We start from the raw sequence: 57,671 nt of genomic DNA on the forward strand, positions 1-57,671 counted from the left end.
CTGCTTCCTGTAATTAGATACTGCTGATCTATAGTTGTGGTTACCTGGCTTAAAAAATCCTGTGTAGAGGATTTGATGTCTTTCTGCCATACCACTTCCTGGGCAGACACACCCAAAACAGTGCACATTGTAAGTACACCCGTGTAGAGTTTTTTCATACCTTGTGTTTAGGTTATTATTTGTTTTTTAATTTGCTGCAAAAGTAATTATTTTATGTCACTGTAAAAAGATGTATATGAAGGATTTAACACAATTTTTTTATCCATACAAAATTAATCCTCTAAAGCGACAGAACTTGACGTGTTATACGAAAGTTTATATTTTAAATTGTTTTTAATTTCTGTTGATTTTGGAGTTTCTATAAATCAAATCGGCGGCACCTTTGGTGCCGCCGATTCTCAAAAATAATCTTAATATGAAGTTATAAAATTACGGTCTGTATGGAGTGTGCGGGAGCAGAAAGCTTTGCAGCCATTCCTTCAATCCAGAGGCTTGTTTCCGTATCATGATCCGAATCATTCATAATCACAGTTACCAACTGCCCGTTTTCATTCATAAATGATGTGGAAAGAAGGCCTGATTCATTGGCAGAACTTGCTACCCTGCGCGCATTTGGCTTTATATATTTTGACACATGCCCGATATAATAATATTCATAAGTGTAATGCACTTCTCCGGTTTTGGTATCACCGATGATCGGGGCAAAACAGAAGTTTCCAACATGATTGGGTCCTCCGGTTTCATCCAGCAACACATTCCAGTCTGTCCATAAGGCAGTTCCCCTGTTGAAGTCATTGATCATATTTTTTCCATACAGCTCCCCTAGTTTTACATCCTCGATTCCTGACATTTTAAATACTTCTTTACAACCTTCCGTAAATGCTAAAAATTTATCCGGAAATGCCCTGTAGGTTTCCATCACATTATCAAACAACTGGGTTTTGTTGTGCCATACTTCATACCAGTGATAGCCGATTCCGGAAGCATATTTTGATGTTTCAGGATCACTCAGAGTGGTAGTTGCCCGTTGAAACATCAGGTCTCTGTTGTGATCCCAGATCATGACCTTTTTATCTTTATATCCGTTTTTCCATAAAGCAGGCCCTAAGTTATTTTTAAGGAAATTTCCTTCTTCTTCGGCAGTATAAAGGCACGATTCCCAGGTTTGTGTGGCCATCGGTTCGTTTTGAACGGTTAATCCCCAGATATTCAACCCTTTCTTCTCATATTCCTGGATAAACCTGATATAATAATTGGACCAGGTCTGATAATACTGATTTTCCAGCCTACCGCCTTTCAGCATATCTTTATTAGATTTCATCCATGCCGGCGGGCTCCACGGGGAAAAATATAATTTAAAATCATTCCCTATTGATTTTCTGGCTTCTTTAATCATTGGAATTTTATACTTTTCATCATGCGCCAGTGAGAATGATTTCAATGAAGTGTCATTATCTTCCACATAGGTATAAGAATCGCTTGAGAAGTCACAGGAATTCATATTGGTACGGACAACCGTATATCCCAATCCGTTCTTACCGTAATATGCATCAATGATTTCCTTTTGCTTATCTTTCGGCATTTTATAAAAGGTTTCAGCTGCAGCATCGGTAATAGCTCCGCCAATACCAATCAGTTTTTGATATTTAAAATCCGGATCCACAAAAATGCAGGCCTCATTCTCTTTGGGCTGTGAAAACTTTTCAAATTTTACGGTTCCTTTATCTGCCAGCTTTTCATTGGTTTTAGAATTGGTAAGAATTACCCGCGCTGTTCTTCCTGCATTTTTTTTCCAGTAATTCTGAGCATTGACAGTACTCACAACTCCTAAAAAACAACTTATAATTAATTTTTTCATTCTGTCTTACATTTTTCGAGATCTGTATCTCACTTCATTATTTATTCTCGTAAACCCTTACATAATCTATATAATACTTCTGTGGGAAAATGGAATCATCTATTCCTTCCTTTCCACCCCAGAAACCACCGACTGCCAGGTTTAAAATAATAAAATACGGTTGGTCAAAAGGCCAGGCCTCATATGTTTTTTCCGTATTGATATAGGTGAAGAATTTTTTGTCGTCAATATAAACATCAATTTTTTCAGGGGTCCAGTCGGCTTTATACACGTGAAACTTTTCACTGGCATCATTCACAATTAAAGTATCCGTTTTCTGGGTTCCTATGATATGATTGTATTTCTTTGTATGAACCGATGCATGAATATATCCCTGGTTAAAACCTACATGCTCCATAATATCCAGTTCGCCGTCATCAGGCCATTTTTTCATATTTTCGCTCATCATCCAGATGGCAGGCCAGGTTCCACGGCCCTTAGGAAGTTTTGCCCTCACTTCTACAGTTCCGTACTGAAAAGAAAACTTTCCTCTGGTTAAAAGCCTGGCAGAAGTATATTTGTTTTTCTCCCAGTTTTCTTTTTTTGCTTCAATCACCAGATTTCCTTTTTCCACTCTGGCGTTTTCCAGGCGGTTTTTTGTGTAAAACTGGGCTTCATTATTTCCATAGCCGTTTCCGCCTACATCGTAATTCCATTTTGAGGAATCCGGAAGCCCGTTATAATTAAATTCATCATTCCAGATCAACTTCCTTCCCGGATCCGGTTTGTTTGATGCACAACCCGAAACAGAAAAAATTAAAGCTACGCCTATGATTAAGTGAAAAATATTTTGGATTTTGATTTTCATAAGATGATGTTTATCTGTTGATTTTTAGTTGAAACCAATGTCCTCTACCTTCAAAAGCGGGTTTTTAGCCCGCTCAAAGATTTAATTATTTAATCCAATTGATTCTTTTTGTCTGAACGTCCTGAGAGTTTGTTCCTACCATAATATCAAACTCACCTCCTTCCCAGTCATAATTCAAAGCATCATCATAGAATTTTAAATTTTCAGGGGTAAGGTTAAAGCTTACGGTTTTGGTTTCTCCTTTCTTTAAAAATATTTTCTGGAAACCTTTAAGTTCTTTTACGGGTCTTACTATTTTTCCAAACAGGTCTCTGATATAAAGCTGTATCACTTCTTCGCCGTCATAATTTCCGGTATTCGAAATATTTACTTTAATATTTAAGGTCTGATTTCCTTTAAGATCGGCCGAACTCAATATCATATCCGAATATTTAAACTGAGTGTAGCTTAACCCATATCCAAACGGAAATTTCGGATCATTATCGAGATCAATGTAAGCTGAAACATAATTCCTTTCTGTATTGGTTTTCGCAGGCCTTCCTGTGTTGTAGTGATTATAGTAAACAGGAATTTGTCCCTCTGTTCTCGGGAAAGTCATAGGCAGTTTTCCGCCCGGATTTACTGTTCCGAAAAGAACGTCAGCAATGGAATTTCCGGCTTCAGTTCCCAGCCACCAGGTATACACAATCGTTGGAATATTATCTGCTGCCCAGTCAAAAACAAGAGGCCGTCCCGCATTGATCATTAATACAATCGGTTTTCCTGTTTTGGCAATTTCTTTTAATAAATCTTCCTGAACACCTGAAAAATGGATATTGCTACGGCTCTTGGCTTCTCCGCTCATGGCATGCCCTTCCCCCAATGTCATGATCACAACATCTGCTTTTTTAGCCGTTTCTACTGCTTCTGCAAACATAGATTTGTCCTGATCATCTACATTGCATCCTTTTGCATATAATAAAGTTGAATTTTTATCCAGTTGATTTCTGATCCCGTCAAACTGGGAAACAATTCTCTGGCTGTCATCCTTAAAACCTACCGCCCAGAAACCATGATTGGCAACTGTTTCTTTTCCGAAAGGTCCGATCAGTGCTACAGTTTTTGCAGATTTTGAAATCGGTAGAATATTCTTCTGGTTTTTTAATAAGACAATACTTTTTGAACCGAACTCTCTTCCGAATTTTCTGTTTTCCTGATTATTGGTCTGGTCTTTCTGTCTTTTTTCATCGCTGAACCTGTACGGATCATCAAATAATCCCATTTCAAATTTCTTGGTCAGAATTCTTCTTGCGGCATCATCAATGAATTTCGGATCTACCTTTCCTTCTTTTACCAATTTTGGAAGTTCTGCCATGTACACACGGCTTTCCATATCCATATCACTTCCTGCCAGGATTGCTTTTTGAGCGGCTTCCGCTTTATCTTTGGTATAGCCGTGATAGATCATTTCACCGATGCTTCCCCAGTCTGAAACCACAAATCCTTTGTAATTCCATTTGCCTTTTAACAGGTCTCTGAGAATATAGCTGTTAGCTGTGGCAGGAACGCCGTTGATATCATTAAAAGAGTTCATAAATGTCGCTACCCCAGCTTCTGCAGCTGCTTTGAAAGGTGGCAGATACGTTTCGTTCAATTGTCTTAAACTCATATCCACTGAATTGTAATCTCTTCCGCCAACTGCCGCTCCATACGCTGCAAAATGTTTTGCACAGGCCATAATAGCATCAATATTTCCAAGTCCTTTTCCCTGAAAACCTTTGATTCTTGCCACACCAATCTGTGTTCCCAGGTAAGTATCTTCTCCGGAACCTTCCATTACCCTGCCCCATCTCGGATCCCTTGCAATGTCTACCATCGGGGCAAACGTCCAGTGGATTCCATAGGCAGAAGCTTCCGTTGCAGCAATTCTTTCTGATTTTTCAATCAATCCCAGATCCCAGCTTGCCGCCTGTCCAAGGTTTACAGGAAATGTTGTTCTGTATCCATGAATAACATCCTGGCCAAAAAGCAAAGGAATTTTTAATCTCGACTGTAAAGCCAGTTTCTGGAAAGATTTTGTTTCTTCTACTCCGGCAACATTCAGCATAGAGCCTACTTTTCCGCTTTTTATTTCTTCTAAAACCGTTGCAGAATTAGAGTTCTGAGGTCCGGTTGCATATTCGAAACCGCTGTACTGAACCAGCTGCCCTACTTTTTCCTCAAGGGTCATTTTAGATAGAAGTTCGGAAACTTTCTGGTCAATTGTTTTTTGTCCGTAAGCATTGATTCCGAATGCTGAGCATATTAATAAGAAACAAATCTTTTTCATAATGGTAATTTAGAAAATATAAGTTGCTACTGAGTTTCCTGAGATAACGACAGGAGCTGATTTTTGATGATATAAAATAGAAAATTTTTCTTCTGTTTTACTATTATTTTGTACAATTAATATTGTTTTTCCTTCAGGTGTTTTGAAAGCTGCCGTGGAAAGGTTATCGTTCTGTGTTGAAGCTATTCTCTGTGAATTGGCAGGAATAAACTTTGAAGCATGTGCTATAATATAATAGGAAACATTTCTTGTGAAATTCTCACTGTCTGAAACGGTGATTGCTCCTTTACATTCCGTACATCCTCCATCTGTGTGCGGTTTATACTGAGGATCATTTGCCAGATTCCATTCTAAAGCGATCTTACTCCAGTTTCTCATGGAACCAATGATCACATTTTTGGCGTGCCAGTTCAGATCTTCGTTAAAATTACTCTTAGATCCCGTCCATTGCTCTGTAAAATATAAATTTTTCTCCGGATAAGCGTTATGCACGGTGCTTAAAGCAGAAATTTCCCCTTCATATAAGTGAAATGCCGAACCATCAACGTATTGGTAAGCTTCGGGATCACTTAAGATATTGGTAGCATATTCAGGTTTGTTGCAATTATGGTCATAAACTACTATCTTGGTTTTAATCCCATTAGACCGGAAAGCAGGCCCTAAATGATTTTTAATAAAATCTTTTTGCTGATCGGAAGCCATGTACAAACTCGGATTATTGCCTGGATGCAGAGGTTCGTTCTGAGGAGTAACAGCATCAATCGTTATTCCTTCTTTCTTCATTCCCTGAATATATTTCACAAAGTAATTGGCATATGTACCATAATACTCAGGCTTTAAGCTTCCGCCTTTTGATTTTCCGTTATCTTTCATCCAGACCGGTGCCGACCATGGAGCTGCAATGATTTTAATATCCGGATTGATCATTAAAATTTCTTTTAGCATCGCGATCAGATTTTTATCTTTTACCAGGCTGAAATGGGATAAAGAAGCATCCGTCTGCCCTTCCGGAAGATCATCATAGGAAAACACTTCCCCGTCAAGATCTGAAGCTCCAATACTTAATCTCAGATAGCTTACTGAAATCGAATTCTTATCATTCCCGAAAAGCTCTTTTAATAAGGCTTTTCTTTTGGACGATGAAAGCCTGTTGATCACTTCAACGCTGCCTCCCGTCAATGTATATCCAAAACCATCAACATATTGAAACTTTTGAGTATCATCAATTTCAATATTCTGACTGCTCCCGGAGTTATTTACAAAAACGATGGGTGCCTGCTGTTGCAACTTCACGCTTTCATCACCTTTTGTCAGCCAGACCTGAACTTCATTTCCATGATTTACCGATCCCGATTTGCATGATGATAAAGGTAAAAGTACCACACCACTGAGTAGTGCGGTACTTTTTAAAAAGAAACTATATAAACTGTGAAACTTCATTTTTTTAATAGCCCGGATTTTGCTTGATAACTGTACTTACCAATTCGTTGTAAGGAATCGGTAAAATTTCATTTTTCCCTGCAACAAATCCTCTGGCTCCTAATTTTGCCGGAGCATCTCCCCATCTTACCAGATCAAACCATCTTTGTCCTTCTCCTACAAACTCCCTTCTTCTTTCATCTTTGATTGCCTGCATAGAAACCGGAACCGATGATAAGCCTACTCTTGCCCTTACAGCATCCAGTAAAGCCTGAGCTCTTGCTCCTGTTCCATTAAGAGCCTCTGCTTCCATCAGATAAGTATCTGCTAATCTAATCGCGATATAATTCTGACGGAAATTCAATTCTACAGGACCCGGAAGATTTGTTTTATCTGCTGTTTTCGGCATATATTTATTCAGGAAATACCCGGAATCTCTATAAGCCGGAGAATATGATATTTTGTTTTCCTGAACTAATTTTTTAGCATTAAAAATACTTGCCTCTAAACGCGGATCTCCCTGCATAAAGTTGAATAAATCTTCTGTAACGGGATTAAATGCCCAGCCAGAAACTAAATCCGGAGCATCATTATTAGGTGTAGACGGTTTAAGGGTATATGATCTCAATCCTACCATAATACAGATAGAATTACCTTCATCATTTCCCTGTCCCCAGAATCCCCAATCTGAACTTCCCTGATTGGTATGCATTACCTCAAGCACAGATTCTGTGGTAAATTTATTATCGACTTTCCATAAATCTGCATAGTTTGCCACTAAATGATATCCATACTGGCTTGTTTGGCCCGGTGTTCCGTTTACTTCTGCAAATTGTGCAGCAGCTTCAGTTTTTTTCTTGTCATAAAGATAAATTTTACCTAAAATCGCTCTTGCATTTCCCTGAGTAATTCTTCCTCTGTCTCCTCCTGAAACGGTCATTGGAAGACTTGAGATTGAAGATAAAATATCTTCTTCAATTTGTGCGTAAACAGCAGCAGGTGCAGCTTGTGGGATACTATAAAAGTCATCACTTGCTTTTATCGGCTCTAGAATCAAAGGGATATTTCCAAACATTCTCAATAATTCAAAATAATATAAAGCTCTTAAAGTCTTCGCTTCAGCAATGAATCTGTTCTTTATGGCATTATCCATATTGGCATCCGGAACTCTTTTGATCACAAGGTTTGCTCTTGCAATTCCCTGATAGAAATCTTTCCAGTAACTTAATGGAATTGTAGTCTGATTGATGGTGTAATTAGAAAAGCCCTGAATCCCTGCTCCATCGGTAGAGCTTCCCCCACCAGCATAAAAGTCATCAGAAGCACCATTAAAAAATGTCACCGTATTTTCAAAACCTCCTGCATATTTTCTCATGATATCATAAACCCCAACCAATGCACTGAAAGATTGCTCTTCGTTTGCAAAATAATTTGAGGTATCAAACGCACCTTGGTTTTTAACTTCTTCAATATAATCGTTATTACAAGAGGATATTGTCGTTAAACTTAATCCTGATAACAACATTAATGTAAGACTTTTATATATTTTATTTTTCATTTTTAGTAAAGTTTAGAATTGAATATTAGCTCCAAATAAGAATGATCTTGCCTGAGGATAGTAAGCTCTATCGATTCCGAAGTCATCTCCTGCTGCAATTTCAGGATCATAACCTGTATATTTCGTGAAGGTCAACAAGTTTTCTGCTGTAATGTAAAATCTTATTTTACTTGCTCCAAGACTCTGTGAAACTTCTTTTGGTAAGCTGTAACCGAGCTGAACCAATTTTAATCTCAGATAATCTCCGTCTTGTAAATAATAACTTGACATTCTTGAGAAGTTTTTATTTGGGTCATCTCTTGAGATCCTAGGAGTTGTATTTGATGTTCCTTCACCTGTCCAACGGTCTAAAATAGCAGTCTGGTAGTTTGCATCAAGCATATCTAATCTTCTCAATCCCTGGAAAATTTTGTTTCCGGCCTGTCCTTGAGCAAATATCATTAAATCTACATTTTTATAATTAAGATTCAATGTAAACCCATATGTGTACTTAGGTAAAGAATTTCCAAGATAAGTTCTGTCATCATCATCAATTTTACCATCATTATTTAAATCCTTCCATTTAAAATCACCAGGTTTTGCTCCCGGAAGAATAAGGCCTCCACTCGCATTTTTGTAATTATCAATTTCTGCCTGGTTCTGGAAGATTCCATCGTATTCAAATCCATAGAAAGAACCGTAAGGAAGACCTACCTGAGCTCTGGAAACAGGTCCCATTGACTGGAAACCGGGACCGTCAATGAATTTTCTACCATTTTCAAGTCTGATCACTTCGTTTTTAAGGTATGCAAAGTTTCCGTTTACTGAAATTCCGAAATCTTCCCATTTCTTATTATATCCTAAACTTACTTCAACCCCTGTATTATTCATGTCCCCAACATTCGCCCAAGGATTCGTTGTTACCCCGACGTATCCCGGAATACTGATCTGACGAAGGATATCGGTACTTTTCTTTTTATACCAGTCTACCGTTAAATTAAAGTTTTTAAGGAATTTGATATCTGCAGCAATATTAAGTTGTGAAGTTTCCTCCCAGTGAAGATCCGGGTTTTCTAATGTTGCAGGTGCATATCCGGTAATAATTGTGTTATTTCCGTTTGTATAGTTGCTGCCTGAAACCATGAAACTTGCGTACATAAAGTTGGCAAATTCATCATTTCCTAATATCCCATAACCTCCTCTTAATTTTACGCTGTTAACGATTTTATTTTCAGGCCAGAAATCTTCATTGGAAACATTCCATCCTAAAGACATCGCCGGGAAGTTACCCCAATGTTTATTTGTACCAAATCTTGAAGATCCGTCTCTACGGATAGTTCCTGTAAATAAATATTTATTGGCATAATCATAAATAACTCTTCCGAAATAAGAAGCTTTGTGAGTTTGTATCCCGTCATAAGCATCTACAATCTTATTCTCTCTCGGTAATGAAAAGTTGAAGGATGCATCCTGCCAGTTATCAACTGGTAAATTGGTATGTGTTACCGTTTCACCATAACCTATATTGTATTCATAAACTCCCTGTCCAACAAGGACACTTAAGTTATGATCTCCCCATTTATTTTGATAAGTAACTGTATTTTCCCAGCTCCATTCCAGTTTTTTATTGGTGTTTCTGGAAAGGCTGTTAAAGTTTAAATTACTGTATGTAGGGCTTAAATAAAACTTAGGTGTGAACCCTTGATTTCCCCAATAGGAAAGCTTACCATTGATGCTTGATTTGAAATTAAAATGTTTGAAAAATTTCATGTCTGCAAATGCATTCGCCACAAAATCATCAGACCAGCTGTATCTCCCCTGTTGTGTATATCTGAACGCTAAAGGGTTAGCCATTTCCTGATTCACATACGGAGAAATACCATAAGGATTTCCGTTAGCATCTCTTACAATATACGGGTTGGTATACATATCCGGATTTACCAATGACCAGTCTGTAACTACAGCAGGAGTTGTAGGGTCTAAGTTAATGGCAGAACTTAAAGGTCCTCCAAATTCTCCGTTTGCATTGATCCCTTTCGTTTTATTGTTTGTGTAAGAAAAAGTCTGCCCTACCGTTAACCAATCTAAAACTTTATGATTTGAATTAATTCTCGCACTGATTCTTCTGTAATTGGAAATATCGCTCATCACGATACCATCCTGCCCATAATAGCCGAATGAGGTATAGAAAGTTGATTTATCACTACCTCCGCTGATGCTGAATTCGTGAGAAGTTCTTTCTGCTGTGTTAAAAATCTGATCCTGCCAGTCTGTGCCTTTTCCAAATTGTGCAGGATTGGAGAATCTTGCAGGTTGCCCATCATTGGTAAAACCTTCGTTGATAATTGTTGCATATTGTGTTGCATCAAGAAGATCTAATTTTTTTGAGGCATTTCCGAAACCATAAAAACCATTGTAAGATAAATTCAATCTTCCTTTAGCTCCTTTCTTCGTAGTAACAAGAATTACCCCTTTTGCAGCAGAAACTCCATAGATCGCAGCAGAAGCACCATCTTTTAAGATCTCCATGCTTTCGATATCAAATTGGTTCAGCCAGGAGATGTTATCAACAACAATTCCGTCTACAACCCACAAAGGATTATTACTTCCCGCACCAAAACTAGTTACACCACGTACCCTAACCGTAGCGTTTGAACCCGGTTGTCCGGAATTTGATATTACCGTAACTCCGGCCGCCCGGCCTTGAAGAACTTGTTCAGGTTTTCCCGCCGGGATGTCTTCAATATCCGAAGCTTTTAAACTTGATATCGCTCCGGTCACATTACTCTTCTTTTGAGTACCATAACCAATCATCACCACTTCCTCAATTTTTTGCTCTTTCGGAATCGTGTCATTGGCCTTTTGTTGGGCATTGAAATTCGCTGTAAAATAAAGTACAGCAACCACTCCCAGACTTCTTGATATTTTTACATTCATATACAGTTAGTTTTTTAATTCTCAAATTGAGACAATAAAAATATATTTTTTTTTAAATAGTTAACATTATATTAATAATTATTTTAATTTTTCGTTTATTTTTGGGGGTTGAAAGACCTTATTTTAAGCTAAATTTTCATAAAAAATTATAAAATCTTAATAAAATTACCCCCCGAAATGAACGTCAAGCTTCCTAATATTTCACTCCCATTAAAACTTACCTTCCTTATTTTTTCAATGGTGCTGAACTGCATGGGCATTATAATCCTTCAGCTTTCGGAAGCAAAAATCACCTACGAAAAACTGGGTCTTCTGGAATCTTTTAAAGATTTACCGATTGCTTTTATTTCACTTTTTGCCGTCAATTTTATCAGCCGGACCGGAACCAAAAAAGCTTTGATTTTGGCGTTAACAGTTGTTGGGATTTGCTCCTTTATTTTACCTTTTGTAAAAGTCTTCTGGTTTTATAAATTATGGTTCGCCATTATCGGAACCTGTTTTGCGATTGGCAAGATCTGTGTATTCGGGATTATCCGAAATAATATATCAGATGAGAAATCACTCGCCCGGACAATGAGTAGTGTGGAAGCTTCCTTTATGATCGGAATTTTTGTAGTCAATACCGGTTTTGGATGGCTGATATCCAGCCGGTATTCAGAATTCTGGAAATTCGGTTTTTTATGTATTTCCCTGTTATCGGTGATTACAATTTTTTTATTTTCAAGACTCAACATAGCTGAACCTGAAAAAGATTATAATAAAGGCAGTATGATTTCCGATCTGTCCGGCTTTATCAATCCGTCAATCATTGTTTTTCTGGCCGTTATTTTTTCTATAGTTTTTGTCGAGCAGAGTTTTAATTCCTGGCTGCCCTCTTTTTACAAAAACCATTTGAAGGTAAATTCATTTTTTTCTCTTCAGGCCACTTCCTTTTTAGCGATCTTTTCTTATATCGGAAGAATGGTTACCGCAAATGTCATCCAGAGATTCCCGTTATCAAAATATTATATTTTCTGTCTGTCGTGCATTATTTTGGTTTTATGTATCATTTTAGGGATACAATATTTTCAGTCGGATGATTCAAAATCGTTATTATTTTTATTTCCGGTGATCGGTTTCTTTCTGTCACCCCTCTATCCGGTGATTAATTCAAAAATGATTGCACAGATCGATAAAGAAAAAACCAATCTTTTTACTTCGCTTATTGTAATTTTCTCATCACTGGGAAGTTCAGTAAGTTCAATCATTATGTCGTTACTGTTTGGAAATCAATTATTAAATTTTTATCCTGTGTATATTTTAGTTACGGTAATTGTTCTTTTTACCGTAAGTTTAATTTATTTTAAACTTGTTAAAACAAGATATTGAAAATAATTTTATTTTTACCCTCATGAAAATCAAGGACTCAAAAAACAAAGAAACGCTTCAGGAGCTGATTGACACAAAAGATTTTGTGGCCCATATTTCCGTGGACTGCACTATTTTCGGTTTTCATGATAATATTCTGAAAGTTTTATTATTAAAATACCACGATTTAGACCTTTGGTCACTTCCGGGAGGTTTTGTTTTTAATGACGAAGATCTTCGTGAAGCTGCAGAACGTGTACTGTACGAAAGGACTCACCTTAAAGATATATTTCTGAAACAATTCCATACTTTCGGGAGAATAGACCGTACAGAAAATAATGTGCATCAGATCCTGCTCGAAAACAAAGGAATTGAAGTACCCAAAGATCACTGGATCTTTCAGAGATTCGTTACAGTAGGCTATTGCAGCCTTATTGATTTTTCCCTTGCCAATACATTTCCGGATGCCTTCAATGAAACCTGCGAATGGTTTGAAGTGAATAAACTCCCTAAAATGGCTTTTGACCATGACAGAGTGATAGAAACCGGTCTTGAGTATCTAAGGATGAATATCAATACCGAAGTGGCGGCCAGTAATCTTCTTCCTGTAAAATTTACGATGAAGGACCTTCAGTCTTTATATGAAACCATTCTGGGACAAAAATTCAGAAGGAATAACTTCCAGCGTAAAATACTAAGTTTGAACATTTTAGACAGATTAGAGAAATTATACGACGGCTCTGCCAATAAAGCTCCTTATCTGTATAAATTTAAGAATAAGGTTCATAATTCCGTTCATCAATATCCTATTTCAAACGAAGAAGAAGATGAAGCTTAAAAACCTTAAAACTGAATAAGAGGACCTGGTATTTCGGTAATATTAAAACCAGACCTTTGCTTCATCACAATCCACTAAAAATCTGAATATCAAATATTAATATATAAATAAGCCTGTTCAAAAAAAATTTCTCTGAAATGATGAAAAGTCTTATTTTTAAACAAACAAAAAAACATGTCATATTATCCTCTTACAAGCATTCCAGACTATTACGGAATTGATGCCTTACTTACTGAAGAACACAAACTGATTCGTCAATCAATAAGAGACTGGGTAGAAAGTTTTGTAATGCCTCAGATCGATCAGGCAGCACAAAATCATACGGATTTACCTGGGTTGATGAAAGAATTGGGGAAAATTGGAGCTTTAGGCCCATATATTCCGGTTGAGTATGGAGGTTCCGGATTAGATCAGATCTCTTATGGTCTTATCATGCAGGAATTGGAAAGAGGAGATTCGGCAGTTCGTTCTGCAGCTTCAGTTCAGAGCTCTTTAGTAATGTTTCCGATCAATGAATTTGGATCTGAGGAACAAAAAAGAAAATACCTTCCGCAACTGGCTTCCGGTGAAATGATCGGGTCTTTTGGGTTAACTGAGCCTAATCATGGTTCTGATCCGGGTTCTATGGAAACCAATTTCAAAGATATGGGTGACCATTATCTATTGAATGGTGCCAAAATGTGGATCACCAACTCTCCATTATGCAATATCGCTGTGGTTTGGGCTAAAAATGAAGACGGAAAAGTACAGGGACTGATCGTTGAAAGAGGAATGGAAGGTTTCACCACCCCGGAAACCCACAATAAATGGAGCTTAAGAGCTTCTAAAACCGGAGAATTGGTGTTTAATAATGTAAAAGTTCCGAAAGAAAACTTACTTCCGGGCGTTACAGGATTAAAAGGACCACTTTCGTGTCTCAATTCTGCAAGATATGGAATTTCATGGGGGGTGATCGGAGCGGCAATTGACTGCTACTGTACTGCAGTTCAGTATTCTAAAGAAAGAAAGCAGTTTGGAAAACCTATCGGTTCATACCAGTTGCAACAGAAAAAATTAGCAGAATTTTTAACTGAAATTACTAAGGCTCAGTTACTTTGCCTGCAGTTAGGGAATCTGAAAAACGATCATAAAGCAAGTCCGGCTCAGATCTCAATGGCCAAAAGAAACAATGTGAAAATGGCTATTGATATTGCAAGAGAATCCCGTCAGATTCTTGGCGGAATGGGTATCATGGGTGAATTCCCGATGATGAGACATGCCGCTAACCTTGAATCTGTGATTACTTATGAAGGAACGCATGATGTACATTTGCTGATTACAGGAATGGATATTACCGGTATCAACGCATTTTAAAGAAATAAAATTCTTATATAAAAAAGCCCTGGTCAAGTTTGACCAGGCTTTTATTTTAGTCACATTCCGGGGAATTTGTATTCGATGAATAATTATTGAGTCAATAATATTTTGAGCGATTTATTAAAAATATATAACTTAATCGAAGCTTAAAATATCAATATGAAAAAATTTACTTTCTTTTTATTAGGGCTTAGTGCGCCATTTTATTTTGCACAGCAAGCCGGTGATGTTGCCGGTATTGAACAGAAATTAGATTTAACCCCACAAGGTGTGGTCAATTTCATTGCCAATAACCTGGGAGATCAAAATCCACCGGATTTTGTCAGTTATCTCAATGGCTTTAACGTCGGTTTAAAAGCCTACAAAATTACCTATTACACTAAAAATGAAAACAATACACTGGTAAAAGCCACAGGGCTTATCATGTATCCGAATGTCAATTACAAACTGTCTACAGTAGTTTCAGATCACGGCACTACAGATAGCAGAAATAATGTTCCTTCTAACCTGAAAGGAGCTTTAACGGCAGGTTTCGTTGTTGAATTATCTTACGTTTTAAACGGTTATATTCTGATGGCTCCTGATTATGTAGGGATGGGAACCGGTGAAGGTATTCATCCGTACGTGCACTATTCTACCGAAGCTTCTGCAACGATTGATTTTGTAACGGCAGCCAATAAGGTTTTATCCCAGCTCAATATAAAACGTTATGATGAATATTTTCTGGCCGGATACTCCCAGGGAGCTCATGCCGCTATGTCTACTTTGAAGAAATTAAATATTTCAAATCCCGGCAATTTAAAGTTCAAGTATGCTTATATGGGTGACGGACCATACGATTTTTCAGGTGTTACCCTTCAGAAAGGAGTTATAGAAAAAGAAATATATCCTTTCACATCATTCCTGGCCAATGTGGTAAACACTTGTAACAATATTGGCTATAAAACGTATACCAATGATATTTCTGAGGTAATTTCTGCGGAATATCTCGACAAATACAACTATCATGTCACACAGGATAATGGCGGATTATTGTGGGGACCACTGATCTGGAGAAAGCTTTTCACCACGAATTTTGTAAATGATGTGACCAATAATAACAACAATAAATTAAGACAATGCCTCAGGGCAAGTGATGTCTACGACTGGTACAATAAAACTCCGATGACATTGGGCCATGCTACTGTAGATCTGGCCATTCATCCGGAAAACACATCAAAAACAATAGATGTTCAAAGAGGTTATTATCCATGGTGGGATCTTGGTAAATATAAGCTGGAATCTTTTTACTGGGGACCTGTAGGTCACGTGGGTGGAATTGTTCCTTTTGTTTTGGCTTCCAATGCTAAGTTCAATACCTTAAGAAGTGGCGGAATTTTTAATGAATGGGCCATTCTTACTTCCAAACAGGCAGAAAATAATCAACCGAAGACAAGCACATTATTCAATTCTCAGATAAAACCCGAACTTCAGGGTATGGAATTGGTTGAAGTTACAGATTTTAATAAAGAAAAATCAGATCGTAAAGAAATGGCTAATAATAGCTTATCCTCTTTACAGGATGGTGTTTATTTATTAAAAGTAGCTCAAAATAATGAAACCAAATTAATCCCTTACATTAAAAACACACCACAGCAAATCACTGAAAATGAGATTGTAAAATCCGGAAACAACAATATTTTAAGTTTAAAAATTAATCCAGATGAGTTATCGTCAATTAATATTTTTGATGAAAATAAAAATCTGATCAAAACAGTTTCACAAGAAGAGTATATTAAAGATAATGGAATTAACCTGAATAATATTGATCATCAAAACTATACCTTTGAAATCATTACCCAGTTTTACAGTCTTCAGTTCAATAAACAAACGGGTGATCTAAAATCAGATGACAATCCTGAAATAATGACGCAAAACCGCCATATTTTGGTTAGAGCTAAAAAAGATATTAAAAATGTAACTATCTACAGTATTTCAGGCGTCTTGATTCAGAATCAGGAAATCAACAAACCTCAGTTTGAATCCAATAGCCTGGAATCCGGAGTTTATCTGGTACAGATCCTTCAGAGTAATGGAAAAATAATCAGTAAAAAAGTAAAATTATAAAACATACATAATCTTCTCAATATCAAATCTTTATTTATGTTTTAATGCACTTCATTTCTGAAGTGCATTTTATTTAATATGATTTTATATTTTCAATAAAGTTGATATCAGGATTCAGGATTTCCAGGATCAGGCTTCGGATCGATTTCATGGCATCATCAATATTTCCCTTATCAAACTGCAGGGAAACCACTCCTTTTCTTGCTTCGGCAAAACTCCAGATTCCGGTTTCAATGGGAAGTCCCCAGAACTCGGGGAGATTCTGGACAACGTACTGATAAATACACAGCTGTAAAGCCTGCTTTCTTTCATTGTTGTGGAAATATTCCTCCACATTATCTTCATCGATTTTTACCGTAAGGTTTTTGATTTTTGCGGTTTTATAATCAATGATTCTTAAAGTTCCGTTCAAGCGGTCAATCCGGTCAATAAATCCAAAGAAAGAAATCCGGTCGGTCTGGTTTTCATCAAGATAAAAATCGACCCCTTCAAATCTTTTTTCAATGTCAAGAATCTCTAATTTATTTCCATTTTTAATCAGTTCAAGGTCATGATTTAGGATGCTTTCGATTACCTTTTTTGCAATGGCCCGGTGAATAAAATTCATTCCTTTTTCATAAAACTCAGGCTGGTGTTTCAGCTTTTCGATAGCAACATTTATATATTGATCTACTGCTTTAATTGATTCTTTTAAATCATTTTCTTTTAATATTTTACCTTTCAACACTTCATACACTTCTTGAAGTGAATAATGAACAAGATTCCCGTAATTCTTCACTGATAATTCTTCTTCAATTTCATCGGTTTCCGAGGTATTGAGAATCTTCGAAAGATAAAAATCTACAGGATTATAAAGGTAGCTCGTAAGATGCGAAGCCGATACTTTTTCTTTCCATTTCTGAAGCCTTTCAAGGACGATATCCGTTTTGGGAATTTCTATAGGCTCACTGGAAATCGGTTCGGAAGAATTCTCAATAATCAGGTGTTCGATAGGATGAGAACTCTCCATTTCTATCTGGGTAATAAATCTGCTTTTCTCGCCTGTATTAACTCCGGAGCTCAGAGCATTGAACAAAAGATATACATTCTGCGAATCCTGAATCAGCCTGTAAAAGTGATAGGCATAAATACTGTCGTTCTCCAAAAAGGTATGCAGGTCAAAATACCGTCGGATATCAAAAGGAATATAAGTATTCTGTGAATTTCCGAGTGGCAGTTTTCCTTCATTTACAGAAAGCATTATGACATTCTCAAAGTTTAAAAGCCTGGTTTCCAGAAGTCCCATAATCTGCAGTCCGCGTAAGGGCTCACCCTGGAAATCAATACTTTCCGAGTTGATATGCTGATTGATCAGAATTTCCAGCGTCTCCATTTTGATCTCAAAATTATACGGTGTGATCTGATTTTTTATAATCCTGAATGCATTTTCAAAATGGGAAACGTTTTCATATTGAATATCATCGATTTCCAGCCATTTGATTTGCTGACAGAATGTGATAAGCATATCAAGATAGCTGCTTGTAGATTCGGCTTTCTGAAGTAAGCTGAAATAAGAAAGATCACTTAAAAGCTCCTGTAGAAGCTTTCTTGAAATATACACAATATTTCTTTCTTCTATTTTTGATTTAAACTGGCTGATCACAACCTCATCTTCAGCCGATTTCGGAAGTTCTTCAAGGATCGGAAAAATATCCCTGTAATAGTAAGATGATTTATTTTTTTCTAATTGTTTCTGCAGATAGAACAGTTGCTTTACCGCATTCGAAAAGGACAGGTTCTTTAGAGGGAAACCCATGGTAATATTAAGGTTTTCAATCTCATACATTACATCCAGGCTTGCAGGGAGCAGATTCTCATCCAGTAAAACGAGCGCTGTATTCGAATAGGTTTTATTATCAATTTCTTTAAAGATTTCCGGAAGTATCTTAGTCTGGGTTACATTCCCGGATACTTCATATACCTTTATATTTTTAGGCTGGTTAAAGTCATCTTCAATCCACTGAAAAGCCCTGCTGTCATTAAATTCTTTCCATGTTTTATGGTTTCTGAGGAATTTGCCGGCTTCCTGCCTTTCATCGTCAAAATAATAATGGTCTGCCTGGAAAAAACACTGCGCTTTATCCCATTGTAAAAGGTTTCTCACTAATTTTTCCTCTACAGGAGTAAATGCATTAAACCCACAAAAAACAAACTGCTCAGAAGTTTCTTTGGCAAACTGGCCTATTTTGGCTTTTGCCGTTTCGTGAATCATTCCGGAAGTGGCCCAGTTTCTTTCCTGTAATTTTTCCTTTAAAACGGGAAGGAAAACGTTCATGTTTCTCCAAAAATTCAGGAATTTTTTTCGTGGAACATTATCGTCTTCTCCTAAATTTTGTGCCCAGTCTTTTATCCTTTCTTCATCAAACATGTATTGTAGAACCGCCTGATCGCTTTCAGAGAACTTTAAAATATCGTCCCAGTCTTTCTGCAGGGTCGGAAACCATTTTAAAAATTCTGCAAAATCATCATTAGGAATAAGATTTAAGCTTTTATACACATCAAATGCAAAAAGCCACAACGAAATGCCCTGAATCGGCTGCTTATCAGCAATCCGGTCTATTAATTCCTCAATGGTAAAAAAGTTGGGAAGAAACCCGGAATAATTATTCTCTTCCAGGATCTGCCTGATGAAAACAATCGGACGTTTTCCCGGAATTACGATATTAAATACGGACAGATCTGTATTTTGTGCTAATAATTCGTGAATAATTTTATTAAGAAACTTCAAGACTTCTGATAGCTTTTTAGGTTTTCCAGTTCTTCTGCAACCGTTATATTATACTGCGCCTGCCTCTCTTTATCCATTCCATGCTTCGTATCTTTGTCATATGCCATCTGGAAAGCTTTGTAATCATTTAAGATCCTGTTGTAAATGGATTTGAAGCTCCTGTCAAAATCACCGGAAGTTTTTATTTTTTCCGCGACTTCCTTACGGAGTTTTCGGGCATATATTTCAGTGATATCAAAATGTTTCTGCTCATGTCCCAGAATATAATCATTGATTCTTTTTACGTCCTTCCATGATTTATCTTCATTGAAAATGGTTTCAATATCGATTTTCACATAAGATTTGGGATCAGATGACTTTACTACGGAATATTGCAGCCCACAATGGGTATACGCTACAATATCACTGTTATTTTTGGTATTGGCAGGACTTTTAAAATCATTCCACGTAAGCTTCCTGTTTTCCCGCCATACGATCTTTTGCGAAAATAAGGTTGCTGATGTTAATAAACTACATGCAAAAAAGATCCATTTCATTATTGTACTACAATTGTTTTGGTGATCCAGCTTGTGCCACCATTCCAGAATTTAAAAGTATAGGTACCGGTATATTGCGGGTTAAAATTGATCCGGTTTTCACCTTTATGAATGGCCTGTGAGCAGTTTCCGTCCGTACGGAATTTATAAGCAGTGACCGTTCGGGTTAAATTATCATTATAAATGTAATCATATCCATAAAAACCTTCACATTGGGATCCATAGTTGGAATAGGTTTTAATGCTCTGAACATCAAAAATATTCATGGTGTCATTCACAATTTTCACGCTGTCAATTTTCACTTTATCTATAGATTCAATCGTTTCATAATCATCGTCATTACAGGAAGTAAATACCAACCCTGCAATAAGTGCGGAAAACCCTATGTTTAAAAGTTTTTTCATAACACAATACATATTTTGATTATCAATATAAAATTAGCAAAAATTATTCTTCAATTATGTTAAATTAAGAATTAAAATTACCTTTCGATACATAAACCACGCGTTTAGTATCAAAAAACTCTTCATCAAAATAGTTTTTAAGATTGAAAATCTCACATTTAATTCCGGCCAGCTCTTCAGCTAAATCACCTCCTTTTAAATATAAAACTCCGTTATGTTTGGGATTAAACTGTTCTTTTTCAAATTTTCCTTTCAGCCATCTCAGGAATTCCGGCATCTGGGTAACCGCTCTGCTCACCACAAAATGGAATTTTTCCTTTACTTTTTCAGCTCTTCCGTGAACGGCCGTCAGGTTTTTCAGTCCGATGCCTTCTGCTACGGCATTGACTACGCTGATCTTTTTACCGATAGAATCAATCAAGGTGAATTCTGAATCGGGAAATAAAATCGCCAGAGGAATTCCGGGAAAACCACCGCCTGTTCCGATATCCAAAACTCTGGTTCCCGGCGCAAACTCCATTACTTTCGCAATTCCCAATGAATGCAGAATATGCTTTTCATACAGGGATTCCATATCTTTTCTGGAAATTACATTGATTTTTTCATTCCAATCATTGTAGAGATCTTCCAGTTTTGTAAACTGTTCTATCTGATTTTCTGTAAGATCCGGAAAGTATTTTAATAGTAACGATATAGACATGTGAATTATTATAAAAAGCAAAAATAAGTTATTTCATACTTTATTCAAATTTAAGTTTGATTATTCACCGTTAAATAAATTTCCAAGGCTATTTTGCTATTCCCGGAATAACGGGTAAACTTAAATTCCCATCCTGGTTAACAGTCTGTACCGCAAAAATATAATTATCTTTTGAGAACGGGATTTTTATAGAAAGCTGGGTGCTAAATATTCTTTTTTGCCATAACGGGCTGTCCGTTTCTCTCATCAATACATAATAGCCTGCCGGTGTTCCCGATTTTGGTTTTTCCCAATGCAATGTGGTGGAATTCGTGAGCTCTTTCACCTCCATTTCCACATGTTCCGGTTTCGGGGTAGATTTAGCGAGGCTGGCAAGTACGGCAATATTAGCAGCCACATTTTTTTTCAGGTACTGATAATCTATAAATTCAGGAAGGTCACCGTATTGTTTATTCTTTTCCGTTCTTACGTTCTGATGCTGATGATCATAATTTTCATAATATTCGGTAAGCCGCACCGAAGGAAACCCGTAACTCACAAAGCTTGAATGGTCTCCGCCACGCAGGAACCTGTCGTTTCGGTAGATCAGCTTCACATCAAGCTTCTTCACATATTTTTCTGCAATTTCTTTTATGTATCTCGCTAATTGCCTGGATTCGCTGTCATTTTCCAATCCTAAATTTCTTATTCCCATCGCTTTTTTGTCCAGCTCCAAATAAGGTACACCTTCGCTAAATACCCTTAATGTGTGATCATTTATCTCATTGGTTTCACCGGCTTTCGTATTGCCTATCATATCATTATTCAAAACAGCTTCTATCTGAAGGTTTTCCTTTCTGGCTTTTTCTGCCAGAAGCTTTGAACCGAGCAACGACTGTTCTTCTCCGGAAAAGGCAACAAAAATAACAGATGCAGGGAATTTAGACCTGCTTAAAATTCTTGCAGCTTCTATGACAGCACTTACTCCGCTGCCGTCATCATTCGCTCCCGGAGCGAATGATTTTCTGTCCATCACATCCGTTACACGGGAATCAAGATGCCCGCCGATCAGGAAAATTCTTTTGTCATCAGGATCTGTTCCTTTCAGAAAAGCAACAGCGTTTCCAAGGCTGGTTACCTGGTCTACCCTTTTTCCATCCGGCTGGATCTCCTGCTCCTGCAAATACACTTCCATTCTTCCACCGGAGTTTTTCGCGTAGTCTTTAAATTTTTCAAGTACCCAGTTCCTTGCTGCCCCTATTCCTTTGTTGGGATCATTAACGGAGCTCAAAGTGTGCCTTGTATTGAATCCTACAAGTTTGCTGATATAAGATTGTAAAGAATCTGAATTCACTTCAGAGACATATTTTTTGATTTCATCGTCTTTGGACTTTATTTGCGAAAAAACAATAAAGGGGGCAAACAATAAAAAAAGAGAATATTTCATTGCAGATTTTTTTTAACAGATGGTTTTAAATATACGAAATCTCTTTTCTGAAAGCAGTTTTTTTGTTTCACATTTTATTCCAATCAGGTTTTTATTATATATTTGTTATTATACAAAAATACTATATGGACAAACTTTCAGATAGAGTAAAAAGACTAGGTTACTCACAAACTTTTGTAATGTCTAATAAGGCCAGAGAGATGAAAGCCAGCGGAATAGACGTTATCAGTTTAACCCTTGGCGAGCCCGATTTCGATGTTCCTGATAATATAAAGCAGGCCGCTTTTGATGCCATCAACCAAAACTATAGTCACTACTCTCCTGTTCCCGGTTTCTTAGAACTTCGTGAAGCCATTGCATACAAATTAAAAAGGGATAACAACTTAGAATATAAACCTACACAAATCTGTGTTTCAAACGGAGCCAAGCAGGCTATTTTAAATGTTCTGGCAGCAATTATCAATGACGGGGATGAAGTTCTTCTTCCCGCTCCTTATTGGGTAAGCTACGATGAAATGGTAAAAATGATGGGTGGAACTTCTGTAATGCTTCCTACCTCTTATGTAACTGATTTTAAAATCACGGCAGAACAACTGGAAGAAGCCATTACAGACAAAACCAAAGCGATCCTTTTCAGCTCGCCTTGTAATCCTTCCGGCGGATATTATACGTATGATGAGCTTCAGTCTTTAGCTAAAGTAATTGCAAAATATCCTTATATCACAGTAATTTCAGATGAGATATATGAGTTTATCAATTATGAAACCAAGACAAAATCAATAGCACAGTTTCCGGAAGTTTATGAACAAACGGCTGTTATCAACGGAATGTCAAAAGCTTTCGCAATGACAGGCTGGAGAATCGGATATTCCGCATGTCCTGAATGGCTCGCAAAAGCCTGTGAAAAAGTACAGGGACAAATGACCAGCGGTGCCAATACAATGGCTCAGCGAGCTTCTATCACAGCTTTAAAAACCGATCCTTCGGAATATAAATACATGATCGATGCTTTTGAGAAAAGGAGGAATCTTGTTTATGAATTAATAAAAGAAATCCCCGGATTTAAAGTGGTGCTGCCTAAGGCTGCTTTTTACTTCTTCCCGGATATTTCTCATTATATCGGTAAAATTTTAGACGGAACAGTCATTAATGATGCTGATGACTTTGCCATGTTCCTTTTAGAAAATGCGCATGTAGGCTGTGTAGGTGGTGTTTCTTTCGGAAGCCCTGAATGCATCAGATTCTCTTACGCAGCTTCAGAAGATGATTTAAGAGAAGCTATGAGAAGAATTAAAGAATTATTGGAAAAATTTAAATAAAACATACATGAACTTTTTAAAGAGAATCACAATTGCAACAAGCATTGCAGCGGCAAGTTACTGCGGATATGCCTACGGACAGGATTTCCAGTGGAAAGAAGCTAAATCTAACGGCTACAGCTACAAATATGTAACCAATGATCCTACTTCAGCGAGATATTATACGCTAAAAAACGGATTGACAGTTATTTTAAGTCCGACTAAAAAAGATCCGAGGATCCAGACTTTTATTGCTACAAAAGCAGGAAGTAAAACCGATCCGTCTGACCACACCGGTCTGGCGCATTACCTAGAGCATATGCTTTTCAAAGGAACAGACCAGTTCGGTTCTAAAGACTGGGCAAAAGAAAAGCCGCTTTTAGATCAGATCGATGCTCTTTACGAAAGATACAACCAGACTAAAGACGAAGCCAAAAGAAAAGAAATTTATAAGGAAATCGATAAAGTTTCCGGTGAAGCTTCAAAATTTGCCATTGCCAACGAATACGATAAAATGATGTCCGGAATGGGAGCTGACGGTACAAATGCCTTCACCTCTTTCGAACAGACCGTTTATACGGAAGATATCCCTGCGAATGTTACCGATAAATTCCTTGCAGTTCAGGGAGAAAGATTCAGACAGCCTGTTCTGAGACTTTTCCATACGGAGCTGGAAGCTGTTTACGAAGAAAAAAACAGAGGCCTTGATAACGACCCGAGAAAAGTGTATGAAGCTATGTTTGCTGCAATTTTCCCTAATAACAATTACGGAAAGCAAACCACCATCGGAACGGTTGAGCATTTGAAAAACCCTTCATTAAAGGCAATCAGAGAATATTTTAACAATTACTATGTTCCTAACAACATGGGAGTGATCATGTCCGGAGATTTTAACCCTGATGAAATGATCGCAAAAATTGATAAAGCTTTCTCTTATATGAAGTCTAAACCGGTACCTGAATATAAAGTAGGAACGGAAAGCCCGATCACCTCTCCTATCGTAAAAGAAGTTTATGGGCCTACTCCTGAAAATATTACTATCGGATTCAGATTTCCGGGAGCTACAACAAAAGATGCAAGAATGCTGAATTTTGTAGGAAGCATGCTAACGAACGGACAGGCAGGATTAATTGATCTTGATTTAGTAAAAAAACAAAAGTTGCTGGCGGCTTATGCTTTCCCTTATGTTCTGAAAGATTATTCAGTTCTTCTATTACAGGGAAATCCTACGGAAGGCCAGTCTTTGGATGATGTAAAAGCTTTATTGCTTCAGGAAATTGATAAGCTTAAAAAAGGAGAATTTTCCGATGATCTGATTCAGTCTATCGTTAATAACGAGAAGAAAAATGTGATCCAGAAGTATGAGAAATATACTTCCAGAGCAGAATCTTTGATGGATGAATTCACTTCCGAAGTAGATCACAAAGCCCAGTTGGAATATATTGAAGAGATTTCAAAGCTTACAAAAAAAGACATTATGGATTTCGCGGCAAGGTATCTTCAGGATAACAATTATGTGGCGGTTTACAAAAGAAAGGGAGAAGATAAAAATATTGTAAAAGTTGACAAACCTGCCATTACTCCGGTTTCCGTAAACAGAGACGATCAGTCTCCGTTCCTGAAAAAAGTAAACGAAATGCCGGAAACTCCGATTTCTCCGGTCTGGCTGAACTTCGATAAGGATATTGCTAAAAATAAATTAGGAAATGTAGATGTACTTTCTGTAAAAAATACGGATAATGATCTTTTCAGATTATATTATCACTTCGATTCCGGAAAATGGAATAATAAAGTTCTTCCTTTAGCAGCGGAATACCTTCAATATTTAGGAACGAAAAACAAATCTTCAGAAGACATCAGCAAAGAGTTCTACAAACTGGCTTCAAGCTTTAATGTAAGCGCAGGAAACGAAGAAACTTATGTTACCCTGGAAGGTTTAAATGAAAACTTTGATAAAACGGCAGCCTTATTTGAAAATTTGATCAAAAACTACCAGCCGGATCAGAAAGCACTGGACGCTTACAAAGCCAGACTTAAAAAATCCAGAACGAACGCAAAACAAAATAAGTCCACGATCATGGCCGGTCTTAGAAGCTATGCACAGTACGGAGCTCAGAATCCTTTCAACAATACTTTAAGCGATGCCGAACTGGATGCTTTGAAAGCAGAAGATCTTGTAAATGTACTTCACGATTTATTTAACTTTAAGCATAAAGTTCTTTATTACGGTCCGAAATCAGGAAGCGAAGCCGTAGCTGCTTTAACACCTATTCATAAAGTTTCAAATTCGCTGAAAGATATGCCTAAGTCTAAAACTTTCGCACAGATTCCAACGGATAAAAACAAAGTTCTGTTTGCACACTACGATATGGTTCAGGCAGAAATTTTCTGGGTAAGAAACGGTGATGCTTACAATTCCGGCATTACTCCGACCGTAAACCTATTCAACAATTATTTTGGTGGCGGAATGGGTTCTGTAGTATTCCAGACCATCAGGGAATCTAAAGCTCTGGCTTATTCTACTTATTCTTATTTCTCTCTTCCAAACAAAAAAGAAGATAAAGATATTGTTACCGCTTATGTAGGAACTCAGGCTGATAAATTCAATGAGTCTACCATAGCGATGAATGAGCTTTTGAATACGCTTCCAAAATCTGATCAGTTATTTGAAACGGCAAAAAGCGGATTGAAGAAATCTATTGCCGCTGAAAGAATTACCCAAGACGGAATTATTTTCACTTATCTGAGAGCTCAAAAGCTTGGAAATGCGTCTGATATAAGAAAGAATGTTTACGAACAGTCTCCTAAATTATCTTTTGCCGATATCAACAGCTTCCATGATCAGCAGATGAAAGGTAAAAATTACACCTACTGCCTTGTCGCTTCCCAGGATAAAGTAAATGAAGCCGATATGCAGAAACTCGGTGAAGTAAAAAAACTCACCCTGAACGAAATATTCGGTTATTAGAAATAAACAAAAAGCTCTGAAATCAGAGCTTTTTTCTTTATTCCTTTCAAAAATAATTATAGATTATTTGTAATTAATCTTGTGATTAAGTTCTATAGGATTGTTATTTTCTTTTATTCTTTTTTTCATATTGTCTGTATAAATTTTCATGTCCGGAGTAACACCATTACCTTTACCATCATCTACTTTAATAGGTGCTCCCGTAGCTTTTATTCGAGATAAAGGATCTGAATAGTAATTTTCAGACAGTTTTTTAAATTGTTCCCAACTTAATTCCGAACCTTTATTTCTATAATAGACATTCTTATCACCATTTTTTATTTCAGTTAAATTAAAGATATAATTATTCTGATCATCTGAGATTTTAATGATCAGACCAGGCAAACCATTAAAAATATAAGGACCGTCCTGAATAGAAATCTCGGTTGCAAACCAGGCAATCCAATTTCTACCACCATAATTTACTGTTGCTTTTTGAACACTAAAATTTGCAATTTTATTCTTTTCGGACAAAATTTCCCAATCAAGCTTTTCATTTATCTTTATAGAAAATATCTCGGAATAGATTGTCTGAATATTTTTAAAAACTTGATTTTCTGACAAATTTTTTGTTATATAAAACTGATCTTCAAACCTAGGTTTTCTACCTAAACCAAAACCTGTTTTTGCAATAAGAGAATCAGATTTTTTTTCAAATTCGGTTCTGAAAACAGATAAACTTCCATCTTTAATATCCAAAACCATCTTTTCTAAAATTGTACTATCTTTTAAAGGATTTGGCTTATACTTCAAATCATATTTAAATGATTGATTCTGACCAATAGCATGGTTGTGAAATATTATAACAAAAAAGAAAAGCAAAACTTTTAAAATTTTTTTTTTTCATAATTTAAAGATAAGAATCATGTAAAAGATGAGCCGTAAAATTCACGCCTCATCTTTTTATAATTTAATTTACATGCATCTATTACATGAATTCCCATTTGAATCCATCCACCATCCGCAGGTAAGACCATATTGTTGACACGTATCAGTACCTACGCCCATAGTAGGTTTACACATATCCTTACAGCCATCAACACCTTCAGGAAAACGTATTCCTCCCGTTAAAGGTTTCAACTCATTTCTAGAAAGCCTTTTTAAATTTTTCATACATTTTGTTTTTTTATTCTGAACAAATATAGAATTAGGAAAAACTCAATACAATAATATTTCAAACAATAGAGATTTATCACTAATATTTATAATATTTTATGAGAAAGAATTAATCTAATCAACAAGTAAATGGAAATTATTCTTGAAATAAAAATTCAATTTTATAATTAAAAACAATTATAGATTTTATTTATCAATTCAGACTTGTTTGATAGACGATATATTTTTATCTTTGCAACAGAAAATTTAAATATAAAACAGAAAATTATGTCTTTAGTAGGAAAAAAATTCCCAAATGTAACAGTAGATGCAATGTCTGAAATGGGTGATGATCTTAGAATTAACATTCTTGAAGAAGCTACCACTAACCAACAAAAAGTTCTTTTATTCTGGTACCCAAAAGATTTCACTTTCGTATGCCCGACTGAGCTTCACGCTTTCCAGGAGGCTTTAGGTGAATTCGAAAAAAGAAACACTAAAGTAATCGGTGCTTCTTGCGATACAAATGAAGTACACTTTGCATGGTTGAACGTATCAAAAGATAACGGCGGTATTGAAGGGGTTACTTACCCGCTTTTAGCCGATACTCACAGACAACTGGCAAACATTTTAGGAATTGTAGATCAGGATTTCGAATACAATGAAGATGGAGAGGAAACTTTCACAGGTTCTAACGTAACTTACAGAGCAACATATCTAATTGACGAAACAGGGAAAATTTTCCACGAGTCTATAAATGATATGCCTTTGGGAAGAAACGTAAAAGAATATTTAAGATTAATCGATGCCTATACTCACGTTCAGAAGCACGGAGAAGTTTGCCCTGCAAACTGGGAAGAAGGAAAAGATGCAATGAAAGCTGACAGAAACTCAACTGCTGAGTATTTGGCTAAGAACTAATTTAATCTAGCAATGTAGCAATAATAATGTAACAATATATCAGTGTAACAATGTACCAATATTTGAAATTTCAGTATTTTAATTGTTAGATTGGTAAATTCTCAAATTGCTACATTGCTAAATTTTAAAAATTAAAATTTAACTTATGTATACAGAATTAACAGAAGATACGCTTCAGAATATTGTAAGCGACAATGAAAAAGTAGTAGTACAATACGGTGCCACATGGTGCGGAAACTGCAGAATCATGAAGCCGAAATTCAAAAAGCTGGCATCAGAAAATGAGGAGATCCCTTTTTTATATGTAGATGCCGAAAAGTTACCGGAAAGCAGAAAATTAGCTAAAGTTGACAACTTACCTACTTTCGCTATTTTCAAAAACGGAGAATTGGTGAATCAGGTTCAGTCTAACCAGGCTGAGAGTTTAATTAACTTATTTAATGAATTAAACTAATGAAGTTACCTATAATCAGACAGTTTTATCAGAATCAGACACCTGAAAACCTGGAAAAAACATTAGAGGTTTTAGAAAGCTTCTGCGAATTCAGAGGAACAAGTGAAGAAGATCTGAATGTTGCCGGAGAATTGATCACCAATATCTGCGGGGCACTAGAAGTTCACACTAATGTTCAGAACGGATTTAGCGAAAAAGATGCTTTAAATTCTTTTGCTCAAAAGGTTTTAGGATCTATTGACAAATAAATCATTAAAGAACTGAACAATTTAATGTGTAAAAAATTGAAGAATTCCTGTTCTTAAAAATAAAAATCCCGATGAAAAGTACATCAGGATTTTTTTCAATTTAAAAAGTCAATCCCGCTGTTTAACGATAAAAACAGTTCCTGCAGGGTCTGTGATCCAATGCATATTATCCGGGATTTTTTCAAACTCATCACATGTTTCTACACCATTGTCTTTAAGATGAGATATAGCCCCAGGTACATCCGGCACATTAAGTTCAAGCCATGTTTCCGAATGGGTATAATTGTCAACACAATCCAGCCAGACGGTATTGCCTCCAAATTTCACTTCATGAGTTCTTGATACTGTCGGGTTATCAATAGGCTTCTCTTCAACCTCCAGCTTTAGAATATCCTTATAAAAAGATACCGTTTGCTCATATTTGTTTTTAGGGATCTTTATGGCAATATTAATCCCGCCCTCAAATTTTCCTTCCATAATTAAGTTTTCAGATTAAGATATCAGGCCTAAATTACAAAAAATTAAAATCCCGATGAAAGCTCACCGGGATTATATTATTTTTAAGTATCTGTTAATTATGAGATTAGCTTCTTCTGCTCATCAGAATTCTAAGGATATACCAGAATAACAGCATTATAGAAGCAAAAAGCTGTAAAGAAGCTCCCACATACTGCCCTGTTGTATAGGTATTTTTAAGCTTACTGGTTTCATATAAAATACTTGCAGAAGCCAGGATAACCATTCCCACCGAAAACCAAAGCCCAAGATTGAACCCGAAAATCGCACCGGCAACAATTAATCCTAAAGCAAGGAAGCCTCCGATAATGATAATATTTCTAAGGAAAGAAAAATCTTTTTTAGAAGTGAAGGCAACAGCAGATAATCCTGCAAACATGGCGATCGTCAACATGGCCGCCTGGAAAATAACAACTCCTCCTGCAGTAGCCACTGCAATATAAATCAACGGTAAGAAAATCACTGCTTCAAGCAAAATATAAAACCCAAGCCCTAAATATTGCGTTGATCTGCTCTGGGACAGCGACCATTTATTGGACAGAATAGAAGCCAGCCAGAATACACCGATGATAAGCAACCAAGTATATCTCTGGGCAAACATTAAATTAATCAGCTCTACCGGCACTGTTTTAAGCAGAACCGTTTCAACTCCTATAAATGCAAGGATGGACAGGGCAACGTGCAAATACGTCTTTTTGTAAAAATTGGCTCTTTCAACTTCTGAAGAATGAGCAACCAAAACATCTGTGATCATAGTTAGTATTTTTTTATTTATTTATTTCTCTTGATCAGCCGGCTTAATCCCAAGGATCTTGCCATCTTCTTCAAACAATACGGTAACTGCTACCTTTGCTGAAGAATCACCTTCATATTGGTATTGAATCATCGGATAGCTTTTCCCATCCATTAAAGATTGGTAACCGGTTTTTAAAACAGTCAGTTTTTTACTGGAATCAATTCCTTCGGATACTTTTTTAAGAATATCATCCGTCACTAAGGTTTTTACTTTATCAGACAGCAATAAATCTATTGTTTTGCGGTCAGAAGACCTTAAAGCATTCATAAACTTAAAAAACGTCTCATTATAAGAACTGATTTTCTCTTTGCTCAATTCCGAAGGCAACTGTTTTTTCTGTGGGTTTTCAACCTGTACATCCACTACTTTCTGTGAAAAGTAAAACTGTGCAACCAGCATTATAAGTACTAAAAATACTTTTTTCATAGCCTCTATTTTTTAATTTGGTGAAAAATAAGGGAATCAAGATACAAAAAAATCAGATGACCTCTAAAAATTTCATCGTATCTACATTATCAGCATATGTATTGAGCCCGGGATTCTGAGCCTCTCCAAAGGGAACAGAATCAAATCCCAATTCACCCTTACCCACTACACACTGTATGTTTTCTTCATTTTCAGCAATGAATTTCCTGACATCTTCCAAAGAAGAGTATCGGCTGAAATTAATCACAGAAAGCGGACTGAATAATTGATCATCCTCTTTAAGCATCACAAAATTATTATCCCAGAATTTATCCTGGTTCAGAAGATAAACCGCCCTGTTGTAGTCATAATTGTTGGCATATTTATGATGATTGATGATATCCTGAAAATTTAAAAAGTTTTCAAACAGTCTGTCAATGACAAAATCTTCCGGAATGAAAATCCGGGTTACGTTTCTGCAACCCAATCCAAAATACTGGAAAATATCGTTGGCTAAAAGCTGTAATTCCTCATTGGTCTCATCCCCTTTTAAAACGGCTACTGAGGTTCTGTTTTTACGGATAATGCTTGAATGATTCTTAAAATAGTATTCCAGGTATCTTGCCGTATTGTTGCTGCCTGTTGCGATCACGGCATCAAAGTCCTCAAGCCTATCCACAAACTCATATTCGACCCGACCATCAGAAAACTCCTTCCATTTTTTTAATAAGAACGGAATCATATATCTGTCCTTGGAAGACAGCTTAATCACCGGAATATGATTGCTTAAAACAACGGAGATCACATCATGAAAACCGACTAAAGGGATGTTTCCGGCAAGAATCAATCCTACTTTTTTTGAAATTTTAGAGATTGAATACTTTTTAATCCAGCTGTTTATATTCTCTTCTGTAAGCAGATCCGTCCACTGCTGTAAGGCAAATTTCTGATTATCAATAGTAAACCACGGATTTTCTATTTCAGATTTTCTCAACAATAATTCAAAATCAGAATCATTTTCATTATAATCTTCATTATTTTTTGCTAAAAACGCTCTTATATAATCACTTAGCCTAACAAGACCTAAAACTTTATTTTCGGTATCCATAATTACTTTTAAATTGGGGAATATTTTGTAATTTTGTGCAAATTTAAAAAAAATTAGCGATGGCTATTAAAATAACTGATGAATGTATTAATTGTGGTGCCTGCGAGCCGGAATGCCCAAATAATGCAATTTATGAAGGAGCAGTAGACTGGAAAGCTTCCGAAGGTACCGAGCTTAGCGGTACTGTGACATTAACATCAGGCCTCACAGTGGACGCAGATGCACCCCAGGAGCCTGTAAGTGATGATGTTTATTTTATTGTGACTGATAAATGTACGGAATGTAAAGGATTCCATGAAGAACCACAGTGCGCCGCAGTTTGTCCTGTAGACTGCTGTGTTCCGGATGAGGATCACGTAGAATCCGAAGAAGCCCTCCTTAATAAGAAAGCGTTTTTACACGGTGAATAAAAGATGCCGTCTCATCCAATTTGAGACGGTTTTTTTAACTATAAAATTCAAATAATCTAGTAAAATATTAATAATGAAACTGCAAGCATAGAAAATCTTGCAAAACCAAAAAAAATAACAGTATGAGTAAAAAGCACAACTTTAGCGCGGGACCATGTATCTTACCTCAGGAAGTATTTGAAAAATCAGCGGAAGCGATTCTTGATTTTAACGGTATCGGTTTATCTCTCCTTGAAATTTCTCACAGAAGTAAAGACTTTGTTGCCGTGATGGATGAAGCACGTGCCATTGTAAAAAGACTGATGAATCTTGGTGATGATTATGAAGTGTTATATTTGGGTGGCGGTGCCAGCTTACAGTTTGCAATGGTACCTTACAACCTGTTGAAAGTAGGTGGAAAAGCTGCTTATCTTGATACGGGAACATGGGCTTCCGGAGCTATTAAAGAAGCTAAAAAACTAGGAAATGTAGACGTAGTAGGTTCTTCAAAAGAAGATAACTATTCTTACATTCCGAAAGATTATACAGTAGGATCAGAATACGATTATTTCCATTGTACCTCCAATAATACCATTTACGGAACTCAGATGAAATCATTCCCGGAAGTAGATACCCTGATGGTTTGTGATATGAGCTCTGATATTTTCTCAAGACAGCTTGATTTCTCAAAATTTGATTTAATATATGCCGGAGCTCAGAAAAATATGGGTCCTGCAGGCGTTACTCTTGTCGTTATAAAAAAAGAGATCCTTGGAAAAACAGGAAGAGAAAATATGTTGTCAATCTTAGATTATTCTCAGCATATTTCAAAAGAATCAATGTACAATACCCCGCCGGTTTTCCCGGTGTATGCTTCTTTACTTACGCTACAGTATCTTGAAAACAACGGTGGAATTGCAGCTGCTGAAAAAAGAAACGAGGCAAAAGCCCAGCTTTTATATGATGAGATCGACAGCAACCCGCTTTTTGAAACATTCTGTGTAAAAGAAGACCGTTCTTTAATGAATGTTTCTTTCAAATTATTGGACGAAAGCAAAAAAGAAGAATTTGACAGCGCATGGAAGGCTGCAGGAATCAGTGGGCTTAACGGACACAGAAGTTTAGGCGGTTACAGAGCGAGCCTGTATAATGCTTTACCTATTGAAAGCGTGCAGGTTTTGGTGGATGTAATGAAGTCAATAAAATAAACTAAATTAGGCGACTGAAAAAATAGAAGTATGAAAGTTTTAGCTAACGATGGAATTTCCAAAGCTGGAGAACTCGCTTTAAAACAAGCCGGAATAGAAATCCTGGATCACCGTGTTGCCCAGGAACACGTCATTAATTTCATCAATGAAAATAATGTCGACGTACTTCTGGTAAGAAGTGCCACCAAGGTAAAGCAGGATGTTATTGACGCCTGCCCGGGGCTGCAGGTTATAGGAAGAGGAGGCATCGGAATGGATAATATCGATGTTGAATATGCTAAAAGCAAAGGGATCAAAGTAATCAATACCCCTACTGCATCTTCAAAATCGGTGGCTGAGCTGGTTTTTGCCCACTTTTTCTCTCTGGCAAGATTTCTTCATGAATCCAACAGATTGATGCCACTGGAAGGTGAAACCCACTTCAATGCACTGAAAAAATCATTCAGCAATGCCTATGAGCTTTCAGGAAAGACATTGGGAGTGATCGGTTTCGGAAGTATAGGCCAGGAAGTAGCCAAGATGGGGATTTCTTTAGGAATGAAGGTTAAAGTTTTAACCAGAAAACCTAAAACAGAAGTGCTTACCTTAAGCTTTTTTGACGGCCAGTCTGTCAATTTTGAAATTACTTCTACCAACGATACAGATGCATTCCTTAGAGATACGGATTTCATCAGCATCAATACCCCAAAAACGAATGAATATATTATAGACACTGAGCAGTTTGAAAAAATGAAAGACGGTGTTTATATTGTAAATACTGCAAGAGGTGGCGTAATCAATGAAGTTACCCTACTCGACTTTATTGAGTCCGGTAAAGTGGCGGGAGCTGCGTTGGATGTTTTTGAAAACGAGCCTACCCCTGAATTACCTTTATTAATGAACCCTGCGCTATCGCTGACTCCACATTTGGGTGGAAATACCATAGATGCACAGGAAAAAATAGGAGTTGAACTTGCAGAACAAATCATAAAGCTAAAAAAAGAAACTATACTATAATATGCCTGTTTTTAAACCATTTCGCGGAATTAGACCTCACAAAGACTTTGAAAGTACTTTTCCTACCCATCCTCTTGACAATTTTACTCAGGAAGAGATTGCGGAAAAGGCTCAAGTCGAAAATACTTACATCAATATGATCAAACCATATGTTGTAAGTAAATCTAAAGATATCGACCGGAACCTACGAAAGATCCGATCAACTTTTGAAGAACTCATGGATGAGAAAAAACTCATTCAGGACAATTCGGCTTATTATCTTTATGAACAGATCTATCCGAGTAAACAGGTTTTCAGAGGACTGCTTGGCCTGGCAAGTATTGAAGACTTCTGGAACGGGAAAATCAAAAGACATGAAAGTACCATTCCCCAGAAAAAAGAAAAGCTGGCTCATTATCTTGAGAAGGTGAACCTGCAGGCAGAACCTGTACTGCTTACCTACCCTGCCAATTCTAAAATAGAGTTGCTGATGAATCATGAAGAGAAAAACGTTCCGATTTTCAATCATGTGGATTCAAAAGGGATCAGACATAAAATCTGGAGAATAGACAACCGTCTGAAATTACAGCAGTTTAAGGAAGTGATCGATCAGATCGACTCTTTCTATATTGCAGACGGCCACCACAGGATCGGTTCTACTGCCCTGAACGCCAAGCACCAGAAAGAAAAAAACAAAAGACATAACGGTACCGAAGCATACAACTTCGTCTATAGCTTTATCGTTTCCAACCAGTCTATTAAAATTCATGATTACAACAGAATCCTGACTGATTTAAACGGTATCCCGAAAGAAGAATTCTTAAAGCAGCTTGAAAACTATTTTCTGATTCATGAAAAAGGTGAAGCAGCATATTTCCCTTCACAGAAATTCCATATTTCAATGTATATGGATGGTAAATTCTATTCACTTCACGTAAAGCACGATCTTCGTTCCCAGGAAATGTCCCTTGACAATCTTGATCATCATCTTTTAGATAAATATATCTTTAAGGGGATCCTGAAAATCGAAGATCCGGACAGCTCAGAGAAAATTTCTTATGTGAAAGGAACTTCCAATATTGAAGGGATTAATATTTTAAAGGAAAAAGTAGATAACGGTGAAGCTTATGTAGGATTTGGCATCTATCCCGTAAGTTTTAATGATATGATTAAAATTTCTGACCTGAAATTGAGCATGCCCCCGAAATGTACATTTATTGAACCGAAATTGGTTACAGCATTGCTAATGTATGATATGAAACCTTAAAATATTCCTAATTTTTCCCTACTTTTATACACGGAAAAGAAAGGTAAAAGAACAATGAAAAGAATCTTCATTATAATACTTCCACTCTTTTTGAGTGGATTTTTATTTTCTCAAAAAAAACCTCAGAAAAAACCAGCTAAAAAATTAACCGTTGCCAAGTTCAACTACCATGATGAATTTAAAAAGATCTCTGATGAAATCTTAAGCAATGGCACCGCCTACGAAAATCTTGGAGAGCTGACCAAAGGAATAGGTCCGCGTTTCAGTGCTACACCCGGGTATGAAAAGGCCACGGAATGGGCCGAAAAAAACCTGAAGGAAGCCGGTGTAGAAAACATCTGGAAACAGGAAGTAAGGGTTCCGGTCTGGATAAGGGGCCGGGAATCTCTGCAGATAAAAGCAGGTAATGGAGACTGGAAAAATATCAGGATGCTTTCTTTCGGAAACTCAGAGGGAACCGGTGGAAAGGATCTTTCTGCAGAGATCCTGCTGGTAAATGATATGACAGAGCTTAATAATTTGACTTCTGCCCAGGTAAGAGATAAAATCCTTTTCGTCAATTCTCCCATCGATCAGAAAATCGTGAATACGGTAGATTCTTACCTGATTGCAGCAAAATCAAAATTACTTTCAGCCTCTATCATTGGTAAAAAAGGAGCAAAAGGTTTAATTATACGGTCATTAACAACAGCTTCGGATGATGTTCCGCATGCCAAGATGATTTATTATGAGCCGGATGACAGAGCCCGGATTCCTGCACTAACCATCGGGGTAAAATCGGCAGATGAGCTGGAAAAGCTGTTAAAAAAGCAGACCGTTAAGGCCAGGTTAAACATGTCCGCCGAATCAAAAGGCGAAACCATTAATCATAATATTATCGGAGAAATTCCAGGAAATAAAGATTCCAAAGTGATCGTTCTCGGAGCCCAGCTCGATTCCTGGGATTTTGCAGAAGGTGCCCATGATGACGGCTGTGGCGTTGTACAGTGTATTGAAGTGCTAAGAACGCTGAAAGCTTTAGGATTTACAAATAACCACACGATACGTATTGTATTGTATGCCAACAGTGAAAATGGCGGCCAGGGAAGAGAATCTTATGCAGCCTACGTTAAAAAGAAAGAAGAAAAACATATTTTTGCTTTGGGAACAGATTCCGGGGGATATTCTCCGAGAGGGTTTTCATTAGATATGCCGTCACAGCGCAGAAGGCTCATCTTTGAGTGGAAAAACTACTTCCTGCCGTATGGTATTTATGATTTTGACCAGACCTATGCCATACAGGATATCTCCCCGTTGAAAAAGCTTGATATTCCTTTGGCAGAGCTTGTAGTAGATACCCAGAGGTATTTTGACTACCATCATTCTGTAGAAGATACTTTCGATAAAGTAAATAAAAGAGAACTCCTGTTAGGGGCAGTTGCCATGACCCAATTGATTTTCATGGTTGATAAAAATTGGTAATATGAAAAAGATTATCACCTCTTCACTACTCCTTCTCAGCATGGCCGTATTTAGCCAGGCTAAAGAAGACTCTATACAGTTCAGTAAGATTTCTACAGAAATCCTGAATCATGGAAAAGGATATACAGAACTGAAAGATTTAACGAAAAATATAGGCAACCGTCTGAGCGGTACCGAAGCTTATGAAAAATCGGTACAGTGGGCTGCCCAAAAACTCTATGATGCAGGCGCCGATAAAGTATGGCTGCAGGAAGTGATGATCCCGGTTTGGGTAAGAGGAAAAGAATCTCTGCAGATCAAAACCGCCAGCGGAAAATGGAAGAGCCTGAAAATGCTTTCCCTGGGAAATTCTGAAGGAACAGGCGGAAAAGACGTTTCGGGAGAGATCATTATGGTAAAATCCATGGAAGAATATGATCAGCTTCCTGCTGAAAAAGTAAAAGACAAAATTGTTTTTTTCAATCACCCTTTCAATCAAAGTAATGTACAGACTTTTATCGCTTACCGGGATGCCGGAGCTTACAGGCGTACAGCAGCTTCTTTAACAGCTAAAAAGGGCGGTAAGTTTGCGATCATCCGCTCATTATCTTCTGCTTTTGATGATGTTCCGCACACAGGAGCCATGCGCTATGAAGATGATATGGCAAAAATCCCTGCAGTCGCCATAGGAAATACTACTGCTGACGAACTCGAACAATTGCTGACCAGTCAAAAGATAACTGCCAAACTTAATTCCAATTGCGGTATGAAAGGAGAAAAACTTTCCCACTCCGTGATCGGGGAAATTACGGGTAAAAAAGATAAAAGTGTCATCGTTGTAGGCGGACATTTAGATTCCTGGGACGTAGGTGAAGGTGCACACGACGACGGAGCCGGAATTGTACAGAGCATCGAAGTGATCAGGACATTCAAAAAACTGGGAATCAAAAATAACCATACCATCCGCGCCGTATGTTTTGCCAACGAAGAAAACGGAACCAAAGGAGGCAAACAATATGGAAAAACAGCAAAAGAAAATAATGAGAAACATCTTTTTGCCATAGAATCTGATGCCGGAGGTTTTTCACCACGCGGAATTTCATTGGAAATGGATGATAAAAACAGGGAACAGATCAAAAATTGGGGAAACCTGTTTATTCCTTACGGGGTTTATAATTTTGAAGGAAAATATTCAGGATCGGATATTGCCCCGCTTCATGAGATGGGAGTGCCCACGGCTGAGCTGGTACCTGATCCGCAACGTTATTTTGATATTCATCATACGGCAGAAGATACTTTTGAGAAAGTAAACCGCAGAGAGCTGCTTCTGGGCTCTGTAGTGATGACACAGCTTATTTATATGATAGACAAAAATTGGTAATATGAAAAAGATATTAGGAACTACCCTGTTGCTTCTTGGCATGACCACATTATTCGGCCAGGCTAAAGAAGACTCCATACAATTCAGCAAGATTTCTACAGAAATTCTGAATCACGGAAAAGGATACACAGAACTGAAAGATTTAACGAAAAACATAGGTCACCGTTTAAGCGGATCAGACGCTTATGAAAAGGCCGTAAAATGGGCAGAGCAGAAACTCCGTGATGCAGGTGCGGATAAAGTATGGCTGCAGGAAGTGATGATCCCGGTTTGGGTAAGAGGAAAAGAATCTCTGCAGATCAAAACCGCCAGCGGAAAATGGAAGAGCCTGAAAATGCTTTCCCTGGGAAATTCTGAAGGAACGGATGGAAAAGACATTTCGGGAGAGATCATTATGGTAAAATCTTTGGAAGAATACGAAAAGCTTCCCGCTGAAAAGGTAAAAGATAAGATCGTTTTCTTTAATTACCCGTTCAGCCAGTCGTTTATAGAAACTTTCAGAGGATACGGTGACGCTGCAAAATACAGGGTTACAGCCGCTTCCCTTACCGCTAAAAAAGGTGGAAAATTTGCGATCATCCGCTCATTATCTTCTGCTTTTGACGATGTCCCGCACACCGGAGCCATGCGTTACGAAGATAATATCACTAAAATTCCGGGTGTTGCCATAGGAAATACCACGGCAGACGAGCTGGAAGCTTTATTAAAATCTGAGAAGATCACAGCCAAGCTCAACTCCAACTGTGGAATGAAGGGTGAAAAGCTGTCTCATTCTGTGATCGGAGAAATCACAGGGAAGAAAGACAAAAGCGTGATCGTGGTAGGCGGACATTTAGACTCGTGGGATGTAGGTGAAGGTGCCCATGATGACGGAACCGGAATCGTTCAGAGTATCGAGGTGCTCAGAACATTCAAAAAATTAGGAATCCAAAATAACCATACCATCAGAGTTGTATGTTTTGCGAATGAGGAAAACGGATTGAAAGGCGGAATACAATACGGAAAAGCAGCAAAGGAAAACAATGAGAAACATCTTTTTGCCATAGAATCTGATGCCGGAGGTTTTGCCCCGAGAGGAATCTCCCTGGAAATGGATGATGCGAAAAGAAACCAGATCAAAGGCTGGGCAAATCTTTTCATTCCTTACGGTGTTTATAATTTTGAAGGTACTTATTCCGGGGCAGATATTTCTCCGCTTCATAGTATGGGTGTTCCTACGGCAGAGCTTGTTCCCGATTCTCAGAGGTATTTTGATATTCATCATACTGAGGAAGATACTTTTGAAAAAGTGAACCGCAGAGAGCTGCTTCTGGGTGCTGTAGCAATGACACAGATCATCTATATGATCGATAAAAACTGGTAAGACGCAATACCAAACAACAATTTTCTTTATATTTGTGCAAAGCACATATCAGATCATTATGGAAAAGCTAAGAAATCTAAGAAAGCAAAGAGGATACACACAGGAATATATGTCTAAGATCTTATCAACAGATGTTTCCAACTATTCCCGAAAAGAAAGTGGAGATGTGAAAATATTTGATGATGAATGGGAAAAACTGGCAGAAGCTTTAGATGTTCCTGTAGAAGATATAAAAGAAGAAAGAGCAGCTACGATAGTACAGAACAATGATAACTCAACTTTTAGCGATCATGCTTCCGGTATAAATTATAATCATTATTATAATATTCCTGATTATATGCTGGAAAATCACAAGGAGTATATTAACCTGTTGAAAGAGCAGATTGAATCTCTGAAACAGGAGCTGGAAAAATTCAAATCTGAAAATTAAGCTGTTAAAAAAACAGATCATACCCATAAAAATACTGCTTCACTGAAGTGGTATTTTTTTATTGATTGATCATAAAACTTTTAAAATAGTAAACAATTATTTTAACGCAAAGATTTTAATAAATAACCCTCATATTCTAGTTAGCAAAGAAGAAATCAACAAAGTTGATTTTATTAAGCGTGCGCTTCATCGACAAATTTCTTTGCCATCTCTTTGCTATCCTAATCCTGTACAAGCCTATAATCATCTTTGCGTTTAAATATTCTCATCAGGTTAATCGCAAAGGCGCAAAAGTTTTAAAATAGCTACAGTTTTTTAAGACGCAAGAATAAATAAAATGCTATTTATCTATAATCTTTGTCATTTCGAAGGAATCTAATAAGACCAAGATTCCTCTAATACTGGTTGATTTTGTTCCGTGCTTCATCCCCATTAACCAAGAGTCCATATAATTCAAATAAATACGACACGTTCTGTCGCCTTCTATAACTACATTTACAGCACCAATTTAGAGGAATAAATAGTATTTCTATAAAATACTTCCCTGAAAGATGATAATAACTTATATTTAGCAACTTAAAAACCAAAAATTAAATGAAAAACAAATTTTTTCTATGGTTATCTCTGTTGATAGCCCTTTCCAGTACCTTATAATCCTGCAGAAATGAAGATTTGCTTTTAAGCGACAAAAAAGAAAATCAAAAAAGTATGTATTCTAAAATCCTCCATTATCAGGATCTTGTGAAAAACAAAGCTGTTTTTGGTGAACTTATGAAAATTACCAAAAATGATGATGATTCACAAACTTCAAAACAATATGTCGACGAGGAAAACGGATTTACAGTAGATCTTGACGACTACCTGTTTATAGAAGATCCGAAGGGACAAAAATCTTACACTTTTAAAATCACCGAGATTGATCCGAAAAATAATAATCCTGATATTTTAGAAAATCTTGTATTAGTAGAAAAAGGAGAAAATCTTTTTGAAAGCTATATTTTCCAATATGAAAGGGATGTTCAACTTAATTATTTTAAGTCTGAGGAAGATCTGATACAAAATCTTAAGCAGAAAGTGAAAATTTTCGGTTTGGGTGAAAAGAGAAATATTGAAATCAATTCTAAAATTGCTCTTTGTGTGGGAGTTACTGCTACTTATGTGGAACAACCGGGAACAGCGTGTGCATCTGGGCAGCATTCGTATGAAGACGGAAGCGCATGTGCGTATTGGGGAACTACAGATATGGCTCTTCCCGGATATGGTAGACATTTCGTATATACATTCGATGCAGCAGATTGTTATGGCGGGGGTGGAGGAAATCCTTCTTCGGGAAGTGGCACTACGGGACCATATAATGGAGGAGGAAGTGGAACAGGGACGATTAATAATCCTTGCGAGAAAACCAAAGCTGTGCTAGCCAAAGCTAATGTACAGCAAGGAATCAATAATGTAAAGGCTAACGCAAAACAAACACTTAGCAATCCGTCTACAGGAGAAATAGGATTTAAAGAAAAGAAAGATGGCACTGTAGTTCCGGCAGATGTTAATGCAGATCATAAAGTTGTATATAATAATGTTACAGATGGATATGGCGGTTATCATAATCATACTGCTTCAGGCATTCACATGGTATCACCTCCAGATATAGTAGATACATTGTTTGGATTTGCTGCAGCTCAAAGCGTGGCTGATGGTGTAGGAAATGCTTATTACGGTATGATAGCTGCAGAATCTTGTAGTACTTGTCCTAATAGTATAAAATATGTACATTACATTATACGTTTTGCAGGGACTGGTACAGAATTAGGTGGATTTGTATTTTCGGAAATACAGATGAGAAAATTTAAAGAGAAATATGCTGAAAATGCTAGTGACTTAAAAGAACCCTTATTAAATGGGACTACTTACACTAATAGTTTAGGCTTATTAAATGAAAAGGGATTGGAAAAGCTTTTCTTTGATACTTTAAAAAATATGGGTCTTACAAGGAAAGTGAATTTACAACGTGTAGATGATAATGGATCTTTATATAATATAGTACAAGATAGTACAGGTAATATTACTGCTGTGCCTTGTCTTTAAATGAATTTAATTAAAAAATAAATAGATATGAAAATAGCATATTTTAAAACGGTAATAATATTATTAGGATTAACAGTAAGCTCGATCTCCTGTAAAGCACAAACGTTACCATTAAATACAGCATTAACAAATATTCCTAATAATGCCTATGTAAAAGATACCAACAATGAGTTATTACCTTATGTTGGGACCTATAAAACCAATTTTCAAGGAAAAGAAATAACACTTTTCATTACAAAAGAAGAAAATAAAGTAGTGGATTATGGTGATCAACAATTTCACAGAGATGCTTTAGTAATAAAATATATTGTAAAAAATTCTTCAGGTACAGTTTTGCAAGATACCAAGAATAGTAATACACTGGTAACTGAATTTCATAGTACTAAAATAAGATCTACCCAAAATTCAATAATATTTTATTATGGAGGTACAAATTGTGGTGTAGGGTGGGGAGAAATTAATTTAAAGAAGATCAATGCTACACAAATCTCATGGGAATATCATCCAAATGATATTGTTACTACGGCAAGTAAATGTCCACCTAATTTAGATACAACAATTTATTTACCCGAAACAAAAGATTTAATATTTACAAAACAATAGAATAGAATAGAATAAGGCCTCTGTAATTGAGGGCTTATTTTGAAAAAATGTCAATATGAGGTTTTATTAAGATGAAAAAATGAAAATAACATATTTAAAAACAGCAATAATATTGTTGAGCATAACAACTTTAAGCTCATTATCCTGCAAAGCCCAAATGTTACCATTAAATACAGCATTAACAGATATTCCTAATAACGCTTATAAAAAAGATTTAAATAATGAGCTTCCTCTGTATGTAGGAATCTATAAAGCCAGTTTTCAGGGAAAAGAAATTACATTATATATTACGAAAGTTGAAAATGTTTTACAAAAGAGTTCTCTTAAAAATTATTATTCAGATGTTTTAGATATTAAATATATTGTTAAGAATTCTTCTGGAACTGTTCTTCAAGATACAAAGAATAATAGTAATCCGCTAATTAACCTATTTAGTATTAAACCAAGACCTGATATAAATTCAATCATTTTTTTCTATAGTGGTACAAATTGTCGTGTGGGATGGGGAGAAATTATTTTAAAGAAAATAAATTCTACTCAGATTTCATGGGAATACCGTCCCAATGACATAATCCTTGATAATAGTAAATGTCCAAATGGTACAGACATCAATATCTACTTACCTGAAACAAAAGATTTAATATTTACCAAACAATAAGAAAAGCCTCCAATTATGGGGGCTTATTTTAGCATTGCCGAAATTGACCTTTTTTTTCAAAGCTCTTAAAGACATGGGGTTAGATGGTAAAATTAATTTACAAAGAATAGAAAGTAACGGAACAATACAAAATATTAATTTAGATGCTAATAATAACCCAATCGCAACACCATGTCCATAACAATTAAAGTAAAAAATGTGAAAACAATAAATATAAAAACATTAATTTTTTTAAGCCTTTTAATTAATATATTATCATGCAAAGCGCAAGAATATCCTTTAAATATTGATTTTAGAAATATTCCAAATTATTCGTATCTAAAAGATATAAATAATGAACTAACACCTTTTGTTGGGACTTATCAAGGTCAATTCAACGGCAATCAAATTACATTATTTGTAACTAAAGAATCTCATAAGTTGATAGATTATGTAGATCAAAAATTTTACAGAGATGTTCTGCCTATTAGATTTATTGTTAAAAATGCTTCTCAAGTTGTTTTACAGGATACTAAAAATATGAATTTTCAATCTAATCAAGTTCAACATACTATTTATAGCACAATTATTAATCCATATCAAAATTTATTGATGTTAACTTACGGAGGAACAAACTGTGGTGTTGGTTGGGGAAGTATACGGTTGAAAAAACTCAATGCTACCCAAATTTCATGGGAGTATCGTCCTAATGACATGATTTTGGATAGCAGTAAATGCCCGGATAGTACTAATATTAATATTTACCTTCCTGAAACAAAAGATTTAATATTTACCAAACAATAAAAAAAGCCTCCAATTATGGGGCTTATTTTGAGCATTGCCGAAATTGAGAAATACTAAAAGTAAAGTTTCAATAGGTTTTCAAAAGTAATGTTTATTGTTTTGATTAGAACATAAAATTTATGAATCTAAAGAACAAAAACAAGAGTGGTTAATTTATTACCTGCTTTTTATTTTATATTTGAATTATAGATTTACGATTTTTCTCTTCATTGACACAAATATTGACACTTTTATTTTAATTATTTTTAATGGTTGTATCTGGTAAATAATATGGTAAGACTATCCTTTCCCCGGTCATTTCGACGAGGAAAAAATATTACAATAAGATTAATGAGATTTAAATACCCGTCTGTAAATATTCTTTTTTATCCAGCTTAAAATCCATGCGTTTTCCGTTTCTTTTCACCGTTACATCTACGGTCTGCAAACCTCTTTCCAGCCTGTTGATAAAATAATGGCAGGCTCCTTCTCTATCCAGGTTTTCAAGATTTACCCCATTGATGCTGATAATAGAATCTCCAATTGCCAACGGAAGATCTCCACCCTGGAATACCAGTGAAACCATGGGTTTTGCATCGATGAAACGGTATCCGAAACCGAAAGATTCAAATTTCGACGGTTCGTTGATGATGCGTCTCATGTACATCTTATTGTTCTTCCAATCCATGATGAAAATGTAATCTTTGAAAAAATCATTTCCAATCAGGTTTGAATTTCCGGTCATCACCATTTCATTGGTAAAACTTTCGTTGCCTATTGAAAGTTTATCTGTCCGGAAAATATAACCTACCTCCGGTTTCCCTGCCCCGAATGCTCCCACGGCATTGGTTCCATAGGTTTCAACTGCCTGCTTTACTTTTTTGGGATCGTAGTTGTTTTCTGAAACTTTCAGCCTTCCTGTAAACCCGGTATCAAAACTCAGGCTCACATTCCTGTCTAAAATCCTGGTTTCTACCACTGGTGTTTTTTGTGGTTTGGTCTCAAACGGGATGACCATTTTATAGCCGCTTATATCAAAATTGGCTAAATCTGTGGTAGCTTCCAATGAGTTTTCAGAATAATTGACCCTCCAAAACAGCTTTGCCATCTGGTTGGCGCCGAGAATTCCATCGATTTTAAAGCATCCCAATTCGGAAATAGTCAGATCCATCACCATGACTCCGATATTTTTAAAAACAACGTTATCAACCGTCATTTCCGGCAGTTGGGTAAAAATCTGTTCCTGTTTGTTTTTCTGTGAGTCTTTTACTTTGCTTTTATGCTTTTTCTCGAGATTCAGTTCTGTATAGATTCCATTGGAAATCACTGTCGGTGCCCCGGAATCAAAAAGAAAATTATATGTTTTTCCGTTGATATTCACCTTGACAAAAGGCAGATCACTCGTAAAGTTTAAATTGATCTTCTCAACTGGATTTTTAAGCTGCACTTCCCCATCTTCAAAGAATTTTTTCCCCTGCGCGGAACTCAAAATGACACAAAAAACGAAAAACAGAATTGAGATTTTCTTCATGAAATTATTTTAAGCTAAAATAGGGAAATTTGTAAAGTTTTATATATAATTGCCTTTTCTTTTTAATTATCCCGCGCTTATATTCAATATTTTTATCTGACTATATCTCAAAAAAATAACTACTAAAAAGGTTCCTATAAAAGTCTTTTTTAGTAAATATATTATACTGAATTTTATTCTAAGGAATTATTATATTTTCTTTTGTTTTCTTCAATCATTTTTCTATACTCCGGATTGTTTATTTTTCCTTGATATGGGTCATTCATATATTCTTTTCTCTTTGATATAAATTGATCTTTAGATATAATTAAACCTTTTTTTTGCTCAATGGGTAAGCTAGTTTTATTTATCGATATAAGCTCAAAACCTATATAATTATTTACTTCATTGATCTTTAATATTAATCCGGGAAGCCCCCTAAATTTATAAGGTCCATCACTAATTGGAATATCATAAGTAAACCAAGCTACAAACTTTTTTCTTCCTATATTTACAACTGCTTTATTGCATTTATAGCCTCCGATAGTAGAAATACTTTTATTATCAATCTGCCAATCAAGTTTATCAGGACTCTTATAGGTATAATAATTTCTACCTAAATAATTTGATATATAGGTTTTGTTTTCATCTTTATAAACATTATGCTTTACCTTAGATTTAGGAAGTGAGCCAGGATCAACAATATTTCCGGTCTTCATTGCATCTTCCAGTTTTTCCCTAAAGCCATCCACGGCAATCTTATAATTTTCACTATAATATATAGATTTTTTTCCGTTAGTTAGCAATACCATAGGCTCATATATTGTAGACGATTTATCCAGAGTATCTTGTACAAAAGAATAATTATACTTTACCTCAATTTCTGAATAATCTTTTTTTTCCTGACCTTTCGCATAGTTAAACAAAGAAATAATACAAAAATTCTAAAAAGTAGTTTCATAGGTATTTGAAATATTATAATTAAATAGGCTGTCTTTTAACAGCCTATTATTTTTTCATTATGTCATTGGATTTTCATAGCTGGAATGTCCACAATCTTGATTGTTATACATTTCCCATTCATTGTAAAGGCAATCACTTGAATCAAATTCAGAATCAAAAACTGTTTGATAAGTAGTTCCACAAATAGTTTTTATGGTTACCAAATAACGTGTCAAGGTAAAAAAGTGTTTTGCTTTTCTTTACTAGAACCAGAAGCGTTAGAGGTGTTTTCTTTAGCACTAATAAGTCCAGCAAGCATAAATGCAGAAAGTAATAATAATTTTTTCATTGTTATGTTTTTTAATGATTAACAGTTTAAATATATAAATATTTTTTAATTCACCAAACATTGGAGTTAAACTCAAGAATATGAAAAACATGCTTTATTTCTTTGATAAAAATTTAAAGTATCATAGAATTGGGAACAAGCAATAACATGATAATGATTCACAAAAAAAACCACCCTTCCGGGTGGCTTTAAAATATAAATTTCTAAAATTTATCAAGAATTTTCTGCGGCAAAACCTTCACCAATTCAGGTTTGTATTGCTTTTCAAGAATGACAAATTTCCACTGTTTTTTGTCTTTGGAAATGGCACAGGCTTTCATATAGGCATTGATGAGATAAGCTCCCTCACTGGCTAAATATTTCACATTATTTTTACCGTATTTGGATGCCAAAGCACTGCTGACTTTCTTTTTTATTTCGTCGTTCATTGCACTTACATTGCATTTCAGGCTAAACAGATAATTGAAAACAGAAAAATATTCCCCGTCAATCGGTTCCGGTTTTTCTACCGTCCCAAACTGCAGATTCAGCAGGTCAACTTTTATAAACGGATTATTATAGGTCATTTCCAGAATCTGTTTCATCTGGTCTTTTGGTACTACATTGAAGAACTTAGGATAGATACAATTGACAGCTTCATCTATCTTTTTATTTTTAATACTGTTGGTAAAATAAGTAAATGATTTTTTTATCGCCAGCTCATCGGTATTTACCTTGGTTTGGGCAAAAGATACCACAGAAAGCAGAACAAATAAAAATACGAGTAATTTGGTTTTCATTGTGATAATGGGTTATAGATTAATAAAAGCCATCCTTTCGGACGGCTTTTCAGTTTTTTATAAAGTTTCGATTACTGTACTTTTACAAGCTCAACATCGAATATCAACCATGCGTTTGGCGGGATCACTCCTCCTGCTCCTCTTTCTCCGTAGCCCATTGCCGGCGGGATCAATAAAGTAGCCGTTTCACCTTCTTTTAATAATAAGATACCTTCATCCCATCCTTTGATTACTCTTCCCATTCCGATAGGAATTTCGATAGGCTCATTTCTTTTGAATGAAGAATCGAACTCAGTTCCGTCTACCAATTTACCTGCATAATGTACAGATACGTTATCACCTGCTTTTGGAGCTTTTCCGCCCGTCGTTTTAGTGATTTTATAGTATAATCCGGATTCTGTTTTCTGCATTCCTGCTTTTAAATCCTCAACCATTTTCAACTGGTTTGCTTTGAACTCTTCTTCTTTTTTCTTTCTGTCAGCTTCTTCTTTTGCTAAATAAGCTTTGTTGTTTTCAGCAATTTTAGATTTTCCTTCGTTGAAAGTTTTTGCAGCATCGTAGTTTTTGTACTCATCACCTTTACTGAAAACAGCAACTTTTTCCAATACCACATCCGTTTTAGGCTTATCCTGAGCTCCTTTTTCTACGTTGGCAATTGCATCAATTACATCGTTACCTTTTACCACTTCTCCGAAGATCGTGTGCTTTCCGTCTAACCAAGGTGTTGCCACTTCAGTGATGAAAAACTGGGAACCGTTTGAATTAGGCCCTGAGTTTGCCATTGATAAAATACCTTTACCCGTATGTTTAAGGTCGTTTCTTTCGTCCTCGAATTTATATCCCGGATCTCCCATTCCTGTTCCCTGAGGATCACCGCCCTGGATCATGAAATCTTTAATTACTCTATGGAAAATCGTTCCGTCATAAAAAGGAACTCCTTTAGCCTTAGCTTTGTTATCAATTTTTCCTTCTGCAAGACCAACAAAATTAGCCACAGTAACAGGCGATTTTTTGTCTTCAAACTTTACAATCAGGTTTCCTTTGGAAGTTTGAAGATTAGCATAAAGTCCGTCTTTAAGACCTTCGTAAGTTTCTTTGTCTACGTTCATTTTTTTATAAATTGGTGTACAACTCATCAGCGAAACACTTGCCGCTGCCAGAATTATATTCTTGTTAAACAATTTCATTTATTGAGCTTTTAATTTTATGATTAAAGGGATATCGTTATCTATTTTTTTCTCGTCGCCATACGTTCCGTACGCCAGAGCAGATGGAACCAAAATCGTAACTTCCTCACCATCATGTATAAAACGCAAAGCATTTTCTACTGCCTTTAATTCATCAAAGTGCCCGAATTTGGCATCTTTTCTTTCAATCGGTTCATCATAGATTTTGGTCTGGTCAAAATCATACAGTTCATAAGAATAAGAGATCAGCGAGTTATCCGGTCTCTTTTCTCTCAGGTCAAAACCTTCGGTACTTACCCAGTAATTAAGCTTGGTAGGATAATATTTTACAGACTGCCCATTGATCCATTCCTGGATGTGCATTCTTTCCTGAGCATTCAGGTTTTTCATCCTGTTCTTGGAAACATCAAGGTCATTCTGGCTTAAAACCCCGCCAATTGGCGGATGAACCTGGTTATTTCTGTTGCAGCTCAACAGTCCCAATACCGATATGAAGAGTATTTTTTTCATAAACTTTTGCGAAAATACACATTTCACAGGATATAAAAAACAAAAAAAGCCAAGAATATCCTGGCTTTATATAATTATCTGTTGTAGAGATTTACGCAGTTTCAAGAACGTTTTTCTCTACCAGTACTCTCCATCCGAAAGAATCTTCAGTAAGATTGGTCTGTATATTTACCAGATCATTTTTAAGAATTACAGCATAGCTTTCTTCATCAGAAAGTTTAGGCAATGCCAATTTTTCGTTGTTATATCCTAATGCCTGGAAAACAGTAGTCACTACTGCAGTTCCCACACCCCAAACTTCTTTTAAAGTTCCGTTTTTCTGGGCGTCAATAACCGCTTTTACCGGGATCGGTTCTACTTTTACTTCAATACCTCTTTTCTTAGCCAACTGAAGGAAGCTGTCTCTGGTAACTCCATCAAGGATTTTTTCAGAAGTCGGTGGCGTATAAATAGTATCATTGATTCTAACGAAAACGTTCATTGTACCACTTTCTTCAAAAAATTCGTGAGTAGCATCATCCGTCCAGATGATCTGATCGTAGCCTTCTTCGATTGCCAACTGAGTCGGGTAGAAAGAAGCCGCATAGTTTCCGGCAGCTTTAGCCGAACCTACTCCACCGTTGGCCGCTCTTGAATAGTGATCTGAAATTTTTACGGAAACAGGCTCTGTATAATAGCTTTTTGCAGGGGTTGCTACAATAGCAAACATATATTTTTCAGCTACTCTAGCTTTTAAAGCTTCTTCCGTAGCAAAGATCAATGGTCTGATGTATAAAGACATCCCTTCTCCCTGAGGAATCCAGTTTCTGTCGATATCCACTAATGCTTTTAAACCATCCAAAAACATTTCTTCCGTTACCTCAGGCATTGCAAGACGCTTTGCCGACTTGTTGATACGTTCAAAATTCTTTTCAGGCCTGAAAAGGAAAACCTGCCCGTCTTTGTCTTTATAGGCTTTCATACCTTCAAAACAAGCCTGTCCGTAGTTTACACCCATCATTGCAGGGGTAAATGCTAAAGGACCATAAGGAACTAATTTTACATCGCCCCACTTTCCATTCTCATACTCGCATATGATCATATGATCAATAAAAGTATTTCCGAATGAGAAATTATTTGGGTCGAATGTAGAAATTCTGGAATTCTCTGTTTTTTGAATTATCATTTCTAAAATTTTTTATGATGTTCTACAAATTTAATATAATTTTCTAAATATAAAAGTTTTGGAGTAAATTTGAAAAAAAAATAGCTTGAAAAGAGAAATTAAGACCACAAACGACGGCAGTAAAACATTGTTTATCAATGATTTAAATGAAAACTACCATTCTCATCACGGAGCACTTCAGGAAGCAGAACATGTGTTTATCAAAAATGGATTGAATTTAGTAAATGATTACGAAATTAATATTTTAGAACTCGGTTTTGGAACAGGTTTGAATGTTTTGGTTACAATTAATGAATATTTAAAAACTGACAAAAATCATATCATCAACTATTTTTCACTGGAAAAATATCCCATAAATGAATCCGAAATAGAAAATTTAGCCTATTTCGAGCATTTTGATAACCCAGAATTCAAAGAAATTTATCAAAAAATTCATCAGGCGGATTGGGAAAAACCGGTTGAAATCATTAAAGACTTTCATCTGAAAAAGATACAGTGTGACTTCTTTGACCTGAAAACCATAGACTTACCTAAAATCAATCTTGTTTATTATGATTGTTTCGGCGCAAGAGTTCAGCCTGACCTCTGGGAAAAGCCTTTATTTGAACTGGTTTCCGACAAAATGGATATTAACGGATTATTAACGACTTATTCTTCAAAAGGAAGCGTAAGAAGGATTCTTCAGGGGCTTAATTTCAAAGTGGAAAAAAAACAGGGCCCACCGGGGAAAAGGGAGATGATTAATGCGGTAAAACTTTAAGAGTTGTGAGTTATAAGTTATGAATGATGAGTTAAAATCAGGATGCTTTTAATAATAAAACTCACCAACTCAAAACTTATAACTTATAACTCATAACTCATCATTCATAACTTTAATTAATTTCCTTAATTTAGCTATACAAAATATTATATATGATAGACAACATCAACGTCAGAGTCTATGCCTGTGCTGTAAAAGAAAAAAAAGTCTTAACCCTCTTTGAAGAATATGCAGGAGAACCTTTAATGAAATTTCCCGGCGGCGGACTGGAATATGGAGAAGGATTACTGGAATGCTTACACCGTGAGTTTGATGAAGAGCTGAATGTGAAAATAGAAATCGTAGAACATTTTTATACGCAGGAAAATTTCCTGGTTTCACGTTTCAGAGAAAATGAACAATTGCTTACCATCTATTATATTGTAAACATTATTAATGAAGAAGATTTCCTGATCCTCGATCCATGCATTGAAAAAACAGAATGGATCGACATCGACAGACCCGGGAATCCGTTCCCTTTACCGATAGATCAAATTGTATTCGATAAATTAAAAGAAAAATACCTGTAACTGCTTACAGGTATTTTGTTTTATTTATTTACTTTAAAATCTTTTGCTCCGGGGTAAGGCTGAAGGTACCCTGAGTTCCAGTTAGACTGCAGCAATGACTCTATAAATTCGTCGGTTCTGTTTTTATGTGGGTTATACTGGTCTTTAAGATCGATATCTGCCATTTTACCTTTTACATTCCACCAGAAAGCACTCCATCCGCCTCTCATTTCTTTAATAATTTCATAGACGTTTTTTCCGGTTGCCCTGTTCATCAGCTTGGCAAAAACCTGTCCTTCTGTTGTGGTAAGGTCTCTCAGCTGTTTTTCATATTGATCGGCAAGCATATTCTGTCTGTCTCTTACATATTTTCTTTTGGCTTTACTGTCAAGGTTTGTCATTTCTCCCTGAATATCCCTGTACTGCTGTAATGCTGTTAAAAACAAAGGATAAACCCTGTAAAGTTTTTTATTAAGAAAATAATAATAATTTTTATCGAGCTGGTTATTGAATTTCGGTTTATTCAATAAAACCAATTCATCCATCACCACTACTGTTTCACCATTTATTTCATAGATCTTGGCTTTCTGCCTTTCATCATAGTAATATTTATTCCCAAATTCATCTACTCTCAGTTCTTCCTGCGGATATTGACTCAGAGGCTTGGCGATAATCGAATCTTTTTGCCCGGCAATACTGACCCCAAAAAAGAAAAGAAAAAGATAAATAATCTTGTTAAAATTCATTATTTTTACGCTTATTAGAACAAAATCTGACCGCAAAAATCATTCCCTTTTATGAAATTTGAAAAGAAATCTTTGAAATTTTTAGAAAAATATCTAAACACATCATCACCAACCGGTTACGAACACAGAGGACAGGAAGTCTGGATGGATTATATCAGACCTTATGTAGACAAAATAGAAATAGATCATTACGGGACCTGCTATGGGATCATTAATCCCGAGGCTGAATTTAAAGTTGTCATCGAAGCACATGCTGATGAAATCTCATGGTACGTGAATTATATTACGGATGACGGCCTTATTTATGTGATCAGAAACGGAGGTTCAGATCAGACTATTGCACCTTCAAAAGTAGTTCATATTCACGGAGAAAACGGTATTGTAAAAGGGGTTTTCGGATGGCCGGCAATCCATACAAGGTCAAATCAGAATGAACCGACCCCAAAAATCGAAAATATATTCATCGACTGCGGCGCTACTTCCAAAAAAGAAGTTGAAGAGCTGGGAATCTTTGTAGGATGCATGATTACTTATCCTGACGAGTTTTTCGAAATGAATGACCGCTATTTTGTCTGCAGGGCCTTAGACAACAGAATCGGCGGTTTCATGATTGCTGAAGTAGCCAGGCTTTTAAAAGAAAATAAAAAAACAATTCCTTTCGGGTTGTACATCACGAATTCAGTACAGGAAGAAGTGGGCTTATACGGTGCAGACATGATTGCAGATACCATTAAGCCCAATATTGCCATCGTTACCGACGTTACCCATGATACGACCACTCCAATGATCGAAAAGAAGAAAGAAGGAGACCAGAAGTGTGGCAACGGACCTGTTGTTTTCTTTGCACCCAGCGTTCACCACACTATCAGAGAGCTGATCATTGATACGGCAAAAGCTAAAAAGATACCTTTCCAGAGAGCAGCAGCAAGCAGGGCTACCGGAACGGATACCGATGCATTTGCCCATTCCAACGGAGGTGTACCAAGTGCGTTAATTTCCTTACCTTTGCGCTATATGCATACAACGGTAGAAATGGTTTCAAAAGAAGATGTAGGAAACGTCATCAAATTGATCTACGAAACCGTTTTGAAGGTAAAACCGGAAATGAAACTGAAATATCATTAAGAGAAACAAGATGCAAGAAACCGGATTTTTATTTGTAAATATCCAAAATAAGTCTTGTTTTGGCTCTTAAGTCTATCTAATTATAAAAGTAAAAATGAAAACGAAGCTTATTGCTCCTTCCCTTTTATCCGCAGACTTCGGGAATCTGCAAAGAGACATTGAAATGCTTAACAACTCCCAGGCCGACTGGTTCCATATTGATGTAATGGACGGGAAATTTGTACCCAACATTTCATTCGGTTTTCCTGTGATGAAAACAGTTCAGCAGCATGCCAAGAAATTTGTAGATGTACATTTAATGATCGTTGAACCTGAAAAATATGTGGAAGAATTCATCAACCATGGTGCAGATCTGGTTTCCGTACATTATGAAGCCTGTACTCACCTTCACAGAACCATTCATCATATTCAGAGCAAAGGTGCCAAAGCGGGCGTCGTATTGAATCCTTCAACACCGGTTTTAATGCTTGAAGACATTATTGCTGATGTAGATCTGGTATTATTGATGAGCGTAAACCCGGGATTCGGAGGACAGAAGTTTATCGAGAATACGTATAAAAAAATCGCAGAAACTAAAGATTTAATTTTAAGCAATAACTCTACGGCATTAATTGAAGTGGATGGCGGTGTAAATTTAGACAATGCTTCCAAGCTTTTCGAGGCCGGAGCTGATGTACTGGTTGCCGGAAATGCAGTTTTCTCTTCAGAAAGTCCTGAAAGAACCATTGAGCTTTTAAAAATTTAAAGTTTACTTACTTTATCATACGGAAAAAGGCAGCTTTCGCTGCCTTTCTTCTTTGAAAATCTGAGCTTATAATGGTTATCAGCTTCTTTTCTTAAGACTTTAATGCTTAAATTTTCTTGTTCTATGCTGATGTAAAGATCAAAATAAAACCAATACAAAGTATCCGTAAAAACACGGAATTTTCATTCCGTATTTCTACGGAAAATTATTCTATTTTGGCCCAGATACAGGCACAGATAACCAGGATAATGCTTAATGTAGAGCATATTGTTCTTATATTGTTCAGAAAATTCCATCTGTTTTCAAAGTTTTCACGGACTTTCTTTATGGCTTCCATGGTAGAATCGGTAATATTAAACTGATCCAGCTGATCATTCATCGGGACATTTCCAGCCACCGTAACACCGAATACTCCAATCAGATAAATAATAGCAGCCAGTAACAACAGAATAAATACAGGACTTTGTGCACGATAGAGAAAAGTAGAAAGGGGAAGCATCACTGCAGTTCCCATAAAGCTCAGAAAAAACACCGGATTCAGGATCTCTCTGTTGATCGACTGCATAGCTTTTAAATATTCTACATCCGATAATTTTCCGAGCCCGAGGACCACAGAACATGAATAAGCATAAAAAAGCCCGCCTATCAGGGCTGTAAGCGTTGCTGTAATGATCAGGATTAATGTTGTCATTTTCATAATTTTTATTTTGATGATGGGTAATGATTGATGATATAAAAATAACTTTAATATGGATAAGTCTGAGCATAAAATAAAGTCCTTTTTGGGAGAATCAGAATGCATATTCTTACTTTCCTTATTTTGAGTAAAAAATAACAAGACCGTCATTGTAGTTTTGCCGGACAACCCTGTTGAATTTACCGGGAAAAAACAGGCACTATTAAAAATAATCTGTTAAAAAAGAATACATATCATTTAATCTTATCTTTTTAACAATATGACACTTAAACCGCTAATAAATTGCATATAAACTAAAAGTCCGGAGAAAATTCCCCGGACTCTTTATTTTGAAGATTTTTCTACTTAGAAAATCTCTCTTCCTGAAAAGTGGAATGAAGCTTCAATAAGAGCATTCTCATCAGAATCTGAACCGTGAACCGCGTTCTCTCCTATACTTCTTGCAAACATTTTTCTGATGGTACCTTCAGCAGCTTCTGCAGGATTGGTAGCTCCTATTAATGTTCTGAAGTCTTCAACTGCATTTTCTTTTTCTAAAACAGCAGCAACAATTGGCCCTGAACTCATAAATTCTACCAATTCACCATAAAATGGTCTTTCAGCATGTACTTCGTAGAATTTTTTGGCATCAGCTACAGTAAGCTGAGTCAATTTTAGAGCTTTAATTTTAAAACCTCCTTCTGAAATTTTACCCAAAATAGCACCGATATGTCCATCAGCAACTGCATCAGGCTTAATCATAGTGAATGTAATATTAGACATAAATGTATATTTTTTTAATGCTGCAAAATTACAAAAAATATCTTTCATTTTAATTTTAATTTTTTTTTAACATAAAAATAACTTTTATTAAGAAAGTATGAACCAATCTTTGGCACAGTAATTGTTTATTCTATTGCGATTCTCATGTTTAATTTGAGTTTTCATGGTTATTAGTTTTTACCCAGCTTCGGCTGGGTTTTTTTATGGCTAATAGCTTCGAATATTTTATTAAATTCATAATTAAAAACATTTTTATTTATCAAATATTCAAAATTTAATTAATACGTTTGAATCTCTGGAAAAAATTAAAAATTTAATATTCCGTTTTATAAGATTAATTGTCTTTCACATAAGTTTTATCTGTCCCTTTTTCACACTTATAGGTTAGCTATTAATCTAAGAATGGCACAGTCACAACCAAAAAATTTATTGATTCTGATTCTAAAATCTGATTTTTACAGAATTAAATGTGATCATTAACTGAGAAATCCAATAAATGCAGTAGCGATATTATTTCCACCCTCGAAAAAATAAGACATAAGTGAGTATTGTGATAGAAAATAAAAACTCTGTGCATATCAATACAGATATAATATGTCAGTTTTTAATATCACAGATAAGTTTTTGAGAATAACCCTGAAATCTATTTTTGGGCAGCTTCTTCGGCCTCATCCATCAGCTTAATGTAGGTTGAGTATCTTGAATGCTGGATTTCTCCTGTTTCGAGCGCATCAATAACGGCACATTTCGGCTCGTTGATATGAAGACAATTATGAAATTTACATTCTTCCCTTTTCTTGAAAATCTCCGGAAAATAATGCTGCACTTCTTCTTTTTCAATGTCAATCATCGCAAATTCCCTTACTCCGGGAGTATCAATTACGTTTCCACCGAAATCCCAGAAGTGCATCTGAGCAAAAGTTGTGGTATGCTTTCCCTTTAAATGGGTATCCGATATTTCAGAAGTTTTCAGGTTTAATCCCGGTTGCAAGGCATTAACCAATGTAGATTTTCCGCAACCCGAATGTCCGAAAAACACAGAGGTTTTGTCTTT

General features: G+C 36.2%; 52 protein-coding genes (1 of these 52 running past the window's edge). 25 read left to right on the forward strand and 27 right to left on the reverse strand.

The window, feature by feature from the left end:
* Positions 1-421 precede the first annotated feature (421 nt).
* From AB8P06_RS04370 to AB8P06_RS04395, 6 genes are all read right to left on the reverse strand, one after another.
* Positions 422-1,858 carry a glycoside hydrolase family 30 protein gene (locus AB8P06_RS04370; RefSeq protein ID WP_369838408.1) on the reverse strand — a complete coding sequence of 479 codons (1,437 nt, stop codon included), beginning with the start codon at positions 1,856-1,858 and terminating at the stop codon, positions 422-424.
* Between the two features lie 37 nt (positions 1,859-1,895).
* Positions 1,896-2,705, reverse strand: coding sequence for a glycoside hydrolase family 16 protein (locus AB8P06_RS04375; RefSeq protein WP_369838411.1), 810 nt, complete (start codon positions 2,703-2,705; stop codon positions 1,896-1,898).
* 85 nt (positions 2,706-2,790) lie between these two features.
* Positions 2,791-5,013 (reverse strand): glycoside hydrolase family 3 N-terminal domain-containing protein, encoded by a 2,223-nt coding sequence (locus AB8P06_RS04380; protein ID WP_369838414.1) that lies wholly within the window; start codon positions 5,011-5,013, stop codon positions 2,791-2,793.
* Between the two features lie 9 nt (positions 5,014-5,022).
* On the reverse strand, positions 5,023-6,453 hold the full coding sequence (locus AB8P06_RS04385; RefSeq protein ID WP_369838417.1) for a glycoside hydrolase family 30 protein: 1,431 nt from the start codon (positions 6,451-6,453) through the stop codon (positions 5,023-5,025).
* A gap of 4 nt (positions 6,454-6,457) precedes the next feature.
* Complete coding sequence (locus AB8P06_RS04390; protein WP_369838420.1) at positions 6,458-7,990, reverse strand: RagB/SusD family nutrient uptake outer membrane protein; 1,533 nt, start codon at positions 7,988-7,990, stop codon at positions 6,458-6,460.
* A 12-nt stretch (positions 7,991-8,002) separates the two neighbouring features.
* Entirely contained in the window at positions 8,003-10,906 is a 2,904-nt protein-coding gene (locus tag AB8P06_RS04395) for a SusC/RagA family TonB-linked outer membrane protein (protein WP_369838423.1), read from the reverse strand.
* A gap of 177 nt (positions 10,907-11,083) precedes the next feature.
* On the opposite strand from AB8P06_RS04395, the gene AB8P06_RS04400 reads away from it, so the two are divergent.
* From AB8P06_RS04400 to AB8P06_RS04415, 4 genes are all read left to right on the forward strand, one after another.
* Positions 11,084-12,274 (forward strand): MFS transporter, encoded by a 1,191-nt coding sequence (locus AB8P06_RS04400; protein ID WP_369838425.1) that lies wholly within the window; start codon positions 11,084-11,086, stop codon positions 12,272-12,274.
* Between the two features lie 22 nt (positions 12,275-12,296).
* Positions 12,297-13,091: an NUDIX hydrolase gene (locus AB8P06_RS04405; protein ID WP_369838428.1), complete on the forward strand. Its 795-nt coding sequence runs from the start codon at positions 12,297-12,299 to the stop codon at positions 13,089-13,091.
* Between the two features lie 174 nt (positions 13,092-13,265).
* Positions 13,266-14,444 (forward strand): acyl-CoA dehydrogenase family protein, encoded by a 1,179-nt coding sequence (locus tag AB8P06_RS04410; RefSeq protein WP_369838431.1) that lies wholly within the window; start codon positions 13,266-13,268, stop codon positions 14,442-14,444.
* A gap of 162 nt (positions 14,445-14,606) precedes the next feature.
* Positions 14,607-16,553 (forward strand): T9SS type A sorting domain-containing protein, encoded by a 1,947-nt coding sequence (locus AB8P06_RS04415; RefSeq protein ID WP_369838434.1) that lies wholly within the window; start codon positions 14,607-14,609, stop codon positions 16,551-16,553.
* Positions 16,554-16,626: 73 nt separating this feature from the next.
* Here the strand turns inward: AB8P06_RS04415 and AB8P06_RS04420 are convergent, their stop codons facing one another.
* From AB8P06_RS04420 to AB8P06_RS04440, 5 genes are all read right to left on the reverse strand, one after another.
* The gene (locus AB8P06_RS04420) at positions 16,627-19,320 is read right to left on the reverse strand and encodes a PD-(D/E)XK nuclease family protein (RefSeq protein ID WP_369838437.1); all 2,694 of its coding nucleotides are present in this window, start codon (positions 19,318-19,320) and stop codon (positions 16,627-16,629) included.
* Positions 19,317-19,856 (reverse strand): DUF922 domain-containing protein, encoded by a 540-nt coding sequence (locus AB8P06_RS04425; protein WP_369838440.1) that lies wholly within the window; start codon positions 19,854-19,856, stop codon positions 19,317-19,319. Before AB8P06_RS04425 ends, AB8P06_RS04420 begins: the two co-directional genes overlap by 4 nt.
* Entirely contained in the window at positions 19,856-20,260 is a 405-nt protein-coding gene (locus tag AB8P06_RS04430) for a hypothetical protein (protein WP_369838443.1), read from the reverse strand. The genes AB8P06_RS04425 and AB8P06_RS04430 overlap by 1 nt, the downstream gene beginning before the upstream one ends.
* A 64-nt stretch (positions 20,261-20,324) precedes the next feature.
* A complete protein-coding gene (gene rsmG / locus AB8P06_RS04435; RefSeq protein ID WP_369838446.1) occupies positions 20,325-20,960 on the reverse strand; it encodes a 16S rRNA (guanine(527)-N(7))-methyltransferase RsmG in 636 nt (211 codons plus the stop codon).
* A gap of 88 nt (positions 20,961-21,048) precedes the next feature.
* Positions 21,049-22,386, reverse strand: coding sequence for a M20/M25/M40 family metallo-hydrolase (locus AB8P06_RS04440; protein WP_369838449.1), 1,338 nt, complete (start codon positions 22,384-22,386; stop codon positions 21,049-21,051).
* 125 nt (positions 22,387-22,511) lie between these two features.
* Between AB8P06_RS04440 and AB8P06_RS04445 the strand changes: the two genes are divergently transcribed.
* The gene (locus AB8P06_RS04445) at positions 22,512-23,705 is read left to right on the forward strand and encodes a pyridoxal phosphate-dependent aminotransferase (protein WP_369838452.1); all 1,194 of its coding nucleotides are present in this window, start codon (positions 22,512-22,514) and stop codon (positions 23,703-23,705) included.
* 7 nt (positions 23,706-23,712) lie between these two features.
* Positions 23,713-26,652, forward strand: a complete 2,940-nt coding sequence (locus AB8P06_RS04450; protein ID WP_369838455.1) for a M16 family metallopeptidase — start codon at positions 23,713-23,715, stop codon at positions 26,650-26,652.
* Between the two features lie 63 nt (positions 26,653-26,715).
* On the opposite strand, the gene AB8P06_RS04455 is transcribed toward AB8P06_RS04450, so the two are convergent.
* Both AB8P06_RS04455 and AB8P06_RS20660 read right to left on the reverse strand, forming a co-directional pair.
* Positions 26,716-27,525 carry a GLPGLI family protein gene (locus AB8P06_RS04455; RefSeq protein WP_369840019.1) on the reverse strand — a complete coding sequence of 270 codons (810 nt, stop codon included), beginning with the start codon at positions 27,523-27,525 and terminating at the stop codon, positions 26,716-26,718.
* An 81-nt stretch (positions 27,526-27,606) separates the two neighbouring features.
* Positions 27,607-27,804 carry a bacteriocin-like protein gene (locus AB8P06_RS20660; protein WP_440132421.1) on the reverse strand — a complete coding sequence of 66 codons (198 nt, stop codon included), beginning with the start codon at positions 27,802-27,804 and terminating at the stop codon, positions 27,607-27,609.
* A 270-nt stretch (positions 27,805-28,074) separates the two neighbouring features.
* On the opposite strand from AB8P06_RS20660, the gene AB8P06_RS04460 reads away from it, so the two are divergent.
* The 3 genes from AB8P06_RS04460 to AB8P06_RS04470 all read left to right on the forward strand — a co-directional run bounded on the left by AB8P06_RS04460 (position 28,075) and on the right by AB8P06_RS04470 (position 29,409).
* Positions 28,075-28,707: a peroxiredoxin gene (locus tag AB8P06_RS04460; protein WP_369838458.1), complete on the forward strand. Its 633-nt coding sequence runs from the start codon at positions 28,075-28,077 to the stop codon at positions 28,705-28,707.
* A gap of 145 nt (positions 28,708-28,852) precedes the next feature.
* Complete coding sequence (locus AB8P06_RS04465) at positions 28,853-29,161, forward strand: thioredoxin family protein (RefSeq protein ID WP_007845618.1); 309 nt, start codon at positions 28,853-28,855, stop codon at positions 29,159-29,161.
* Positions 29,161-29,409, forward strand: a complete 249-nt coding sequence (locus AB8P06_RS04470) for a DUF6952 family protein (protein WP_369838460.1) — start codon at positions 29,161-29,163, stop codon at positions 29,407-29,409. The genes AB8P06_RS04465 and AB8P06_RS04470 overlap by 1 nt, the downstream gene beginning before the upstream one ends.
* A 108-nt stretch (positions 29,410-29,517) precedes the next feature.
* Here the strand turns inward: AB8P06_RS04470 and AB8P06_RS04475 are convergent, their stop codons facing one another.
* The 4 genes from AB8P06_RS04475 to AB8P06_RS04490 form a co-directional block, all read right to left on the reverse strand.
* Positions 29,518-29,886, reverse strand: coding sequence for a VOC family protein (locus tag AB8P06_RS04475; protein WP_369838463.1), 369 nt, complete (start codon positions 29,884-29,886; stop codon positions 29,518-29,520).
* A gap of 106 nt (positions 29,887-29,992) precedes the next feature.
* A complete protein-coding gene (locus AB8P06_RS04480) occupies positions 29,993-30,679 on the reverse strand; it encodes a Bax inhibitor-1/YccA family protein (RefSeq protein WP_369838465.1) in 687 nt (228 codons plus the stop codon).
* 21 nt (positions 30,680-30,700) lie between these two features.
* The gene (locus AB8P06_RS04485; RefSeq protein WP_369838468.1) at positions 30,701-31,147 is read right to left on the reverse strand and encodes a peptidylprolyl isomerase; all 447 of its coding nucleotides are present in this window, start codon (positions 31,145-31,147) and stop codon (positions 30,701-30,703) included.
* 52 nt (positions 31,148-31,199) lie between these two features.
* Positions 31,200-32,234 carry an acyl-CoA reductase gene (locus AB8P06_RS04490; protein WP_369838470.1) on the reverse strand — a complete coding sequence of 345 codons (1,035 nt, stop codon included), beginning with the start codon at positions 32,232-32,234 and terminating at the stop codon, positions 31,200-31,202.
* A gap of 59 nt (positions 32,235-32,293) precedes the next feature.
* Between AB8P06_RS04490 and AB8P06_RS04495 the strand changes: the two genes are divergently transcribed.
* The 12 genes from AB8P06_RS04495 (at position 32,294) to AB8P06_RS04550 (ending at position 44,813) form a co-directional block, all read left to right on the forward strand.
* A complete protein-coding gene (locus AB8P06_RS04495; protein WP_369838473.1) occupies positions 32,294-32,644 on the forward strand; it encodes a 4Fe-4S binding protein in 351 nt (116 codons plus the stop codon).
* A 122-nt stretch (positions 32,645-32,766) separates the two neighbouring features.
* A complete protein-coding gene (serC, locus tag AB8P06_RS04500) occupies positions 32,767-33,831 on the forward strand; it encodes a 3-phosphoserine/phosphohydroxythreonine transaminase (protein ID WP_369838476.1) in 1,065 nt (354 codons plus the stop codon).
* A 30-nt stretch (positions 33,832-33,861) separates the two neighbouring features.
* Entirely contained in the window at positions 33,862-34,827 is a 966-nt protein-coding gene (locus AB8P06_RS04505; protein ID WP_369838479.1) for a D-2-hydroxyacid dehydrogenase, read from the forward strand.
* Position 34,828: 1 nt separating this feature from the next.
* Complete coding sequence (locus AB8P06_RS04510; protein ID WP_369838482.1) at positions 34,829-36,073, forward strand: DUF1015 domain-containing protein; 1,245 nt, start codon at positions 34,829-34,831, stop codon at positions 36,071-36,073.
* Positions 36,074-36,127: 54 nt separating this feature from the next.
* Complete coding sequence (locus AB8P06_RS04515; RefSeq protein WP_369838485.1) at positions 36,128-37,534, forward strand: M28 family peptidase; 1,407 nt, start codon at positions 36,128-36,130, stop codon at positions 37,532-37,534.
* Between the two features lies 1 nt (position 37,535).
* Entirely contained in the window at positions 37,536-38,894 is a 1,359-nt protein-coding gene (locus AB8P06_RS04520) for a M20/M25/M40 family metallo-hydrolase (protein ID WP_369838488.1), read from the forward strand.
* A gap of 1 nt (position 38,895) precedes the next feature.
* Positions 38,896-40,257 carry a M20/M25/M40 family metallo-hydrolase gene (locus AB8P06_RS04525; protein WP_369838491.1) on the forward strand — a complete coding sequence of 454 codons (1,362 nt, stop codon included), beginning with the start codon at positions 38,896-38,898 and terminating at the stop codon, positions 40,255-40,257.
* A 58-nt stretch (positions 40,258-40,315) separates the two neighbouring features.
* Positions 40,316-40,687, forward strand: a complete 372-nt coding sequence (locus tag AB8P06_RS04530) for a helix-turn-helix domain-containing protein (RefSeq protein WP_369838493.1) — start codon at positions 40,316-40,318, stop codon at positions 40,685-40,687.
* A 708-nt stretch (positions 40,688-41,395) separates the two neighbouring features.
* The gene (locus AB8P06_RS04535; RefSeq protein ID WP_369838495.1) at positions 41,396-42,769 is read left to right on the forward strand and encodes a hypothetical protein; all 1,374 of its coding nucleotides are present in this window, start codon (positions 41,396-41,398) and stop codon (positions 42,767-42,769) included.
* A 27-nt stretch (positions 42,770-42,796) separates the two neighbouring features.
* Positions 42,797-43,372, forward strand: a complete 576-nt coding sequence (locus AB8P06_RS04540; protein ID WP_369838498.1) for a DUF6705 family protein — start codon at positions 42,797-42,799, stop codon at positions 43,370-43,372.
* A gap of 79 nt (positions 43,373-43,451) precedes the next feature.
* Complete coding sequence (locus tag AB8P06_RS04545; protein WP_369838500.1) at positions 43,452-44,030, forward strand: DUF6705 family protein; 579 nt, start codon at positions 43,452-43,454, stop codon at positions 44,028-44,030.
* Between the two features lie 198 nt (positions 44,031-44,228).
* Positions 44,229-44,813 (forward strand): DUF6705 family protein, encoded by a 585-nt coding sequence (locus AB8P06_RS04550; RefSeq protein WP_369838502.1) that lies wholly within the window; start codon positions 44,229-44,231, stop codon positions 44,811-44,813.
* A gap of 337 nt (positions 44,814-45,150) precedes the next feature.
* Here the strand turns inward: AB8P06_RS04550 and AB8P06_RS04555 are convergent, their stop codons facing one another.
* The 6 genes from AB8P06_RS04555 to AB8P06_RS04580 form a co-directional block, all read right to left on the reverse strand.
* On the reverse strand, positions 45,151-46,323 hold the full coding sequence (locus tag AB8P06_RS04555) for an aspartyl protease family protein (RefSeq protein WP_369838505.1): 1,173 nt from the start codon (positions 46,321-46,323) through the stop codon (positions 45,151-45,153).
* 173 nt (positions 46,324-46,496) lie between these two features.
* Complete coding sequence (locus AB8P06_RS04560; RefSeq protein WP_369840022.1) at positions 46,497-47,237, reverse strand: GLPGLI family protein; 741 nt, start codon at positions 47,235-47,237, stop codon at positions 46,497-46,499.
* 559 nt (positions 47,238-47,796) lie between these two features.
* Complete coding sequence (locus AB8P06_RS04565; protein WP_369838508.1) at positions 47,797-48,372, reverse strand: hypothetical protein; 576 nt, start codon at positions 48,370-48,372, stop codon at positions 47,797-47,799.
* 71 nt (positions 48,373-48,443) lie between these two features.
* Positions 48,444-49,481 (reverse strand): peptidylprolyl isomerase, encoded by a 1,038-nt coding sequence (locus AB8P06_RS04570; RefSeq protein ID WP_369840025.1) that lies wholly within the window; start codon positions 49,479-49,481, stop codon positions 48,444-48,446.
* Between the two features lie 78 nt (positions 49,482-49,559).
* Positions 49,560-50,069, reverse strand: a complete 510-nt coding sequence (locus AB8P06_RS04575) for an FKBP-type peptidyl-prolyl cis-trans isomerase (RefSeq protein ID WP_369838511.1) — start codon at positions 50,067-50,069, stop codon at positions 49,560-49,562.
* 91 nt (positions 50,070-50,160) lie between these two features.
* The gene (locus tag AB8P06_RS04580) at positions 50,161-51,234 is read right to left on the reverse strand and encodes a branched-chain amino acid aminotransferase (protein ID WP_369838514.1); all 1,074 of its coding nucleotides are present in this window, start codon (positions 51,232-51,234) and stop codon (positions 50,161-50,163) included.
* An 85-nt stretch (positions 51,235-51,319) separates the two neighbouring features.
* Here AB8P06_RS04580 and mnmC2 point away from each other — a divergent pair, with 85 nt between their 5' ends.
* Entirely contained in the window at positions 51,320-51,994 is a 675-nt protein-coding gene (gene mnmC2 / locus AB8P06_RS04585) for a tRNA (5-methylaminomethyl-2-thiouridine)(34)-methyltransferase MnmC2 (protein ID WP_369838516.1), read from the forward strand.
* A gap of 152 nt (positions 51,995-52,146) precedes the next feature.
* Entirely contained in the window at positions 52,147-52,563 is a 417-nt protein-coding gene (locus AB8P06_RS04590) for an NUDIX domain-containing protein (protein WP_369838519.1), read from the forward strand.
* Between the two features lie 20 nt (positions 52,564-52,583).
* Here AB8P06_RS04590 and AB8P06_RS04595 read toward each other — a convergent pair whose 3' ends face one another.
* A complete protein-coding gene (locus AB8P06_RS04595) occupies positions 52,584-53,288 on the reverse strand; it encodes a DUF4294 domain-containing protein (RefSeq protein ID WP_369838522.1) in 705 nt (234 codons plus the stop codon).
* A gap of 51 nt (positions 53,289-53,339) precedes the next feature.
* Here AB8P06_RS04595 and chrP point away from each other — a divergent pair, with 51 nt between their 5' ends.
* Together chrP and rpe are read left to right on the forward strand one after the other, a co-directional pair.
* Positions 53,340-54,413 (forward strand): chryseobasin maturation metalloprotease ChrP, encoded by a 1,074-nt coding sequence (chrP, locus tag AB8P06_RS04600; protein ID WP_369838525.1) that lies wholly within the window; start codon positions 53,340-53,342, stop codon positions 54,411-54,413.
* Between the two features lie 94 nt (positions 54,414-54,507).
* Positions 54,508-55,158 carry a ribulose-phosphate 3-epimerase gene (rpe, locus tag AB8P06_RS04605; RefSeq protein ID WP_369838527.1) on the forward strand — a complete coding sequence of 217 codons (651 nt, stop codon included), beginning with the start codon at positions 54,508-54,510 and terminating at the stop codon, positions 55,156-55,158.
* A gap of 205 nt (positions 55,159-55,363) precedes the next feature.
* On the opposite strand, the gene chrI is transcribed toward rpe, so the two are convergent.
* From chrI to rsgA, 3 genes are all read right to left on the reverse strand, one after another.
* Positions 55,364-55,849, reverse strand: coding sequence for a chryseobasin maturation helper ChrI (chrI, locus tag AB8P06_RS04610; RefSeq protein WP_369838529.1), 486 nt, complete (start codon positions 55,847-55,849; stop codon positions 55,364-55,366).
* Positions 55,850-56,200: 351 nt separating this feature from the next.
* Entirely contained in the window at positions 56,201-56,617 is a 417-nt protein-coding gene (locus AB8P06_RS04615; protein ID WP_369838532.1) for a nucleoside-diphosphate kinase, read from the reverse strand.
* Positions 56,618-57,260: 643 nt separating this feature from the next.
* Positions 57,261-57,671, reverse strand: partial view of a ribosome small subunit-dependent GTPase A gene (gene rsgA / locus AB8P06_RS04620; RefSeq protein ID WP_369838535.1) — the 3' end only. 516 nt of this gene lie beyond the right edge of the window; only the last 411 of its 927 coding nucleotides appear in the window; the start codon falls outside the window, past its right edge — the gene reads right to left on this strand; it ends in the stop codon at positions 57,261-57,263.

Origin of the sequence: Chryseobacterium tongliaonense (assembly GCF_041224435.1) — a bacterium.
Taxonomy (GTDB): Bacteria; Bacteroidota; Bacteroidia; order Flavobacteriales; family Weeksellaceae; genus Chryseobacterium; species Chryseobacterium tongliaoense.

Coding starts and splice junctions, on each gene's coding strand:
- AB8P06_RS04370 (WP_369838408.1), bottom strand. CDS start 1,858: ATGAAAAAATTAATTATAAGTTGTTTTTTAGGAGTTGTGAGTACTGTC.
- AB8P06_RS04375 (WP_369838411.1), bottom strand. CDS start 2,705: ATGAAAATCAAAATCCAAAATATTTTTCACTTAATCATAGGCGTAGCT.
- AB8P06_RS04380 (WP_369838414.1), bottom strand. CDS start 5,013: ATGAAAAAGATTTGTTTCTTATTAATATGCTCAGCATTCGGAATCAAT.
- AB8P06_RS04385 (WP_369838417.1), bottom strand. CDS start 6,453: ATGAAGTTTCACAGTTTATATAGTTTCTTTTTAAAAAGTACCGCACTA.
- AB8P06_RS04390 (WP_369838420.1), bottom strand. CDS start 7,990: ATGAAAAATAAAATATATAAAAGTCTTACATTAATGTTGTTATCAGGA.
- AB8P06_RS04395 (WP_369838423.1), bottom strand. CDS start 10,906: ATGAATGTAAAAATATCAAGAAGTCTGGGAGTGGTTGCTGTACTTTAT.
- AB8P06_RS04400 (WP_369838425.1), top strand. CDS start 11,084: ATGAACGTCAAGCTTCCTAATATTTCACTCCCATTAAAACTTACCTTC.
- AB8P06_RS04405 (WP_369838428.1), top strand. CDS start 12,297: ATGAAAATCAAGGACTCAAAAAACAAAGAAACGCTTCAGGAGCTGATT.
- AB8P06_RS04410 (WP_369838431.1), top strand. CDS start 13,266: ATGTCATATTATCCTCTTACAAGCATTCCAGACTATTACGGAATTGAT.
- AB8P06_RS04415 (WP_369838434.1), top strand. CDS start 14,607: ATGAAAAAATTTACTTTCTTTTTATTAGGGCTTAGTGCGCCATTTTAT.
- AB8P06_RS04425 (WP_369838440.1), bottom strand. CDS start 19,856: ATGAAATGGATCTTTTTTGCATGTAGTTTATTAACATCAGCAACCTTA.
- AB8P06_RS04430 (WP_369838443.1), bottom strand. CDS start 20,260: ATGAAAAAACTTTTAAACATAGGGTTTTCCGCACTTATTGCAGGGTTG.
- rsmG (WP_369838446.1), bottom strand. CDS start 20,960: ATGTCTATATCGTTACTATTAAAATACTTTCCGGATCTTACAGAAAAT.
- AB8P06_RS04440 (WP_369838449.1), bottom strand. CDS start 22,386: ATGAAATATTCTCTTTTTTTATTGTTTGCCCCCTTTATTGTTTTTTCG.
- AB8P06_RS04445 (WP_369838452.1), top strand. CDS start 22,512: ATGGACAAACTTTCAGATAGAGTAAAAAGACTAGGTTACTCACAAACT.
- AB8P06_RS04450 (WP_369838455.1), top strand. CDS start 23,713: ATGAACTTTTTAAAGAGAATCACAATTGCAACAAGCATTGCAGCGGCA.
- AB8P06_RS20660 (WP_440132421.1), bottom strand. CDS start 27,804: ATGAAAAATTTAAAAAGGCTTTCTAGAAATGAGTTGAAACCTTTAACG.
- AB8P06_RS04460 (WP_369838458.1), top strand. CDS start 28,075: ATGTCTTTAGTAGGAAAAAAATTCCCAAATGTAACAGTAGATGCAATG.
- AB8P06_RS04465 (WP_007845618.1), top strand. CDS start 28,853: ATGTATACAGAATTAACAGAAGATACGCTTCAGAATATTGTAAGCGAC.
- AB8P06_RS04470 (WP_369838460.1), top strand. CDS start 29,161: ATGAAGTTACCTATAATCAGACAGTTTTATCAGAATCAGACACCTGAA.
- AB8P06_RS04475 (WP_369838463.1), bottom strand. CDS start 29,886: ATGGAAGGAAAATTTGAGGGCGGGATTAATATTGCCATAAAGATCCCT.
- AB8P06_RS04480 (WP_369838465.1), bottom strand. CDS start 30,679: ATGATCACAGATGTTTTGGTTGCTCATTCTTCAGAAGTTGAAAGAGCC.
- AB8P06_RS04485 (WP_369838468.1), bottom strand. CDS start 31,147: ATGAAAAAAGTATTTTTAGTACTTATAATGCTGGTTGCACAGTTTTAC.
- AB8P06_RS04490 (WP_369838470.1), bottom strand. CDS start 32,234: ATGGATACCGAAAATAAAGTTTTAGGTCTTGTTAGGCTAAGTGATTAT.
- AB8P06_RS04495 (WP_369838473.1), top strand. CDS start 32,294: ATGGCTATTAAAATAACTGATGAATGTATTAATTGTGGTGCCTGCGAG.
- serC (WP_369838476.1), top strand. CDS start 32,767: ATGAGTAAAAAGCACAACTTTAGCGCGGGACCATGTATCTTACCTCAG.
- AB8P06_RS04505 (WP_369838479.1), top strand. CDS start 33,862: ATGAAAGTTTTAGCTAACGATGGAATTTCCAAAGCTGGAGAACTCGCT.
- AB8P06_RS04510 (WP_369838482.1), top strand. CDS start 34,829: ATGCCTGTTTTTAAACCATTTCGCGGAATTAGACCTCACAAAGACTTT.
- AB8P06_RS04515 (WP_369838485.1), top strand. CDS start 36,128: ATGAAAAGAATCTTCATTATAATACTTCCACTCTTTTTGAGTGGATTT.
- AB8P06_RS04520 (WP_369838488.1), top strand. CDS start 37,536: ATGAAAAAGATTATCACCTCTTCACTACTCCTTCTCAGCATGGCCGTA.
- AB8P06_RS04525 (WP_369838491.1), top strand. CDS start 38,896: ATGAAAAAGATATTAGGAACTACCCTGTTGCTTCTTGGCATGACCACA.
- AB8P06_RS04530 (WP_369838493.1), top strand. CDS start 40,316: ATGGAAAAGCTAAGAAATCTAAGAAAGCAAAGAGGATACACACAGGAA.
- AB8P06_RS04535 (WP_369838495.1), top strand. CDS start 41,396: ATGTATTCTAAAATCCTCCATTATCAGGATCTTGTGAAAAACAAAGCT.
- AB8P06_RS04540 (WP_369838498.1), top strand. CDS start 42,797: ATGAAAATAGCATATTTTAAAACGGTAATAATATTATTAGGATTAACA.
- AB8P06_RS04545 (WP_369838500.1), top strand. CDS start 43,452: ATGAAAATAACATATTTAAAAACAGCAATAATATTGTTGAGCATAACA.
- AB8P06_RS04555 (WP_369838505.1), bottom strand. CDS start 46,323: ATGAAGAAAATCTCAATTCTGTTTTTCGTTTTTTGTGTCATTTTGAGT.
- AB8P06_RS04565 (WP_369838508.1), bottom strand. CDS start 48,372: ATGAAAACCAAATTACTCGTATTTTTATTTGTTCTGCTTTCTGTGGTA.
- AB8P06_RS04570 (WP_369840025.1), bottom strand. CDS start 49,481: ATGAACGTAGACAAAGAAACTTACGAAGGTCTTAAAGACGGACTTTAT.
- AB8P06_RS04575 (WP_369838511.1), bottom strand. CDS start 50,069: ATGAAAAAAATACTCTTCATATCGGTATTGGGACTGTTGAGCTGCAAC.
- AB8P06_RS04580 (WP_369838514.1), bottom strand. CDS start 51,234: ATGATAATTCAAAAAACAGAGAATTCCAGAATTTCTACATTCGACCCA.
- AB8P06_RS04590 (WP_369838519.1), top strand. CDS start 52,147: ATGATAGACAACATCAACGTCAGAGTCTATGCCTGTGCTGTAAAAGAA.
- AB8P06_RS04595 (WP_369838522.1), bottom strand. CDS start 53,288: ATGAATTTTAACAAGATTATTTATCTTTTTCTTTTCTTTTTTGGGGTC.
- chrP (WP_369838525.1), top strand. CDS start 53,340: ATGAAATTTGAAAAGAAATCTTTGAAATTTTTAGAAAAATATCTAAAC.
- rpe (WP_369838527.1), top strand. CDS start 54,508: ATGAAAACGAAGCTTATTGCTCCTTCCCTTTTATCCGCAGACTTCGGG.
- chrI (WP_369838529.1), bottom strand. CDS start 55,849: ATGACAACATTAATCCTGATCATTACAGCAACGCTTACAGCCCTGATA.
- AB8P06_RS04615 (WP_369838532.1), bottom strand. CDS start 56,617: ATGTCTAATATTACATTCACTATGATTAAGCCTGATGCAGTTGCTGAT.